The following is a 57,671-nucleotide window of genomic DNA, read 5'->3' as shown; positions in this document are numbered from 1 at the left end:
CGCGCGTCGGCGCATCGAGCTCCGGGGCCGACAGTTCCCGCGACCCGCCGAGACGCGCGTGGTGACCGTGGCGAACCAGAAGGGTGGCGTCGGCAAGACGACGACCACGGTGAACCTCGCCGCGGCACTCGCGCAGTCGGGGCTGAACGTCCTGGTGCTCGACAACGACCCGCAGGGGAACGCGTCGACGGCGCTGGGCATCGAGCACCGCGCGGGAACTCCCTCCATCTACGAGGTGCTGGTCGAGGGCGCCCCGATCGCCGAGGCGGTGCAGGAGAGCCCGGACGTGCCCCGCCTGTGGTGCCTGCCGGCGACCATCGACCTCTCGGGCGCCGAGATCGAGCTCGTCTCGATGGTGGCTCGGGAGACACGGCTGCGCAGCGCGCTCGATGCGTACCTGCAGTGGCGCATCGACAACGGCATGGAGCGCATCGACTACGTCTTCGTCGACTGCCCCCCGAGCCTCGGCCTGCTCACGGTCAACGCGTTCGTCGTCGCCCGCGAGGTGCTCATCCCGATCCAGTGCGAGTACTACGCGCTCGAGGGTCTGAGCCAGCTGCTCAAGACGATCCAGCTCATCCAGGCTCATCTGAACCCGGACCTGCACGTCTCCACGATCCTGCTCACCATGTACGACGCTCGCACGAACCTCGCACAGCAGGTGGCCGCCGAGGTCCGTGAGCACTTCCCGGAGCGCACGCTGCGGACCACCGTGCCGCGCTCGGTGCGGATCTCGGAGGCACCGAGCTACGGACAGACCGTCATGACGTACGACGCCGGCTCGTCCGGCGCGCTGGCGTACCTCGAAGCGGCGCGCGAGATCGCCGAGCGGGGCGCCGCGGCCGGCACAGACACCACACCGACCAGCGTGACCGCGACCAGCGGCACGGAGGAGGACCGATGAGCGAGAAGCGACGTGGACTGGGCCGCGGCCTGGGCGCGCTGATCCCCGCAGGGCTCGACGGACAGCGCCCCGCCCCCAAGGACCGTCCGGTCGACGTCTTCTTCCCGGACCTCGGGGACCAGCACGCCGAGTCCGGACCGATCGCGACGGCGACGGCCGTGGTCGACGAGGCGGTCGCCACGACGCCGACGAGCGATGCCTCGCCGACCGGTGCCGTCCCGGCGAGCGCCGTGACCGACGACGCGACGAGCGCCCCCGTGGATGTCGCGTCGGCCGCGTCGAACGGCACGGCCGCGTCGGACGCCGGCGTCGCGTCGGACGCCACCGCCGCAGCGGTGCCGGACGCGTACCCGGCCGTCGACGACAGGGACGGGCTCGTGCCGGTGCCGGGCGCGCGGTTCGCTGAGCTCCCGGTGGGCTCGATCCGGCCGAACCCGAAGCAGCCGCGCACGGTCTTCGAGGAAGAGGCGCTCGACGAGCTCGTCGGGTCGATCCGCGAGATCGGTGTGCTGCAGCCCGTCGTCGTGCGCCAGGTCGACGACGGCTACGAGCTCATCATGGGTGAGCGGCGCTGGCGGGCGACGCAGGCAGCGGGCCTGGAGACGATCCCGGCGATCATCCGTGAGACGGAGGACGGGGACCTGCTGCGCGATGCGCTGCTGGAGAACCTCCACCGCTCGCAGCTCAACCCGCTCGAGGAGGCGGCGGCATACCAGCAGCTGCTCGACGACTTCGGCTGCACCCACGAGCAGCTCGCGACGCGTATCCACCGCTCGCGGCCGCAGATCTCGAACACGTTGCGCCTGCTCAAGCTGCCGCCGCTCGTCCAGCGCCGCGTCGCGGCGGGCGTGCTCTCCGCGGGGCACGCGCGGGCGCTCCTCGGGCTCGCGGACGGCGCCGCGATCGAGCGGCTGGCGCAGCGGATCGTCGCCGAGGGCCTCTCGGTCCGTGCCGTGGAGGAGATCGTCGCGCTCGGTGGCGACGACGCGGCGCCGGGGCAGCGTCGTGCGGCGCCGCGGGCGGGTCAGCGGAACGAGGCGCTCGACGAGCTGGCGACCCGGCTCTCGGACCGGCTCGACACGCGGGTCAAGGTGCAGCTCGGCAAGTCGCGCGGGCGCCTCACGGTCGAGTTCGCGTCGGTCCAGGACCTGAACCGGATCCTCTCGACGCTCGCCCCCGACGACCCGGGCCTCCTGAAGGGCTGAGGGTCGGCGCGGGCCGGGCGCGCCGAGCGGGTCAGAGCGCCCCGACGCCCGCCAGGCCGGTCGGCTCGGCGGCGAGGGACGCCTCCACGAGCGCGCGGTACAAGGCCCCAAGGTTGTGCCCGGCGGCCTCTGCTGCCTGCGGCAACAGCGACGTCTCCGTCATCCCCGGGGTCACGTTGACCTCGAGGAAGTGCACGACACCGTCCTCGTCGATGATGAGGTCCGCCCGGGAGAGCCGGGCGAGGCCGAGCGCGCGGTGAGCGGTGATGGCGACGTCCTCGACGGCGGCGCGCGTCTCGGGCGCGAGCCGCGCGGGCGCGAAGTACTCGACGCGACCGGGGTTGTAGCGCGCGTCGTAGTCGTAGGGCCCGTCGGTGACGATCTCGATCGGGGGGAGTGCCACGGGACCGTCGCCGAGGTCGACCACGGAGACTGCGACCTCGACGCCGTCGACCGCTCGCTCGATGAGGGCGGTGCCGCCGTAGGCGAAGCACTCGACCATCGCGCGGGGCAGCTCGTCGGCGGACCGCACGACGCTCACCCCGAGGGCGGACCCGCCGCGCGACGGCTTCACGACGACGGGCAGCCCGAGCCGGCCGACGATCGCGTCGAGCACCCGCCCCGCCCCGAGCTCGCGGAACAGGGACTGCGGGAGGGTCACGAACTCGGGCGTGACGATGCCGGCGCGGGACACGACGGTCTTGGCGATGGGCTTGCTCCACGCGACGCGGCTCGCGCGGGGTCCGGTGCCGAGCAGGCGCAGGCCGAGCAGCTGGACGACGTCGCGCACGGAGCCGTCCTCGCCGCTCGCGCCGTGCAGCAGGGGCCAGACGAGGTCGGGCGCGAGCTCGGTGAGCGCGGGCACGAGGTCCGCGTCGACGTCGTGCAGGCTCACCTCGACGCCGGCCGACCGCAGCGCCTCGGCGACGCGCCGCCCGGAGCGGATCGACACGTCGCGCTCGTGCGAGAGACCCCCGGCGAGCAGTGCGACGCGGGGAGCGGCCGACGAGCCGGGGACGAGCGGCGTGAGCGCGGACGGGGCGGGGGCTGACGACGAGGTCACGGGTGCGTGCTCCGAGGACGAGGCGGTGGCAGGAGGCTGCGTCACAGGACGTCGGGTGCGGGCGCGACGACGTCGTCGGCGGGCTCGTCCGTGGTGCCGGTGCCGAACATCTCGACGAGCTCGCGCTCGGCGGAGACGACGGACGCGAGTCGGCGCACGCCCTCGCGGATCCGCTCGGGAGTGGGGTAGCAGAAGGACAACCGCATGTGGTCGCGGCCGGTGCCGTCGAAGTAGAACGCGGTGCCGGGCACGTAGGCGACTCGCGCGGTGACGGCGCGCGGGAGCATGTCCTTCGCGTCGAGGCCCTCGGGGAGCCGGACCCAGGTGTAGAAGCCGCCGTCGGGGACGGTCCAGGACGCCTCGGGCAGGTGCTCGGCGAGCGCGCCGACCATCGCGTCGCGTCGCTCGCGGTACAGCTCGCGGTAGCTCTTGACCTGGGACCGCCAGTCGCACGTGGACAGGTACGACGAGATCGCGATCTGCGACGCGTTGGAGGGGCACAAGATGGCGGACTCGGACGCGAGCACGAGCTTCTCGCGCACGGCGTGCGGCGCGACGGCCCAGCCGACCCGGTAGCCGGGGGCGAACGTCTTGGAGAACGAGCCGAGGTAGATGACGCCGTCCTCGTCGTACGAGCGCAGCGCGGGCCACGGGTCGCGGTCGAAGCCGAGCAGGCCGTACGGGTTGTCCTCGAGGACGAGGACGCCGTGCCGACGGGCGATCTCGACGATCTGCGGTCGCCGTTCGAGCGACACCGAGACCCCGGCGGGGTTGTGGAAGTTCGGCACGGTGTAGAGGAACTTGGTCTGCCGGCCCGCGGCGGCCAGCGAGGTCAGCGTCTCCTCGAGCGCGGCGGGGATGAGCCCGTGCTCGTCGATCGGCACGTGCACGACGTCGGCCTGGTAGGCGCGGAACACACCGAGCGCACCGACGTAGGAGGGGGCCTCGGCGACGACGACGTCGCCGGGGTTGATGAAGACGCGCGTGACCAGGTCGAGCGCCTGCTGCGACCCGGTGGTGACGACGACGTCGTCGGGGTGGGCGCTGATCCCCTCGAGCGCCATCACCTCGAGGATCTGCTCGCGCAGGGTCTCGTCGCCCTGACCGGAGCCGTACTGCAGGGCCTGCAGCCCGCGCTGCGCCACCACCTGTGCGGCGACCTGAGCGAGCGAGTCCAGCGGGAGGCCGTCGAGGAACGGCATGCCGCCGGCGAGCGAGACGACCTCGGGCCGGTTCGCCACGGCGAACAGTGCCCGGATCTCCGAGGCGCGCATGCCGTGCGTGCGGTCGGCGTACGCGTCGAGCCAGGGGTCGAGCCGCGTACCCGCGGCGGCGGACGTGGGGGTGCCCGACGTCTCCGGCCGGGGCGAGGGCTGCGAGGTCATCTTGGCAGTCTTGCACGCCGGGTCGGGTGCCCAGGACGGAAAAACGGCCCGCGTACGGACGGGTCGTGTGAAGGCCCCGGTGATGCCGGGCGGACCTCGCGGGTGGTCAGCCCGCGAGCAGCGCCTCGATCTCCTGGGCGTAGGCGGCCTTGGGGCGGGCGCCGATGACCTGCTTCACCAGCTCGCCGCCGGAGTAGATGTTGAGCGTCGGGATCGAGACGATGCCGTAGTCGCCGACGACGACCGGGTTCTCGTCGGAGTTCACCTTGACGATCTTGACGCGACCTTCGTACTGCGTCGCGAGCTCGGCGAGCACGGGCGCGACCATGCGGCACGGGCCGCACCAGGGCGCCCAGAAGTCGACGACGACCGGGATCTCGGACTCGAGCACCTCGGCGCGGAACGTCTCGTCGGTGACGTCGATCATCGGGCATCCTCCACCAGGACCGGCACCTCGGTGGGCACCATCGGGTCGACCGCGTCGCCGAGCGACGCGAGGAAGTGCTGCGCGTCGAGCGCGGCGGCACAGCCGGAGCCTGCGGCCGTGATCGCCTGACGGTACGTGTGGTCGACCACGTCGCCGCACGCGAAGACGCCCTCGAGGTTGGTCCGCGTGCTGCGGCCCTGGACCTCGATGTAGCCGTTCTCGTCGAGGTCCACCTGGCCGAGCAGCAGCTCGGTGCGCGGCACGTGCCCGATCGCGACGAAGACCGCGCCCGCGTCCTGCTCGCGCGTCTCGCCGGTGACGGTGTCGCGCAGCGTCACGCCGGACACCTTCTCCTCACCGTGGATCCCGACGATCTCGCTGTTCCACGCGAACTGGATCTTGGGGTCGGCCGCGGCGCGGTCGGCCATGATCTTCGAGGCGCGCAGCTGGTCGCGGCGGTGCACGAGCGTGACCGAGCGGCCGAACCGCGTGAGGAACGTCGCCTCCTCGACGGCGGAGTCACCGCCGCCGACCACCAGGATGTCCTGGTCCTTGAAGAAGAAGCCGTCGCACGTCGCGCACCACGAGACGCCGCGGCCCGACAGGCGCTTCTCGTCGTCCAGGCCGAGCTCGCGGTACGCGGAGCCGGTCGCCAGGATGACGGCCTTGGCGCGGTACGTCGTGCCGTCGGAGACCGTGACCTCCTTGACCGGACCGGTCAGGGACAGCGACGTCGCGTCGTCCCACAGCACCTCGGCGCCGAACCGCTCGGCCTGGCCCTGGAGGTTCTCCATGAGCTCGGGGCCCTGGATGCCCGCGGGGAAGCCGGGGAAGTTCTCGACCTCGGTGGTGTTCATGAGGGCGCCGCCCGCGGTGACGGAGCCGGCGACGACGAGCGGTGCGAGGCCGGCGCGTCCGGCGTAGATCGCGGCGGTGTAGCCGGCAGGGCCGGAGCCGACGATGACGAGCTCGCGGATGGGCTGGTCGGTCACAGGACGGTCCTCGGGGTCGCAGGGGTCGCCGGGTGTGGCGGGCTGTCGCAGTCAACCGATCGTAGGCCGGATCTGTTCCCCGCCACCGCCGCGCCTCTCGCTGTGGACGAGGTGGTGCGTCGAGGCGTCACCGCACCGCGTGCGGAACGTCAGCCGAGCGAGATCTCGTTGAGCTCGAGCCGGAACGACCCGTCCGCCGCGGCCGGCAGCTCGCTGATCCACAGCGTGACGACGTCGGTCTCCGTCGGCTTGTCGAGCTCCACGGTCACCTCCGGACCGAACGACCCGGAACCGAGCACCTCGCCGCCGCTCGGGTCGTCGGCCCCGCCGGTGGTGATCTGGAACTTCCCGCCCTCCGAGCCGGTCTTGAGCGTGACGGTCGAGACCAGCGCGGGCTCCTCGAGCTTCATCACGTACCCGACGCCGTCCTTGAAGCCGGAGAAGTTCGCCTGCTGGTACGTCATCGTGTACCAGTACGTGGACGTGTCGCCGTCGAACGCGCGGCCGACGGCCTCCTCGTGCTCGCCGTCGTCGTCCGACGGGTCGACGCTGCGCGCGGACGCGATCACGGGCTTCGCCCCGGAGGCGGGCGGCGTCGACTCCTCGCCCGTCGGCTCTCCCGTCGCCTCGCCGGTCGGCTCCTGCTCACCCGAGGTGGTCTGCTCGGACGCCGTGGCCTGGGGCCGCGGTTCGGGGGCACCCGTGTCGAGCGACGAGAACAGCGCCTTGAACGCGAGCACCACGCCGATGACCACACCGATGCCGACGACCGCGAGCACGAGCGCGGTCGGGTCGAACGCGCGTCGACGCGGCGGCTCGTCGCCCACCTCGCCCATCACGGACGAGAAGTCGTCGTCGCCCGACGACGGACCGGGCCACGGAGAGCCGCCACCCGGCGGCACGACGGGAGGCTGCGACCCACCGGAGCCGGCGCCCGCCGCGCCGGCAGCTCCGCCGCCGGACCCCGCCCCGGGACCCTGGTGGCCGCCCGGCGGAACCGACGGCGGAGGCGAGGCGGGACCTGACGGCGGCACGGACGCGCGGATCGAGCCGAGCGGGATCGTGGCGCCCGGGCCGGACACCTCCGTGACGGGTGCGCCCGGCCGCGTCGAGATGCGCGCGGGACCCGAGCCGACGGGCGGGGCGACCGCGGAGCCGCCGAACGCCGAGGTGCGCAGCGGCGCGGCGGGCGGGGGAGTGCCGGGCCGGTTCACGGCGGGGGACGAGTCGTCGCCGAACGCGTCCCGCACGGACTGCCGCTGCACGCGGATGGGCGCGGTGTCCTGCAGGTCGTCCTCGGGGGTGGCCTCCCGCATGCCGCGCGCCGCCGCGTCGTCGCCGGCTGCGGCAGCCCCGGCGGCCTCGGCGATGGCCGCAGCGCTGCCGAGCACCTGGGTCGGGTCGGTCGAGCCCACCGGTGTGCCGGTCGGCGGCGTGCTCGTCGTGTCGCGGTCGTCGGTCACAGCGGCTCCCTCGTGGGCGTGTCCGGGACCAGTCTCGACCGCCGTCCCGGCGGGCGCGACGGCTGGCGCACCGGCGCCTCGCACTGCGGGTGGCGCAGCGGACGCCGCGGCGGGCGGGACGGCTGGTGGCAGGGCGATGGTCGATGCCTCGGCGCCGCCCTGCACCGCACGGATCGCACCCCACGGCTCGAGCTCACGCACGAGGTCGCCGGGCGTGTGGGGCCCGTCGTCGTGCGGCCCGAGCGTGACGGCGCACAGCGTGTCCAGGTCGTTGGTGACGGAGGCGACGAGCTCGACCGGCGGCACGGGCACGCCGGCGTTCCCGGGCGCGGAGGCCACGCCGGGTGCGATCGCGTCGCTCGACGTCGCCGGCCAGCGGCCGGTGAGCGCGGTGTAGAGGAGCCGGACGAGGTCGACGGCGTCCCGCCGGCTCGTCGTGCGGGCGTCGCCGTCCGCGACGCCGAGGACGGCCGCGTCGATGCCGAGGCCGGTGATCATGACCCGCCCGGGGCCGACGAGGTGCAGGCAGCGCGGGCGCAGCGCGAGGTGGTGCAGCCCGCGCCGGCGGGCGACCTCGAGCGCGGCGGCGGCCTCGCCGACGACCGCGCGGGCCTGCTCGGGCGTGAGGGGGGCGCGCGCGACGAGCTCGGCGAGCGTCGGGCCGGCGACGTCCTCGGTGACGACGTAGCCGAGCCGGTCGTGCGTGCCGACGTCGAGGACGCGGGTGAGCCGCGGGTCGGAGACGAGCGCGGCGCGTCGCGCGCCGTCGAGCGCGGCGGAGACCGCTCCGGAGGAGAGCACGACGGCCCGCACGGGCCGGTCGAGGATCTGGTCGGTGGCGTGCCAGACGGACACCCCGGGCACGTCGCAGGTGCCCTGCTCGCGCACCCGGTACCGCCCGGACAGCACGGTGCCGGGTCCGACCACCTCGCTCACGTGCACCTCCGTGCGCTGCGTCGTCGTCGCATCGACCCCTGGTCGGGGCCCTGCCAGCACTCTAGACGGGGCCCCCGGGGGTCCGCGGTCCACCTGGGGACGGACGCCCGTCGTCCCACGGCCCGGACTGCGGGTCGGAACCCGGCTCGGAGCCCGGGTCGGGGCCACGGTCGGGGCCGGGGAAGGACCCCGGGTCGCCCTGCTCGCCCAGCCAGTCGGACAGGGGCCGGCTCGGCCGGTACAGCGGGTGCCCGGGCGGGTAGTGCGGGCGCGACCGCGCGGTGCGCGGGGGACGTGGAGCGGGCGGCAGCTCGGGCACGAGCGGCGCCGCCCCGGGCGGGGCCTCGGCGACCATCGGCACGCCCCCGCCGCCGTCGGGCCACGCGGCCCACGGGGTGAGCGGGTAGTGCGGCTGGGAGGTCGCGCGGCGCGGGGTGCGCGCGGGGGCGCCGGCGTCGTCGGGCTCCGGCTCGGGGGCGGGCGGGGCGGCGGGGGTGAGGATCCGCAGCAGGGGGCGCAGCGGGCGCACGCCGGAGAGCCGCCCGACGACGGGCCGCAGCAGGTCGTCGAGCTCGCGGACGCGCAGGGCGCGCAGGACCTTGACGTAGACGAGGACCATGACGAGCCCGACGAGCAGGCACTTCACGGCCGCGGTGACGAAGCCCGCCGGGAGCAGCCAGGACAGCAGCAGCAGGAGGCCGAGGCCGACGACGGTCGCGGGGACCGCGGCGAGCACGGCCCGCAGGTGCAGGCGCAGCACGCGCCCGCCGTCGACGCCGTGCAGCCGTTGGTGCAGGTGCCGCAGCGCGACGACGGACCCGACGAGGTAGGACACGCTCATCGCGACACCCACGCCGACGACCCAGGTGGTCGCGGGCAGCACGACGCGTCCGACGAGCGCGCCGAGCACGACGACGATCGCCATGACGACCTGCACGGGCACCATCGACCGGGTGTCCTCGTACGCGTAGTACACGCGCTGGCACATGGACCACGCGCCGAACGCGGGCAGCCCGACGACCATCGCGACGACGACCTGGGCGACCGCGTCGGTGGCCTGGGCGGTCGCGGAGGGAAGGATCAGCTGCGTGACGGGGATCGCGAGCACCGCGAGGACGGCGGCGGCGAGCACGGTGAACACGCCGACGACGCGCATGCCGTAGGACAGCGTGGCGCGCACGGCGCGCGAGTCCCCGTCGTGCGCCTGCTCGGCGAGGCGCGTGAACAGCGCGGTCGCGAGCGACACGGTGACGAGCGAGTGCGGCAGCATGAAGATGAGGAAGGCCGCGTCGTACGCGGCGTTGGACGCGACGTCGGTGGCGCGGTCCGCGGCACCGGGCGCCTGCGAGACGACGCGCGAGACGACGACGTACGCGAGCTGCCCGACGGCGAGCCCGACGAGCGTCCACGTCGCGACCCGGCCGGCCTGGCCCAGCCCGGCGTCCCGCACGCCCCACCGGGGCCGGTAGCGCACGCCGGCGGCGCGCAGCGCGGGGAACAGCACGAGCGCCTGCGCCATGACGCCGAGGGTCGCGGCGCCGGCGAGCACGACGACCTGCGAGGTGCCCCACGCCTGCGCGGTGCCGTACCCGGACTCGGGCACCGCGCCGAACGCGACGATGAACACGAGGAACCCGACGATCGACACGACGTTGTTGACGACGGGCGCCCACATGTACGGCCCGAACGAGGACCGTGCGTTGAGCACCTGCCCGAGCAGCGCGTACACGCCGTAGAAGAAGACCTGCGGCACGCACCAGTACGCGAACGTGACGGCCAGGTCCATCTGTGCCGGGCTGGCCGCGTCCGCGTAGAGCCGCACGAGCAGCGGGGCGGCGAGCGTGAGCACGGCGGTGAGGCCGGCGAGGACGACGAACCCGAAGGTCAGCAGCTTGTCGACGTAGACCTGACCCGCGCCGCTCTTGTAGGCGCGCACCACCTGCGGCACGAGGACCGCGTTGAGGACGCCGCCGACGAGCAGCATGTACATGACGTTGGGGAGCTTGTTGGCGACGGCGAAGGCGTCCGCGGCCTGGCCGGTCGCGCCGATCGCGGCGAACAGCACCATCGACCGCAGGAGCCCGAGCAGGCGGGAGACGGCGGTGCCGGACGCCATGAGCGCCGCGCCGCGGCGCATGCGCCCGTCATCGGCCGGTGCGTCGCTCACCGTGCGGCACCCTCGTCGGACGCCTCGCCCGCGCGCGCGTCGTCGTCGGCCCCGGCAGGCGCGTCGTCGGGGCCGGTGCCCTCGGCGAGGCTCTCGTCGTCGGCGGGGGTGCCGCCCAGGACGGGCAGCGTCACGGGACCGGTCGACTCCGAGACGGTGCGCGCCCCGCGGCGGGCGCTCTGCCCGCGCCGGACCGTGCGCGCGATGCCGAGCGCGAGCCCGAGCGCCAGCAGGATGCCGACGACGACCGTGCCGACGCTCTCGATCGTGGGCGAGACGCGCGCGGAGAACGCGATGGGCTCGGCGACGTCCTGCCCGGCGGGGCCGACCAGCTGCACCTCGACGAGCACGTCGCAGTTGGCGTGCGCCTCCAGCGGCACCGTGACCGACGTGTCGCCGGGCTCGAGGACGGGCGTGGCGAACCCGCCGACCGTGAGGCACGCCTTGCGGGGGTCGACGACGAGCCTGGCGCGCACGGGCACGGCGAGCTCGTTGCGCACCGTGAGGCGCAGGTCGCTCGTCGTCGCGATGACGTTGAGGTCGCTGGTCTCGACGATCGACAGCCCGGTGGTCCGGGCGAGCACCTGCTCGACGGTCTGCTCGACCAGCTCGGCGCGCTCGCGGGGTGCGGCCCGCCAGGCGACCGCGAGGGGGGCGAGCACCTGGTCGTCGATGCCGGCGAGGAACGCGTCGGGGTCGTCGAGCACCTCGCTGAACGAGCGCGCGGCCTCGCGCGCGTCGGCGAGGGCCGTCACGGCGGCGGGGTCGAGCTCGTCGCGGTCGGTGGTGCTGGCCGGGGCGCGGTCGGCGCGCGCGTCGCGCGGCTCCGCGAGCACCTCGGACAGGGTGGCGGTGCGGGTCCAGGGCGCGGCGCCGAGCGCGCTCGTCACGGCGCCCAGGACCGCGCTGTCGGGCGCGGTCAGGCGGTCGGTGGCGACGACGACGCCCGCGGGTGAGGGTTCCTCGTGCGAGACGACCGCGAGCTCGGCGAGCACGCGCTGCGCGATGCTCGCGGGCGTGCTCCCGGACGTGCTCCCGGACGTGCCGTCGCCCGTGGCGGTGCCGCCCACGACGAGCCGCGAGAGCACCGCGTCCGGCACGACGGTCGTCACGGGCCCGACGCCCGCCTCGAACGTCCGCACGGAGTCGGAGGCGTCGTCGGACGACACCCCGGACGCGGCGGACGAGCGGTCGGGCGCGACCTCGGACGACGAGCCGGACGCGCCCGCGGTCGGGGCCGGCGGCGCCAGGATCGCCGCGGCGCCCGCGCCGGAGACCGCGGCCAGCGTCACGTCGTCGGGCGTGCCCGCGTCCGCCGCCCACAGCAGCAGGTGCTCGCTGCTCTCGAGCTCGGCCTGCGTGCGGTCCGCGGCGACCTGCAGCAACGCGCCCTGGCCCGCGTGCTGCACCGCGGCGACGTCCGGGTCCGCCCAGGGCAGGCCGTAGGAGTCGTGGCTCGCGATCGCGGCGCGCAGGCGCTGCGCGAACCGCTGCGAGGACGCGCTGCCGGACTCCGCGAGCGGCAGGAGCGACGGGTCGACGACGACCGTGACGTCCTCGTCGACCGTCGCGGCCTCGAGCATCGCGCGCAGGCGTCCGCCCGGTGCGGTGAGCGCGTCGAGGTCGTCGTCGGCCGCGCGGGCCGCGGCTGCGGCGGCGGACGTCGGCTCGGCGGCGCCCTCGGTCGCGGTGGGCGCGTCGGAGGGGTCCTTGCCGGGCAGGTCGTCGGGCGCGGGCGCCGCGACGGGGGCGTTCGCGGGGCCGACGAACGGCAGGACGACCGACACGGGCACGCGCGGCGGCTGGTCGTCGGTCGGGTTCCACAGGATGTACGTCCGCTCGAGCCCCAGCCGCTCGCCGCGCGCGGCGACCTCGACGGCCATGCCGCGCGCACCCCACAGGCCGGGCAGGTTCGTCAGGTGGACCTGGTCCGCGGGCAGCGTCAGCGTCACGGTGCGCGCCGCGTCGGGCAGGAGCGGCTCGGTGAGGTCCACCGAGATCTCGGACTGCCCCGCGGGTTCGTCGAGCCCGCGGTCCGCCCACGCGGCGACCTCGTCGCGCGAGCCCATGCGGAACCGGTTGAGCCACAGCACGGCGCGGGCGTCCTCGACGGGGGCGCTCGTCGTGTTGGTGACCTCGACCGTCACCCGCAGGTCCTCACCGGGCTCGAGCACCTGCGGGGCGATCGAGACGATGCGCACGTCGACGACCGCCTCGTCGGCCGCGCGCGCGCTCGAGGTGCGCGCCACGGCGGGGGCGACGACGAGCGCGGCGGCGAGCGCCAGCACCGCGGCCAGGGCCGCGCGGACCCGGCCCGGCGACGGCGCCCGCGTGCGTGCCGGCCGGGGTTCGACGCCGGTCATGCCTCGCCGACGAGCACCACGAGCGCGGCCTCGGCGAGCCGGCGCTCGTTCGGGTACGCCAGCCGGTCCGGCAGCATCGAGACGGGCACCCACGCCGCGTCCTCGGCCTCGCCGTCCGGGTCCCCCTCGACGGTCAGCGTGCCGCCGACCGCGCCGAGCAGGAAGTGGTGCACCACCTTGTGGACGCGGCGGTCGTCGCCGGAGAACCAGTAGTCGATCACGCCGAGCCGGCGCAGCACCTGCCCACGGATGCCGGTCTCCTCGGCGATCTCGCGGACCGCGGCCTCCTCGGGCGTCTCCTCGCCCTCGAGGTGGCCCTTCGGCAGGCACCACTCGAGCCGTCCGCCGCGGTTGCGGCGGGCGATCACGGCCGCGTGGTAGACGCCGTCGCGCAGCTGCACGACGAGCCCGCCCGCCGACGTCTCGTCCACCACGGGCAGCGGTGCCGCGGCGGGGCCGGACGGCCGCGGGGGCGTGACGGGCCGCGGGGCGTGCAGCCGGTGCCCTCCGGGCGGCGCCGGGACGCCCCGCTGAGGGGACGGGTGCGCGGCGCCGGACATGCGTGCCACTGTAACGACTTGCTCCGGTCGGACCCGAACCCACCGGCGGGGTGGGCGCCCGCGCCACCTAGAATCGGGCGGGTGCCCGACGACACGCCCTCCCTCCTCGCGCTGCAGAAGCGCGCCCTCGGCGTGCTCGCCACGCTGCCGGCCGACGCCCTCGAGCTCGGCGAGCTGTTCCGGGACGCGGGTCACGAGCTCGCGCTCGTCGGGGGGCCCGTGCGGGACGCGTTCCTGGGGCGCGCGTCGTCGGACCTGGACTTCACGACGTCGGCGACGCCCGACGAGACGCAGGCGCTGCTCGCGCGCTGGGGTGACGCGCACTGGGACATCGGCCGGGAGTTCGGCACGATCGGCGCGCGGCGGTTCGGCAGGCGGCGCGGGGGTGAGGATGTCGTCGTCGAGGTCACCACCTACCGCACCGACGCGTACGACCCGACGTCGCGCAAGCCCGAGGTCGTGTTCGGCGACTCGCTCGAGGGCGACCTGTCGCGCCGCGACTTCACGGTCAACTCGATGGCCGTGCGGCTGCCCGAGCTGACGTTCGTCGACCCGTTCGGCGGGCTCGAGGACCTCGCGCGCCGCACGCTGCGCACACCGGTGGACCCGCGGCAGTCGTTCGACGACGACCCGCTGCGCATGATGCGCGCCGCACGGTTCGCCGCCCAGCTCGGCTTCACGGTCGACGACGCGGCGCTCGCGGCGGTCGTCGAGCAGGCCGAGCGCATCGCGATCGTCTCCGCCGAGCGTGTGCGTGACGAGCTGTCCAAGCTGCTGCTGTCCGCGCAGCCGCGCCTCGGCCTGCAGGTGCTCGTCGAGACGGGCCTGGCCGACCACGTGCTGCCCGAGCTGCCGGCGCTGCGCCTGGAGATCGACGAGCACCACCGCCACAAGGACGTGTACGAGCACTCGCTGACCGTGCTCGACAAGGCGATCGCGCTGGAGACCGGTCCCGACGGCGCCGTCCCCGGCCCGGACCTGGTGCTGCGGCTCGCCGCGCTGCTGCACGACATCGGCAAGCCCCGCACCCGCAAGTTCGAGCCGGGCGGCGGTGTCTCGTTCCACCACCACGAGATGGTCGGCGCCAAGCTCGTCGCGAAGCGGCTCAAGGCCCTGCGCTACGACAAGGCGACCGTGCAGGCCGTCGCGCGGCTCACCGAGCTGCACCTGCGGTTCCACGGGTACGGCGAGGGCGGGTGGACCGACTCCGCGGTGCGCCGCTACGTCACCGACGCCGGCCCGCTGCTCGAGCGGCTGCACCGGCTCACGCGGTCGGACTGCACCACGCGCAACGTCCGCAAGGCGCAGCGCCTGTCCGCCGCGTACGACGACCTCGAGGAGCGCATCGCCCGCCTGAAGGACCAGGAGGAGCTCGACTCCATCCGCCCCGACCTCGACGGCACGCAGATCATGGCGATCCTGGGCCTGAAGCCCGGGCGCGAGGTCGGCGAGGCGTACAAGTTCCTCCTCGCGCAGCGCATGGAGCACGGCCCGCTCGGCCCCGAGCGCGCCGAGTCCGAGCTGCGCGCCTGGTGGTCCGCCCGCTCCTAGGCGGGGCAGTCGAGGGTTCCGGTGATGCGGGCGCCCTCGCTGATCTTCTTCTGGATCCCGGACACGGGGATGCGCACCACGATGCCCTCCACGTCCTCGAGCCGGAGCCCGTCGCGGTCGCCGCGGCCGGCGGTCGTCGACTGGAACGTCAGCTCGTCGTCGATCCGCACCCGGACCTGCGCCTCGCCGAGCGGGTCGACGAGCGCGGCGACCGCGCCGTCGGCGGTGGCGAGGCGCCGACGGTCGGGGGTGATGTCGTCGGTGCACACGGTCGCGTCGGCCTGGATGCTGAGCTCCTGCTGCCGGCCGCTCTCGTCGGCGTAGGTGAGGGCGATGTCCGCGGAGCCGGGGGCGGCGGCGGTGCCGCAGCCGGCGGCCAGGAGCGTCGCGAGGACCGGGACGAGGGGGATGATCCGGTGTCTGCGGGGCACGGACCGCAACCGTAGCGATACCGGACGTCCGCGCGGGCGTCTGAAACGTTCTGACGTGCGACTACGCGGCAGGGACCGGTACGGGGACGGGGTGGCGGCGGGTCGCGAGGCCGTACCCGAGCGCGCCGACGAGGTAGCCGAGCGCCAGGACGACGAACAGCCCGGCGGACCATCCGGTGTCGGGCAGGGTCGCGGCGGCGAGCGCGGCGGCCCCGACGAAGGCCGCGTTGTAGAGCACGTCGTACAGCGCGAACGCCCGCCCGCGGTACGCGTCGCCGGTGTCGCGCTGGACGATGGTGTCGACGGCGATCTTGGTGCCCTGCGCGGCGAGGCCGAGCAGCGCTGCGGCGGCGAGCACGGGACCACGCGCGTAGGTGAACGCGAGCACCCCCTGGCTGACCGCCGCGAGCAGCAGGCAGCCGGTGATCCACACGTGCAGGCCGGTGCGCGGGGAGAGCGTGGGCGTCAGGACGATCGCGAGCGCGAACCCGAGGGCTGTCGCGCCGAGCACGGTCGCGAACGTGGCGAGCCCCTGCGCGGCGTCGGCCGGGTCGGCGAGCAGGTTGCGGGAGATGAGGATGCTCGCGATGAACACGACGCCGTACAGGAACCGGTGGTACGCCATGACACCGAGCGCCAGCCCGGGGGTGCGGCGCGCGACGAGGTAGCGGGCGCCCTCGACGAGACCGTGCAGCAGGACGAGCAGCGCGGCCGTCATCCGGGCGGCGTCGGACTCCTCGTCGGGACCGAGCCGGTCCCGCGCGAAGCCTGCGGCGACGACGGCGGCCGCACCCATGGTGAGCGAGGCGAGGACGAGCGCCGCGCCGTCTCGCGTCGAGCCCGCCGGGAGCACCCAGCCGAGCACGAGCCCGACGGCGCTGCCGATGCCGTTCGCGGCGGTGCCGAGCGTCGGCGTCACGGAGTTCGCGGTGAGCAGCAGCCGTCCCTCGACGACGTGCGGCAGCGACGCGGACAGCGCGGACAGCAGGAACCGGTTGACGGACAGCACGACGAGCGCGAGCACGTACACCGCGGGCCCGACGCCGGCGGTCACCATCACGGCCGCGGTCGCGAGCGTCAGCACGAGCCGCACCACGTTCCCGACGAGCAGCACCTGGCGGCGTGGCCACCGGTCGAGCAGCACGCCCGCCCACGGTCCGACGATCGTGAACGGCGCCAGCAGCACCGCGAACGCGGCCGCGACGCCCCCGGCGGTCGTCGCGTTCTCGGGGGAGAAGAAGAACAGCGTCGCGAGGCCCACCTGGAACATGCCGTCGGCGCACTGGCTGACGAGCCGCACCGACAGGAGCCTGCGGAACCCCCGCAGCGGCCACAGCGCCTTGAGGTCCGCGATCACCTGCACGCGCGTCATCCTCGCACCCGTGGGACCGCCGGTCGCGACGCCCGCGCGCTCGTCGTCGTGCCGCCGTGGGCCACGTCACGTGACCGGCCGACCCTCGACCCCAACCCGCACGGCGCACCCGGCGTTCTTCACACTGTCCGAGGGACGGACCAAGACGACCGGGGGGACCCATGATCCGTCGGTGGGAACCGATGCTCGACCAGCTGGTGCGGGAGCGATACCCGCGCCTGCTGTCGCGGGCGACGCTGCTGTGCGGCACACGCCACGACGCGGAGGACCTGGTGCAGGACGCGCTGGTCGCCACGTTCGGCGGCCGCGCGCGCTTCGAGTCGGTCGCGGAGGCCGAGCACTACGTCCGCCGGGCGATCGCGACCAAGTACGTCGACCGTGCACGGCGGCTCGGCCGGGAGCGTGACGTGCACCGTCGGCTCGCGGGGGAGCGCGCGACGGTCGTCGAGATCGACCTGCCGGGCCTGACGCGTGAGCTCGTCGACGCGCTGTCCGTGCTCGCCCCGCGGGTGCGGGCGTGCGTGGTGCTGCGCTACCTCGACGACATGACCATCCGCGAGACCGCGCAGTCCCTCGGCATCTCCGAAGGCGCCGTGAAGCGCTACACGTCCGACGGGGTCTCGCTGCTCAACGCGGCGCTCGGGACCACGTCCGCGGACGCCGAGTCGATCGTCGTCCAGCCGAACGCCCAGCCGAACGTCCAGCCGAAGGAGGCGCGCCGTGGTGCGTGACCTGAACGAGTTCCTGCAGGCCGTGGCGGACGCCGACGAGCGTGCGCTCGACGGTCTGACCGCCGACGGGCCGCTCGAGCGCGCCCGGCGCGGGGTCCGGCGCCGCCGCGCCGTGCGGCACACGCAGACCGCCGCGCTGTGCGTCGCCGCGGTCGCCGCGTTCGCGGGTGGTGCGCTGCTCGCGGGTGCGCACCGCGGCGCGCCGGTCGACCCGGCCACGCACGGCGTGACCCAGGGCCCGCTCGTCGAGACCCCCGGCATCCCGCCGTACCGCGAGCTCACCCCGGGCGTGCTGTCCGACGCCGACGAGGGCTGGGTGCTGAGCGTGCACCTCGCCGAGACGTCCGACCCCGAGGGCGTGCGCGACCCGGGCGGCGACGTGGTGCTCCTGACCTCGCCCGAGGGCGACTCCTACCGGGTCCCGGGTGTCCGGGCCGGGTCGCAGCTCGAGGTGCTGGACTGGGACGCCCCCGACGCGACCGCGGTGGTGCGGCAGGTCGTCGACGGGTCCGCGCAGCGTGCGCTGCTCGACCTCGCGGACGGCACGGTCACCGCCGACGCCCGGGGTCTGGCGCCGGACTCCGACTTCGTGAGCCGCGTCGCGGACGGCGAGCTCTGGTTCGACGGCGGCTTCGTCGTGCTCGAGGACGACGGCGGCAGCCGGGACGTGTACGACGCGCCGCGTGACAGCCTGCGGCTCGTCGACCCGACCGGTCACCGCATGATCGGCAGCCGCGACGACCTCATGTCCTCCGAGCGTCACTCGTACGACGTCGTGGACCTGGACACTGGCGACGTGGACGGCCCGTACCCGCTGGTCCACGGGGACGAGAACTGCGACGTCGCGGCGTGGCTCGACGCGTCGACGCTGCTGGCGCGCTGCGCCGAGGGCACCGCGTGGGACGCCGGGTTCGACGAGGTCGAGATCGACCTGTCCGGCGACGAGCCGCAGCGGACCGCGGCCGCCGCCGTCGGCCCCCGCGACCCGTACCTGAACTCGCCGCAGTGGCTGTCCGACGGCGTGCTCGTCGGCGACACGTTCCAGCCGGGCGACGTCGAGGCGTGCGGCAGCGCGGGGACGTACCTGCGCGAGCGGGACGGGTCCCTCACCCCGGTCGAGGAGACCCAGAGCGGGCTGTTCCTCGCGACGACGCCGCAGGTCGCGGGCGGGCTCGTGTACGTCAAGGGCGAGCAGGGCTGCAACGGCGAGCAGGCCCCCTCGACGCTGACCGTGCACGACCCGGCCACGGGCGACGCGCGGGCGCTGCTCGGTTTCCCGGTCGACAACCGCGGCGACCGCCCGGGCATGCTCAGCTGGATCGTCGCCCGCTGACCCACCCCCGCGTGCCGCCGACGGGTGGAGAAACGCTCATCACACGAGCGTTTCTCCACCCGTTGCGACGGCGGGTCGGGCTCAGGCCGTCAGCGGGCAGGTGGGGGAGCAGGGGTGGGGGTGGCCTCGCCAGGCTCGGGCGCGCAGCGCCGCGGCGAGCTGGGCGGCCGTGGCGCAGGGGGTCACGGCCACGTGGCGCCAGCGGTAGCGCAGCGTGGTGTCACCGCTGGTCAACAGGACGGCGTTGTCGCGCCACACGTCGTCGTCGGTCGCGCCGAACGGGTGCGCCAGGCTCCCGTCGAGCTCGGCCCGCACCCCGAGCCCGACGTACACGCGGTCCGCGCGGATCCACCGGCCGTCGACGCGTTCCCACCGCTGCGCCACGCCCCGCGGCAGCCCGTGCGCGCGCTCCACGTCCCGCGTGAACCGGTGCTCGAGCGGTGACTCGACCCCCGCGCGCACCTCGTCGAGCATCGCGAGCAGCAGCGCCCGTCCCGGCAGCCGTCCGCGCCGCCGCGCGTGCGACAGCAGCGCCTCGGGCCGCACGCCGCCGCGCACCGCGTCGCAGATCAGCCCGACGACCGCGTCCGTCACCTCCCGCCGCACGGCTGTCGTCCCGGCCCTCGGTGGGGTGGCCGCGTCGGCGAGCATGTCGAGGACGGCCTCGGCGGGCTCGACGGCGGGCAGGACACCTCCGGACCAGCGGGTGCGTCGCGTGCGGTGGACGACGAGCCCGCGCTGGGCGGTCACGGCGCGCGCGTGCGGCACGACGACGTGCACGACGGGACCCGGGTCGCGCACCACACCGTGGTGGTACGCGGCGGACCGGTGCGTCAGGGCGGCACCCGGCCCTGCGTACAGCAGCGCCGCGCGCGCCCGTTGCCGCCAGCTCGTCGGACCCGACTGCAGCACGACGACGCCGCGGAACGGTCGCTGCCAGTCCCCGGAGGCGACCCGCCGCCGCACGGTCGCGGACGCGTACCCCCAGCCGACGAGCTGTGCGGTGGTGACCACGGCGTCCTGCCGCACGACGGTGCGGCGCACCTCGGGCGCCATGCCCCGCACGGCAGGCAGCCCGGCGACCCGCCCCCCGCGCTCCACGCCCCGACCCTGCCCGACGACACCCCACGCGCGTCGGCCCCATCCACAGCCCCCCGGGGACGCCAACGGGTGGAGAAACGCTCACCTGGCGAGCGCTTCTCCACCCATTGAGGGCCCGGACGTCGTCGCGGCCTGGCACGGAGGACCGGAGGCAGACAGCGGGAGGGCCCCGACGCGGTGCGTCGGGGCCCTCCCGCAGGTCCGTCAGGCGGAGGTCAGGCGCAGGTCAGCGCTCGATCTCGCCGCGGATGAACGCCTCGAGCTGGGCACGGCCCTTGCCGTCCTCCATCTGCACCGGCGGCGACTTCATGAAGTACGTCGCGGCGGACAGGATGGGGCCGCCGATGCCGCGGTCCTTGGCGATCTTCGCCGCGCGCAGCGCGTCGATGATGATGCCGGCCGAGTTCGGGGAGTCCCACACCTCGAGCTTGTACTCGAGGTTCAGGGGCACCTCGCCGAACGCGCGGCCCTCGAGGCGGACGTACGCCCACTTGCGGTCGTCGAGCCACGCGACGTAGTCCGACGGGCCGATGTGGACGTTGCGGTCCTCCTTCTTGCCGGCCAGCGGGCCGTCCTCGAGGTTCGACGTCACGGCCTGCGTCTTGGAGATCTTCTTGGACTCCAGGCGCTCGCGCTCGAGCATGTTCTTGAAGTCCATGTTGCCGCCGACGTTCAGCTGGTACGTGCGGTCCAGGATGACGCCGCGGTCCTCGAACAGGCGGGCGAGCACGCGGTGCGTGATGGTCGCGCCGACCTGCGACTTGATGTCGTCGCCGACGATCGGGACACCGGCGGCCTCGAACTTCGCGGCCCACTCCGGGTCGGACGCGATGAACACGGGCAGCGCGTTGACGAACGCCACGTTCGCGTCGATGGCGCACTGCGCGTAGAACTTCGCGGCGGCCTCGGACCCGACGGGCAGGTAGCAGATCAGGACGTCGACCTTGTTGTCCTTGAGCGTCTGGACGATGTCGACCGGCTCGGCGTCCGACTCCTCGATGGTCTCGGAGTAGTACTTGCCGAGGCCGTCGAGCGTGTGGCCGCGCTGGACGGTCACGCCGAGCGGCGGGACGTCCGTGATCTTGATGGTGTTGTTCTCCGACGCGACGATCGCCTCGGACAGGTCGAAGCCGACCTTCTTCGCGTCGACGTCGAAGGCAGCGACGAACTCGATGTCCTTGACGTGGTAGTCGCCGAACTGCACGTGCATGAGCCCGGGGACCTTGCCGTCGGCCGGCGTGTCGGCGTAGTAGTGAACGCCCTGGACGAGCGACGCGGCGCAGTTGCCGACGCCGACGATGGCGACGCGGATGGAGGTCATCCTCGCTCCTTCTCGGTGGATCTGGCCGGAGCGGCGTGCTCGCCGTCGGCGGTGGACGTGGCGCCGGCGCGGTGACCGGTGCCGGCGGGACGCGCGCGGCGGACGCCACGCTCGTTGTCGATGAGCCCGTCGAGCCAACGGACCTCGCGCTCGGCCTGCTCCAGGCCGTGGCGCTGCAGCTCGAGCGTGTACTCGTCCATGCGCTCGCGGGTGCGGGCGACGGACTGGCGGATCGTCTCGAGGCGTTCGGTCAGGCGGGTGCGCCGACCTTCGAGGATCCGCAGCCGGGTCTCGGCGTCGGTCTGCGCGAAGAACGCGAACCGCACGTCGAAGTTCTCGTCCTCCCAGGCCGCGGGGCCGGACGTGGCGAGCACCGACTGCAGGTGCTCCTTGCCGTCCGCGGTGATCTGGTAGACGATCCGGGCGCGCTTGCTCCCGACCGCGTGCGGGTCCGCCGGGGACTCGGTCCCCACGATCCAGCCGCGTTCGGCGAGCGACTTCAGGCACGGGTACAGCGACCCGTACGACAACGCCCGGAACGAGCCGAGGACGAGGTTGAGCCGCTTGCGCAGCTCGTACCCGTGCATGGGCGACTCGTGCAGCAGCCCGAGGATCGCCGGCTCGAGCACGTCGGAACGACCGCGCACTCCTGGCACCTCCTCTAGGCTGGGGCTCCCGCTCACGGACGTCCGTCCGATGTATCCGGGGCGATCTACTGAAGCGATGTATCAACTCGATACATCGCGCAGACTATGCCGCGCCGCTCGTCGGACACAAGTCGCCCGCGCCCGGCGCCCCGCGTGACCCGCCCCACACCCCGGCCGCACCCCGGGCCCGCTGCCGCGCGGCCGGCGTGCCGATCCTGTGAAAGGTCCTGGGACGACTCCCGACGAGGCGTCCCACGCCAGGCCTTCTCGCGCATACTGGGCGGCGCGTCCGCTGCGCACCCCGTCGAGCCCCCCGGCCGACGCGCGTCGCCGCAGCGCACGCCCCTCGTCGTCGTCAGGAAGGCATCACGTTGGCCGGCTCCTCCCGCGCGTCCTCCCGGTCGCGCCGCAGCACGCCGCGTGGCTCCCGCGCCCGCTCGACCAGCGCCGGCTCCGCAGGCACCCGCAAGCGCAAGTTCTTCGACTACCCGCGCTCGGGGTACACCGGCCTGCACCGCTGGCTGCCGTCGTGGCGGTTCATGCTGGGCTCGTTCCTCAGCGGCGTGTTCCTGGTCGCCGGTGCCGTCGTCGCCGCCTACGCGACGATCGACGTGCCCAAGCCGGGCGAGGACGTGCAGGCGCAGACGACGACCGTGTACTACGCGGACGGGTCCACCGTCCTGGGCACGTTCGCCGTGCAGAAGCGCGAGATCGTCGAGCTCGACACGCTGCCGGAGTGGGTCGGCAACGCGGTGGTCGCCGCCGAGGACCGCACGTTCTACGACAACAAGGGCGTGTCGCTGACCGGTATGGCGCGCGCGTTCCTCAACAACGTGCGCGGGGGCGACAAGCAGGGTGGCTCGACGCTCACGCAGCAGTACGTCGAGCGGTACTACGTGGACAAGACGACGACGGACTACGTCGGCAAGTTCCGCGAGGTCCTCCTGGCCGTGAAGATCACCAACCAGGAGTCGAAGCCGGAGATCCTCGGCCGCTACCTCAACACCATCTACTTCGGCCGCGACTCGTACGGCATCCAGGCGGCGGCGCAGTCGTACTTCGGCGTCGACGCCAAGGACCTGACGATCTCGCAGGCCGCGATGCTCGCCGCGATCATCCCGTCGCCCAACAACTGGGACCCGGCGGTCCGTCCGCAGCAGGCGCAGGCGCGCTGGCAGATCGTCATCGACCGGATGCTCGAGGACGGCCACATCACCAAGAAGCAGCACGACGAGGCCGCGTTCCCCGAGACGGTCGAGTACGTGCGCTCGTCGAAGTACGAGGGCCCCGACGGTCACCTCCTGAAGATGGTCGAGGACGAGATGGCCGGCGAGGCCATCAACATCTCCAAGGAGAAGCTCGACCGCGGCGGGTACAAGGTCGTCACGACCATCCAGAAGCCCGTGCAGGACCAGCTCCTCACGTCGGTCGGTCGGCTCCTGAAGGGTGAGCTCACCGACGGTGAGACCCCGCCGTCGCCGAACCTGAAGATCGCCGCGTCGTCGGTCGACCCGGCCACGGGTGGCGTCGTCGCGCTGTACGGCGGTCCGGACTTCCTGACCGACCAGATCAACTGGGCGACGTACGGCGACGGCGTCCAGGCCGGCTCGACGTTCAAGCCGTTCACGCTCGTCGCGGCGCTGCAGAGCGGGATCTCGCTGGACAAGCGCTACTCCGGCCGCTCGCCGATGACGCTCGACGGCTGGGGCGACGGCGACAAGCAGGTCACGAACTTCGGCGGGACGTCCTACGGCACGATGGACCTCGTCGACGCGACCGCGGACTCCGTCAACACGGTGTACGCGCAGCTCAACCTCGAGGTCGGGGCCGACAAGACGGCCGCGGTGGCGAACGCGGCGGGCGTCACGACCCCCGTCCAGGACAACCCCGCGAACGTGCTGGGCTCCGCGACCGTGCACCCGCTCGACATGGCGAGCGCGTACGCCACGTTCGCGGCGCAGGGCGTGCACCACGACGCGCACGTCGTCGCGAAGGTCCTCAACGCCAACGGCTCGGTCAACTACGAGACCGACGGCAACCCCGAGCGCCGCTTCGAGCAGGACGTCATGGCGGACGCGACGTACGCCATGACGCAGGTCGTCGAGCGGGGCTCCGGCGAGCCGTACATCAAGCCGCTGGGCGTCCCGGTGGCCGGCAAGACGGGCACCTCGACCGGCAACATCTCGGCGTGGTTCGTGGGGTACACCCCGACGCTCGCGACGTCGGTCGCGCTCAGCCAGGTCGGTGACGACGGCAGGTCGTGGAACAGCATCACGCCGTTCGGGCCGAGCCCGTGGGGCGGCAAGCTCGTCGAGGTGACGGGTGCGTCGATCCCCGCGCACCTGTGGGCCGACTACATGGGCCCGGTGCTGCAGATGGAGCAGTTCGCGAAGGAGCGGGACTTCCCGCCGCGCGCGGACGTGGGCGACAAGCCCACGCAGCGTCCGACGACGACGCCCTCGCCCACGCCGTCGCCGACGACCGCGCCGACGACCGAGCCGACGCAGGACGCGACCGCGAAGGTGCCGTACCGACTGCAGGGCAAGACGCAGGGCGACGCGACGGCCGCGCTGCTCGCGGTGGGCCTGGAGCCGGTGATCGTGACCAAGCCGTCCGACGACGTCGCGGCGGGCCGGGTCATCTCGGTCGACCCGGCGGCGGGCACGCGGCTGCCGGTCGGGTCGCAGGTGACGCTCGTCGTCTCGTCTGGCCCGAAGCCCCAGCCGACGAAGAAGCCGGACCCGAAGCCGGACCCGACGCCGACGCAGACTCCTGCCCCGACGGAGGCACCGCCGGCGCAGGAGGAGGAGGGCGGGGGAGACGGTGGGGGTGCGTGACGCCTCGTCGTCCACAGCCCGACGATTTCGCCGCCGCGGAGCCGGGCCGGTAGGCTAGAACATTGCTGTGCCCGCTCACCCTTGCCGCCATCGGCGGGGACGCGGGACGGCGACCGGGTCCGACGAGGACCGGGCCGCCGCAGCGACGCACGAGAACCCTCCTGTCACGGAACGACCGTGACCGCTGAGACCAGAGGAGGTGGGTATGAGCCTGCGTCAGTACGAGATCATGATCATCCTCGACCCCGAGATCGAGGAGCGCACCGTCGCCCCGTCGCTCGACAAGTACCTGACGGTCGTCAAGACCGACGGCGGCTCGGTCGACAAGGTGGACGTCTGGGGTCGCCGCCGCCTGGCGTACGACATCAAGAAGAAGTCCGAGGGCATCTACGCGGTGGTCGACTTCACCGCGGAGCCGGCGACGGCCAAGGAGCTCGACCGTCAGCTCGGCCTCAACGAGGTCGTCCTGCGCACCAAGGTCCTCCGCCGCGAGGCGTGACCTGTGGGTGGGCGCGCCTAGCGTGCTCACCACCTCGAAGGACCTACGTCGAAGCAGTTCGGAATCGAGCGAGGAGCTGGCATGGCTGGTGAGACCGTCATCACGGTGATCGGGAACCTGACCGGGGACCCGGAGCTGCGCTTCACCCCGTCGGGTGCGGCCGTGGCCAACTTCACCGTCGCGTCGACGCCGCGCACGTTCGACCGTCAGAGCAACGAGTGGAAGGACGGCGAGACTCTGTTCCTGCGCTGCTCGATCTGGCGGGAGGCGGCGGAGTCGGTGGCGGAGTCGCTCACCAAGGGCACCCGCGTCATCGTGACCGGTCGCCTCGTCCAGCGCTCGTACGAGACACGTGAGGGCGAGAAGCGCACGGTCGTCGAGCTGCAGGTCGACGAGGTCGGCCCGTCGCTGCGCTACGCCACGGCCAAGGTCACCCGGACCCAGCGTTCGGGTGGCGGCGGCGGTGGCTTCGGCGGCGGTGGCGGCGGCGGCTACTCCGGTGGCGGCCAGTCGTCCGGCTCGGCCGGCGACGACCCGTGGGCCACGCCCGCGGGCGGCGGCTACTCGGACGAGCCCCCGTTCTGACCGGCCCCGCGGTCCCGCGCGTCTGACGCACGGTCCCGCACGAGGTCCCTCGAACCCCCAGACACCACATCCCCGGGCATGGCAACGCCCGGGGCTCCAGAGACAGGAGCACCGCGATGGCCAAGGCCGTTGTTCGTAAGCCCAAGAAGAAGCAGAACCCGCTCAAGGCAGCCAAGATCGAGGTTGTCGACTACAAGGACACCGCGCTGCTGCGCAAGTTCATCTCCGACCGCGGCAAGATCCGCGCGCGTCGGGTGACCGGTGTGTCCGTGCAGGAGCAGCGCGCGATCGCTCGCGCCGTCAAGAACGCCCGCGAGATGGCTCTCCTGCCGTACTCGTCGTCGGCGCGCTGAGAAGGAGGCCTGACGATGGCGAAGATCATCCTCACGCACGAGGTCACCGGCCTCGGCGCCCCCGGCGACGTGGTCGAGGTCAAGGACGGGTACGCCCGTAACTACCTGATCCCGCGCAACCTCGCCGCCCCCTGGACCAAGGGTGCGGAGAAGGACATCACGGCGATCCGCAAGGCTCGCAAGGCGCGCGAGATCGCCTCGCTCGACGACGCGAAGGCCATCCGCGACTCGCTGCAGTCGAAGCCGGTCGTCGTGTCGGCGAAGGCCGGCGACGCCGGTCGTCTGTTCGGTGCCGTGACGACCGCCGAGATCGCGGACGCGGTCAAGGCGTCGGGCGCCCCGGCGATCGACAAGCGCAAGGTCGAGATCGCGCAGCCGATCAAGGCCCTGGGCGAGTACACCGTCTCGGTCCGCCTCCACCCGGAGGTCGCCGCCACGGTGACCGTCAAGGTCGTGGCTGCCTGAGCTGACGCTCACCGGAAGGCCCTCGTCCTCACCGGGACGGGGGCCTTCCGCATGCCCACGCACCCACCTGCCCACCGCGCCACCCTCAGCCGCCGAGTGCGGACCGGACGGTCAGGTGCCGGTGACCATCCAGGCGGTGCCGCGCGCGCGGTAGCCGGTGGTCACGGCGCGGGCGAGCATGAAGACGCCGCTGAACGCCGCGGTCAGCCAGAGCAGACCCTGCGCACCGGGTGGGGCGTAGGCGCGGACCGCGAGGGCGAACGGCACGTAGACGACGAGCGTCGCGAGGCCGGCCCACGCGAGGAACCGCCCGTCGCCCGCGCCGATCAGCACGCCGTCGAGCACGAACACCCAGCCGGCGATCGGCATGCAGGCACCCGCGACGAGCATGCCGACGACGATCGCGTGGCGCACCTCGTCGTCCGTGGTGAACAGCGGCGCGTACAGCGCGGCCGCGCCGCCCAGCACGATCCCGAGCACGACGCCCGCGCCGGTGCCCCACTGGAGGGTGCGGCGCAGGATCCCGCGCGTGCGCGGCACGTCCCCCGCACCGAGGGCATGCCCGACGAGCGCCTGCGCGGCGATCGCGAGGGCGTCGAGCGCGAACGCCGCCAGACCCCAGACGGAGCTGACGACCTGGTGTCCCGCGAGGGTCACCGCGCCCAGCCCGGCCGCGACCCACGTGGTGAGCAGGATCGCGCCGCGCAGCGTCGCGGTCCGCGCGAGCAGCGGCAGGCCGTGACGCGCGGACGCGCCGATGCCCCCGGCCGCGGGGCGGAGCGACGATCCGGCCGCCCGCGCGCCGCGCACCACGACGACGACGAGCACGGCGGCCATGCCGAGCTGGGTGAGCGCCGTGCCGCCGCCCGATCCCGCGATGCCGAACCCCAGGACCCACACGAATGTCACGTTGAGCACGGTGTTCACGACCGCGCCGGCCACGGCGACCCCGAGCGGGGTGCGCGTGTCCTGCAACCCGCGCAGCGCGCCCGTCGCGGCGAGCACCAGCAGCATGCCCACCAGGCCGGGCGCCGACCAGCGCAGGTAGGTCACGGCCTGCCGCGCGATCTCGTCGTCGGCGCCCATCACCGTCACCACCCACGGGGCGGCCGCCCACAACGCGACCGCGAGCACGGTGCCGAGCCCCGCGGCGAGCCACAGCCCGTCGACGCCGACCTGCAGCGCACCCACCCGGTCACCCGCCCCGAGCCGCCGCGCGACGCTCGCCGTGGTCGCGTACGCGAGGAACACGCACAGCCCGACGACGGTCAGCAGGACGCTCGAGGCGAGGGCGAGTCCGGCCAGCGCGCCGGTGCCCAGGTGCCCGACGACGGCCGAGTCGACGAGGATGAACAGCGGCTCGGCGACGAGCGCCCCGAGGGCGGGGACGGCGAGCGCGAGGATCTGGCGGTCGATGCTGGATGGTTGCTGTCCGTTGGCTGAGATGGCGGTCGCTCCCTGCGGTGTCCACACCGGTTGAACTTCGTCTGCGCTCGTCACAGCGGCGTTTCGTCGGGTCGTCCCACGTTATCCACAGGACTGTCCACGGCCTGTGCACATCGTCACGCACAGCCTTCCCCAGTGCCGTCCACAGGATCGTGGGCGCGTTTCCACAGGCGTCAGGCCGGATTCGCGCGACCCCGCGCGCCGCACCTAGTCTCGCGCGAGAACTCCTCCCCGTCGCCGGCGCTCGGCCGTGTGTGGGCGGGTCGATGTAGAACGAATGTTCGACGGGTTCGCGAATCAGAGAACAGGGTGCGCACGGTGACGATCGAAGAGCTCGAGTACGGCATGCCGCCGGAGCCGGACTCCGGAAGGCGCGAGTTCGACCGCACCCCGCCGCAGGACCTCGAGGCCGAGCGGTCCGTGCTCGGCGGCATGATGATCTCGAAGGACGCGATCGCCGACGTCATCGAGCAGATCCGCGGCACGGACTTCTACCGCCCCGCGCACGAGACCGTGTACGACGCGATCATCGACCTGTACGGCCGCGGTGAGCCCGCGGACGCCATCACGGTCGCCGACGAGCTCACCAAGCGCGGCGAGCTCTCCCGCATCGGCGGCGCCCCGTACCTGCACACCCTGATCGCGTCGGTACCGACCGCGGCCAACGCCGGCTACTACGCGCGGATCGTGCGCGAGCGCGCGATCCTGCGCAAGCTCGTCGAGGCCGGGACGCGCATCGTCCAGCTCGGGTACGGCACCGACGGCGGTGACGTCGACGAGCTCGTCAACAACGCGCAGGCCGAGGTCTACGCCGTCACCGAGCGGCGCTCGTCGGAGGACTACCTGCCGCTGTCGGAGATCATCGGCGGGACCGTCGACGAGATCGAGGCCGCCGGTCACCGCGGGGAGGGGATGATCGGCGTCCCCACGGGCTTCTCCGACCTCGACCGCCTGACCAACGGCCTGCACCCGGGCCAGATGATCGTCGTCGCCGCCCGTCCGGCGATCGGCAAGGCCCTGGCGCTCGACACCCCGCTGCCCACCCCCACGGGCTGGACGACGATGGGGGAGGTCCGGGTCGGCGACCAGCTCCTTGCCGCTGACGGCACCCCGACGACCGTCGTCGCAGCTACGGACGTCATGGTCGACCGCCCCTGCTACCGGGTCTCCTTCGACGACGGGACGACGATCGTCGCGGACGCCCAGCACCAGTGGGCGACCCGCACGCGGGCCGATCGACGCCAGCGGGACGGCGGGATGCCGAGCATCTGGACCACCGAGGAGATCCACGGCACGGTGCGGTGCGCGACGGCCGACCGGCGCGCGAACCACTCGGTCGAGACCGCGCGCCCGCTGCGCCTCCCGGACGCCGACCTCCTCGTCGACCCCTACCTGCTGGGCGTCTGGCTCGGCGACGGCCACTCCGCGTCCGCGCGCTTCACCAGCGCCGACCCCGAGATCGCCATGCACATCGAGGGCCGCGGCTACGAGCTGCGCTCGGCGCCGACGAGCGGCCCCGCCCGCCTCTACACCGTGTCCTTGCCCAAGGACGACGTCGAGCCCCGCGCCTGCGAGGTCTGCGGCACGACATACGTGAACCCGCGTCGCCAGGTCCGGACGTGTGGCAAGTCGTGCGGGGGGAAGGTCAAGGTGTTGCGCGTCGGGGCGCCCGCCCCGACGTGCCCGGACTGCGGACGCGAGACGTCCGGCCTGCGGCGCTGCCAGGAGTGCCACTCCGCCCACGGCACGGTCCAGGCTCGGCTCCGGACGCTCGGCGTGCTCGGCAACAAGCACATCCCGGCTGCCTACCTGAGGGCGAGCGAGCGGCAGCGGCGGGACCTGCTCGCCGGGCTGCTCGACACCGACGGGACCGTGAACCCCACGGGCAGCCCGCAGATCACGCTGACCGACGAGCGCCTCGCGTGCGACGTCCGCGAGCTCGTGCACTCGCTCGGCTACCGCACGGGGTGGTCGACGCGCACCGTGGCCGGACGCTCCGCAGCGACGTCGACCGCCTTCACCATCACGTTCACGACCGACGACGAGGTCTTCGGCCTCGAACGCAAGAAGCTCGTGCACAAGGAACGCCGTCGTCGCTCGACACCCCGCCTGTGGCAGCGGTTCATCGTGTCGGTCGAGCCGGTCGAGTCCGTGCCGGTCCGGTGCGTCGAGATCGCCCACCCCTCGCACTTGTACCTCGCGAGCGAGGCGATGGTTCCGACGCACAACTCGACGCTCGGCATCGACGTCGTCCGGTCGGCTGCGATCAAGCACAACCAGGCCGCGGTGGTGTTCTCGCTCGAGATGAGTCGCAACGAGATCGTCATGCGACTGCTCTCCGCCGAGGCGCGCGTGCACCTGCAGAAGCTGCGCACCGGTCAGATGGGCGAGGACGACTGGGCGAAGATCGCGCAGACCATGGGGAAGATCTCCGGCGCGCCGCTGTTCATCGACGACTCGCCGAACATGTCGCTCATGGAGATCCGCGCCAAGTGTCGGCGCCTCAAGCAGCGTCACGACCTCAAGCTCGTCGTGATCGACTACCTGCAGCTCATGACGTCCGGGAAGCGCGTCGAGTCGCGTCAGCAGGAGGTCTCCGAGTTCTCGCGTGCGCTCAAGCTGCTCGCCAAGGAGCTCGAGGTCCCGGTCATCGCGATCTCGCAGCTGAACCGAGGCCCGGAGCAGCGCACGGACAAGAAGCCGCAGATGAGCGACCTGCGCGAGTCCGGCTGCCTCACCGAGGACACGCGCGTCCTGCGCGCGGACACCGGCGCGGAGACGACGCTCGGCGAGCTCTACGCGTTGCGCGCGACGGACGTTCCGGTCTGGGCGCTCGACGAGCGACTGCAGTACGTCCGCCGCCACCTCACCCATGTGTTCCCGACGGGCGTGAAGCCGACCTACCGGCTGCGCCTCGCCTCGGGTAAGGAGGTCACGGCGACCGCCAACCACCCCTTCCTGACCTACGAGGGCTGGACCCCGCTCGGTGAGCTCGAGCCGGGCACTCGCATCGGCGTCCCGCGGCACGTCCCGGGTCCGGAGCTCACTGCAGCCTGGGACGACCGCGACGTCGTCATGCTCGCGCGCATGATCGCCGGGCGGACTGCCCCGCACGCGGCGGCCTGGGCCGACGAGGTGTGGGCACAGCTCGGTGAGTCGATGCCGGCGTCGCTGTTCCACCTGCCCAAGCAGCAGATCGCGCTCTTCCTGCGGACGCTCCTCACGGAGAACGGCCGGGTCGAGCTGGAACGGTCGAGCGGCCGCGTGTCGCTGCGCGCGAGCGGGCGCTCCGTCCTCGACGGCGTCAGCCGTCTGCTGCTGCGGTTCGGCATCTCGACCCGGGTCCGCCGGTCCGCGGACGGTGTTGTGCTGGAGGTCGTCGAGAAGGACGACCTCCGGCGCCTCCTGCAGGAGATCGGTATCGAGGGCCGCCACGCAGGCGCGGCTCGAAGCCTGCTCATGCGTGTCCGGGAGCGAGACATCGACACGGCCACCGAGCCGGTCCGGCTCTGGGACGAGGTCCGCACCGTCCTGACCGCAGCGGCCGTGCGATCACAGGGGGAGGGCCGTGCGCCGCTCGCCCAGGTCGTCGACGTTCTCGACCGCGTCGAGATGCAGGTCGACGCCGTCAACGACCTTCTGTGGGAGGAGGTCGCCGCGGTCGAGCCGATGGGGGAGAAGCAGGTGTTCGACGCCACCGTCGTCGGGACCCACAACTTCATCGCCAACGGCATCGCCGTCCACAACAGCATCGAGCAGGACGCGGACATGGTGATCCTGCTGCACCGTGAGGACGCCTACGAGAAGGAGTCTCCGCGTGCGGGCGAGGCTGACCTGATCGTCGCGAAGCACCGAAACGGCCCGACCGACACGATCACCGTCGCGTTCCAGGGTCACTTCAGCCGCTTCGTCGACATGCAGGCCTGACAACATCGTCGACGTGCAGCCTATTGTCGAGATGCAACTTAGTTTGAGAATCGCGCTTCGATACTTTAAGTACGCCGTCGTATGTGTCCGCAGTGACCCCTACAACAGCGTCACCAGCCGCTCACCTCAGGGCGACCCCCCGCCGCCTGCGTCGTCTACGACTGTCGAGATGCAAGATAGTTTGACTAAACGGCGCCGATAGTCTGACTACCCGATTTGTCCGTTTTCAGCCCGCTGCGGACGGTCTTGGGTTCGTAGTCCCAGCCGACAGGGCGCAATGACCAGGGCGCTCAGGCAGGCATCGCGGCGGAGACCTGGGCAGGGCCTGCCGCCGTCTTTCGCAGGGTCGCCACCGCGCAGCCCGCTCGAGTTAGGACGGCGCCGCCGGGCTCTTCGGCGGACGGGTGCTCTATGGCTGGCTGTTGTGAGATGGCTGGCTGTTGTCGAGATGCCGATAGATTGTCCGGCTTTGAACCTCCTCCTCTGGCCGGGTGATCGCCCCGAGAGGTGCGAAGTCAAGGTGCGTGGGGGGGACGTCACGCTCTCGGCCGATGCCCCGGTGCGCTTCCGATCCACGGCTCGCGAGCAAGATGACTTCTGTCGGCGTCAGTGCAGTCGGGGTGTGACCGCGCCCCCCGCCTCGGGACGGGGGGCGCGGTCGTTCACGCGGGGTCAGGCCGGGTTGCGGACCACCCGGGTGACGATCGGCGACGTTCTGGTGTGGCCGGCGTTGTCGGTCACCACGGCGGCGAACTGTAGACGTGTGCCGAGCGGGTGCGCGGTGACGTCGTAGTAGACCGAGTAGTTCGGGTTGTCGTCGGAGCCGATGAGGGTCCAGTCCCGGGTTCCGGCGACCCGGACGGCGAACGACACCGTCGCGTACCCGTTGCCCGTCACGGTCGCCTCGATCTGCTGGCGACCGCTGACGCCCGGCCCGACGGGCAGGTTGATGATCCGCGCGGTGGGTGCCGCCTTGCTGGCAGCGACCGGCACAGCAGCCCGGAACACCTGCGCCGACAGGCGAGGACCAGTGACGGTCAGGGTCGAGTCGGCTGCGGTCTGCAGCGTCGTGTTCCCTGCCGGGTAGACCCGGGTGAACGGCATCCCGGCCGAGTAGGTCGGGATCGCCACCGTCTTGTCCTCGGTGCTGTTGTTCAGCGCGACGACGTACTCGATCTGCTCGGTCGCGCCGATGCGGCTGAACGCGTACACGCCTGCCTCGTCCGAGGCGTACCGCTCCACCTGGGTGCCGTTGCGCAGCGCAGGATGGGCCTCGGTGACGTTGCTGAGCCGCTGGATGTACCGGAACATCGGGTGCCGGGTGTCCCAGTTGTCCTGCGCCATCGTCGAGATCGTCCCGATGAGGTCGTCATCGAGGTACTGCGGCACCTGCGAGGCGAACATGCTCTGCCGCGCGAACTGGTCCGTCCCGTCCGCGTCACCCTCGGAGGCGAAGCCCTGCTCGTCGCCGTAGTAGACAACCGGGTTGCCGCGGGCCAGGAACAGCAGCTCGTGCGCCAGCTCCATGCGACGCAGCTGCTCCCAGTCCGAGCTGCCAGGGTTGTCCGCCCGGATCATCCAGCCAATCCGGCCGCGGTCGTGGTTGTCCACGAACGTGGTCAGCTGGTAGGCGTTCGAGTCGTGGTCAGTGAACCAGTCGTCGTTCGCGAACAGCTCGCGAAGAGACGACGCCGGTGCAGTCGACTGCGACGCGAACTTGCGAGCTTGGCCCTGGAACGAGAAGTCCAGCACCGACTGGTACTTGTCCCTCGTCGTGTACATGGACAGCTCGACCTCGTCCTCGACGGCAGCCTCGCCGAACATGAAGAACTCCGGCTTCCCGTTGGCGCGGGCATAGTCGAGGATCCCGTCGTTGAACGCCTGCCAGAACTCCCCGTTCACGTGCCGCGTGGTGTCGATCCGGTACCCGTCGATGCCGTAGTCGTCGATCCACTTGCGGTAGATCTGCACGAACCCCTCGGACACCTCGGGACGCTCTGTGAACAGGTCGTCCAGGCCGAAGAAGTCGCCGTACAGCGAGTTCTCCCCCTCGAACGTCGTCTCCCCGCGGTTGTGGTACATCGTCACGTCGTTGAGCCAGGCAGGTGACTTGGCCACCTCGTCTCCCGGCTGCCGGAACGTCGGGGTGTACGGGAAGCTGACCTGCGGGTCGAGAGCGGGGAAGTCCGGCTGCTGTGCAAAGTCCCGGTCGTCGAACGGCTCCCCCTCGGCGTCCTTGTAGGGCACCTCGGACTTCGGGATGTATGGCTGGGACTCGCCCTCCTCGTACGTGATCACGTCGCCGGTGTGGTTGGCGACGATGTCGAAGAACACCTTCATGCCCTTGGCGTGGGCAGCATCCACGAGGTCGCGCAGATCCTGCTCGGTGCCCACGTGCGGGTCGACCTGGTCGAACTTGGTGATCCAGTACCCGTGATACGACGCGGTCTGGTTCGGCGCTTCACCGAAGATCCAGTCGTTGTACATCGGCGGCGTAATCCAGATGGACGTCATGCCGAGGTCCTGGATGTAGTCGAGCTTGGAGGTGACCCCCTTCAGGTCTCCGCCGTTGTAGTAGGCGCGGCTGGTCGGGTCGTACCCGTTGTCGAGCGGACCGCCCGGAACCCCGCCGGTGTCGTTGGACGGGTCGCCGTTGGCGAACCGGTCCGTCATGAGCGAGTAGATCCGCTCGTCGGTGAGCGCGGAGCGCAGGCTCGGGCCCGCCACAGCGGCAGGACTCGGCCCGACCGGTGGCGGCGGGACGGCGAGCGCCGGCGCGGGGGACGCGACGACTGCCGCGCCGACTGCCAGCACCAGGGCCGCACGCTGCGGCCGGGTGGTTCGGTGTCGAACGTTCATGGTCTGGCTCCTGCTCAGCGAAGGGCCCCGGAGCGTCCGCTGAACTGCAGCGTGACGGGCTCCGTGGTCGTGGCCGGGATCGTGACGGTGGCGACGCGCTTGTCGGCGTCGTAGGTGACGGGCAGCGTCTTGGCGGTGATGCCACCGTCGGGTCGCATGACGCCGGGACGGGGCTGGGTGACCTTGCCGACGACAGCGGCCGGCAGCGGGCGCGGCACGTCGTGGACCTTCAACGTGACCGTGGTGATCGCCGAGTCGTACCCGTCGTGCACCACCTCCTGCTGCAGGCGCACGGAGCCACCTGCAGACCGGGTCGCGGTGAAGCGCGTCTCGTCGTACTCGCCCTGGTTCTTGTCGTGCGTCCAGCCGTCGTCCTCGTAGAAGAGCGTGCTGGCCGAGCCGTCGACCCAGGCGTGCAGCTCGAGATCGGTCAGCGGCTTCTCGCCCGTGTGCTGCTGCACCTCACGCATCGGCACGATGGAGTCGGACCGCACGTACAGCGGCATGGTCCCCAGGGGTGCCTGGCGGGTGATGGTCTGGCCACCGGCGAACGTCGACCCGCTCCACCAGTCTGTCCACCTGCTGCCGGCCGGCAGGTACACCGACCGGGAGCGCTGCCCCTCGGTGACCACCGGGGCGACCATGAGGTTCTCGCCGAACATGTACTGGTCGTCGATGTCCCGCACGTTCGCGTCGTCCTGGAACTGGTAGATCAGCGGCTGCTGCACGGGCTCGCCGCTCAGCTCGGCGTCACGGTAGGCGTTGTAGAGGTACGGCAGGAGGCGGTAGCGAAGCTCGATGTACCGCTTGCCGATCGCTTCCACCTGCGGGCCGAACGCCCAGGGCTCCTGGCCTGGCTGGTCCTCCTGGAAGGTGTTGTCGTAGTGCACGCGGGAGAACGGGATGAAGGCTCCGACCTGCATCCACCGGGCCATCAGCTCGGGGGTGGTGGTCCCGGCGAACCCGCCGATGTCGTTGCCGACCTGCGCGATACCCGAGATCCCGATGTTGGAGTTCTGCGGGATGGTCAGCGCGAGGTGCTCCCAGCTCGACACGTTGTCCCCGGTCCACAGCGCCGCGTAGCGCTGACCACCGGCGTAGGTGTCGCGCGTGAGGATGAACGGCCGCACCCCAGGCTTGAACTGGTTGTAGCCCTGCACGGTCGACTGCGTCTCGAGGAACCCGTAGATGTTGTGCACCTCGGTGTGCTGCTGGGTGCCGTGGTTGAACTCCACGTCGATCGGGGCCGTGTGGTACGGCTCGCTGAAGACCGCCGGCTCGTTCATGTCGAGCCACAGTCCTTCGACGCCACGGTCGAGCAGACGTCCGTGCAAGCCTCCCCACCAGTCACGCACATCCTGGCGCGTGAAGTCGGGGAACTTCGACGACCCGGCCCAGACGTCGCCGATGTAGTCGGTGAAGTTCGGACCGGTCACCCAGGCGTCCAGGTCGTTTCCTTGCAGGTAAACGTCGTAGTTGTCGTCGACCTTCACGCCGGGGTCGTTGATGGTCACGGACTTGACCCCGAGAGCCTCGAGCTGGGCGTCCAGCTCTTCTGGAGGGAAGTCCTCCTCGTTCCAGGTGAAGACGCGCCACTCGTCCATGTAGTCGATGTCGAAGTTCACCGCGTCGAGCGGGATCTTGCGGTCCCGGTAGCCCTGCGCGATCTCAACCAGCCGCTGGCCCGGCTTGTACCCCCACTTGCTCTGCTGCCAGCCCAACGTCCACTCCGCAGGCAGCGGCTGGCGGCCGGTGAGCTCGGTGTAGCGCGTGAGGATGTCGGCGATCGACGGACCGTTGAAGAAGTAGTACGTCAGGTCCCCACCGTCGGCGTAGAAGTAGTAGTAGTCGTCCGCCTCGCTGGCCATCTCGTAGTACGAGCGGTGCGTGTTGTCGAAGAAGATCCCGTAGGCGTGGCCGTCACCCTTGAGGCCGTAGAAGAACGGGATCGTGGCGTACACGTACGGCGCGGTGACAGGGAACGAGTAGTTGTCGGTGTTCCACATGCGCATGCTCTCGCCGCGCTTGTTCAGCCCGCGCGTCTGCTCGCCGAAACCGTAGAAGTCCTCGTCCGGGTCGGTCTTCTTCACCACGTACGGCTTGCCGTTCTCGTACCCGGAGCCGTACCGCATGTCGTCCTCGTTGATGACGTTCCCGGCGGCGTCGAGCATGCGCACGCCGAACCGCTCCTTGAGCACCTCGACCGTCAGGTCCGACGTGATGATCCGGTAGGTCGTGGCCGAGTCCTCCACGGTGAACTCCACCGGCTCCCAGTCACGCTTGACGATGCCCGGAGAGAAGAACTCGTCCTTGCCCTTGGCCCGGACGGAGACCTTCGCCAGGTCGTCCGTGAACAACCTGACCTGGCCGACGAACCCGCCGAGGTCGAACAGCGCACCATCGGCCGTCGCGGTCACACCGCTGACCGCTAATGTGGGCAAGGCCTCCTTGTCGAGCGGGTTCTCCGGGTGTGGCAGCGCACCGGTCGGGTCCGGCCACTCCTTCGCCTCGGCGGCGAGCGGCTGATCCTGGGTGCCCTGCTGATCGCCCCCGCTCTTCGCCCGCTCCTGACGCTCCCGCTGGAGCTGCTCGATCTCCGCGCCGCGCTGAGCATCGGGATCGTCGGGCGCGGCGAGCGCGGGACCTGCCTGAGCCAACATCAGGACAGCGCCGGTGCCCAACGCCACCAGCACGGTGGACCGCCGACGAGTGGGTGGAGCGCCAGGACGCGTGAATGACGTGCCGCGGGCATGACGAAGAACAGGCATGGGAGCCACCAAGGATTGCGGTGCCGTCGTGTACCGACGCGCGGATGACGAGGCCACGCGTGAGAGGTGGAGCGCCCCGCTCAGCTCTGAACGTTCGACGCTTCGCGACCTGACGCGCACCCCCAGGTCCCCCGCCGGCTGGAGGACGCCCCTGCGCGTCGGAACATCCGGCAGTCGCGAATCTATGCAGCCGCTGTGAACGGTGTCAACCGCTCCCGCGACCGTGTGAACATCTGATGTGACTTGCCCGAGGAACTTGACTGCACCGGGCAGCGCACGCCCGCTCGGTCTCGGCGACTGATTCACGGCCTGCGCAAAGCGCAAGAAGACTGACGCCGATAACGATTTACATGCGACCGCCTCGACCTCGGTGTGCTAGAAACTTCTCATCGCTGCGCCAGGGGGCTGTGGTGGCGCGCCACGATGAGGTGGTGTGCGGAAAGGCACGCCGTGAAGGTCGCATCTCGACGCCCGAGCCTGTCCGGGCTCGCACGTCGCAAGATTGTCCGCAGGCCGATGGCTTCGGCGCTCGCCGCGCTCGTGGCGCTGGCCGCCATGGGGCTGTCGGGCGCGGCGTCGGCAGTGTCCGCGCCCCCTGGTGCTCAGGCCGAGTGCGATCGGGCTCTCACCAAGGGGACCTACGAGGACGCGACGGGCACCGCGGTCGTGCGTGTGACGCATGTCAGTGACGACTGTCGGCGCAGCTACCGGCTCGACACCTCCCGGGCGGCCACGCGCTGGTTCACCGAGGTGGCCGGCAAACCGACCTTGCGCTCGGGTTCGGTGCTCCTCGACGGGCTGTTCGCCCTGGCGGTCGACGAGGCCCGGGCCAACGAGGTCGACGTGGTCTCCGACCCGGCGTACGACGGTGGCGCGCCCATCGTCTGCGGGAGTGGCTGCTATCAGACCGGCAAGGACTGGAGCTACGTCTGGACCCGCGACGTCTCGTACTCCTCTGACCTCGGTCTCGCCGCGCTCGACCCTGAGCGCATGCGCGACACCCTGCTGTTCAAGCTGAGCGACCGGCGCGACGGTTCGGGTGGCACCCAGATCGTCCAGGACACCGGGACCGGAGGGAGCTACCCGAACTCCACCGACCGTGTCGCCTGGGTCATGGGCGCGCTCGAGGTACTCGACTGGCTGCCCGACCACGAGCGTCGGGCGTTCGCCGCCCAGGCGTACGAGGCCATCGTGAACACCGTCGAGCACGACCGCCGAGTGATCCACGACGCGAAGACGGGCCTCTACCGCGGGGAGCAGTCGTTCCTCGACTGGCGTGAGCAGAGCTACGCGGCGTGGACGGCAGACGACGTCGTCAACATCGCGATGTCGGAGTCCCTGTCCACGAACGTCGTGCACTGGATCGCACTCGACGCGGCCGCGCTGCTCGCTCGGGACGCCGGGCATGCTCAGGCCTCGGCGCGCTACCGCGGATGGGCGGACGAGCTGCTGACGGCGGTGCGCGAGCAACTGTGGCTGCCGGACCGTGGGCAGTTCTCTCAGATGCTGACCACCACGCTGGACCAAGCGCCGGTCGACCGCTTCGACGCCCTCGGCACCTCATTGGCGGTCGTGACGGGTATCGCCACACCCGACCAGGCGCGCCAGGCCGTGCAGGGATACCCGCTCACGCCGTACGGTCCGCCGGTCCTGTGGCCGCAGCAGAAAGACGTCGGCGCTTATCACAACCTCGGCATCTGGCCATTCGTCAGCGCCTACCTGGCGCGGGCGGCAGCGCAGACTCACAACGACGCCGTCGCGGCCGCCTCAGCCGAGTCGATGATCCGCAGCGCGGCCCTGTTCGGTTCGAACCTCGAGAACATGAACGTCGTGACCGGTGGGAAGGAGACGCCCATCAACTCCGAACGTCAGCTCTGGAGCGTCGCGGGGATGCTCTCCCTCGTGCAGCACACGACGTTCGGGATCGACGCGCGCCCCGACGGGCTGCACGTCTCGCCGTTCCTACCCGCCCAGCTGCGCCAGCGCTACCTGCAAGGGTCCAGCCACCTGACGCTCGCGGGAGTTCAGTACCAGGGCCACGAGCTCGACGTCACCCTGCAGCTGCCCACCACCGAGGTCGGGACCGGCGCGTACGCCGTCACCGGGATGGACCTGGACGGCCGGGAGCTCGACCCGGAGACCGCGATCACCGCCGGGATGCTGGGCGAAGGCACCTCGACTCTGGAGATTCGCCTCGGTTCCCCGACGACGCACGCCGACGCTCCCCTCGTGGTCGATGGGTCCGACCCTGAAGCGCTCTACGGCCCACGGACTCCGACCGTGTCGTCGGTCGCGCGGTCGGCAACCGGTGACCGCCTCGACGTCGGCATCGACCTGGCTGGTGAGGACCCGGCGCGCGTCCAGCTGGACGTGCTTCGCGACGGCGAGGTCGTGGCCACGAACCTGAAACCCTCCGCAGGGACCCTCGTCTGGCGCGACCCTTCGTCCAGCGGGCTGACCCACGAGTCGTACTGCTACAGCGTCCGGCTCCGGTACCGCTCCAGCGGGACGACGTCGCAGCATGCACAGCCGCAGTGCTACTGGGGTCCGGACTACTCCCGGGTCGAGAAGCGCACCGGCAAGGACTTCGAGGCGACCGGAGGCATCCGGACCGAGAACGCGAACGGCGTGTACTACCGCGACTGGGGCACCCGGGCCGGTGACACGCTCACCGCTCACTTCAGCCCGCAGGTCACGGGCAACTACTTGTTCCAGGTGCAGGCCGCCGTCGGGGGCCCGCTGACCTCGGGCGTCAGCAGCGGCGTCACCATGGCACGAATCCGTGACGAGTCGACTGGCGAGCTCATGGCAGAGGGTGTCCTCGTCATGTCGCACACCGGGAGCTGGTCAGTCATCAACGGATCGAGCTTCCTTCCCGTCCGCCTGCGCGGCGGATCGGCCTACAGCGTGACGCTCTCGGGTGACCGGCTCGCGGTGAACATGAGCCACTTCCGGTCCAACGCGCTCTACGAGTCGACCCGTCGCGGGCCGGCGAACTACGCCGACGTCTACGCCATGCAGCTGCTGCTGACCTCGGCAGACCTCAGCTAGGTACTCCGCGCGGCACCGGGCGACCGCCGGGCTCTGCGTACATCGACGACACCACGACACCACGACCCACCTGCGGTACGCGAACGCGCGCGGCAGCGACGGTCAGCACGGAGGGCGAACGCTCGCGACGACGGTCGACGGCGCGCCCGGCCCCGTGCTCGAGCTGCCTGCCACCGAGTCATGGGACGCCTGGTCCGTCGCGTCGGTCGAGGTCACCCTTCCGGCGGGGGCGCCGGTGAGCGGCATCGGGGCGGACACGTTCTCCGTGCGCTGGAGCGGGTCGGTCGTGCCGCGGTACTCGCAGACGTACACGTTCGCGACGACGTCCGACGACGGCGTGCGGCTGTGGGTCGACGGTCGGCTCGTGATCGACGCGTGGACGAGGCACGCCCGCCGGGTCGACACCGGGACGGTCGCGCTCACCGCGGGGCAGGCGGTGCCGATCGTCGTGGAGTACTTCGACGGCACGCGGCACGCGGTCGCGGAGCTCCGCTGGTCGAGCACGTCGCAGGCGGCGGAGATCGTCCCGACGACCCGCCTGCGCCCGTAGCGAGGTGTACTCCGCAGCACTGCACGAGAGTCGTCGTCGCAGCCGCGTGCTGAGCAGCCGAAATACCTGGTCAGCCCAGGTGGCGGGTCGGCAGACTCGGCACGTGACGAACCGGAGCTGGCGCGTCCTGCGCGCCCCCGAACCACCCACCGACCTCGACCACCCCGACGCGTGGGCGCTGCACGCGTTCAGCGACGTCGAGCGCGAGCGCGAGGCCGCCGTGTGGGGCTGGACCGACCAGTGGGCGCCGCCCTCGGTCATGCACGGCGTGGTCCGGCACCAGGAGTACGACCGCAAGCAGATGCTCCTGGTGGTGCGCGCCACGCACCCGGAGGGCGTCGCGCCGGAGCCGGCTGACGTCGTCGGGGTCGCGCTCGTCGTCGTCGGGCGCGAGGCCAACACGCACCTGCTCTGGGCCGGGCCGCTGGCCGTGCGTCCGGCGTACGTTCACGACGGCGTCCACGACGTGCTGCTCGCCGCGGTCGAGGACGAGGCCGCAGCGCTCGGCTGCACGACGGTCGTCTTCACGGCACCGCACGCCCCGGAGCCGCCCGCGGGGCCGGGTGCGCTCGAGCCCCGCACGGGCGCGGGTCGCGTGCCGGCCGACGCGACCGAGGCGGTCGTCGCGCGCGAGCGCGGCTACGTGCTCGAGCAGGTCGGCCGCCACTCCACGCTGTACCTGCCGGTCCCGGCGCCGGTGCTCGACCGGCTCGGCGGCGACGCCACCGCCGCGGCGGGCGACGCCTACCGGGTCCTCACGTGGCGCGACGAGGTCCCCGAGGACCGTCTCGACGACCTCGCGCGGTTGTGGACCCGCATGAGCACGGACGTGCCGCTCGGCGAGGTCGCCTACGACGAGGAGACGTGGGACGCCGAGCGCGTGCGCAGCCACTTGGTGGACCTCGCAGGCCGGCAGCAGCACGTGCTGCTCACGGTGGCGGAGCACGTCGCGTCGGGCGAGCTCGTCGCGTTCACGGTGCTCCAGATCCCCGTCCCCGAGGTCCCATTCGGTTTCCAGGAGGACACGCTCGTGCTGAGCGAGCACCGCGGGCACCGCCTCGGGACGCTCGTCAAGGTCACGAACGTGCGTGCGCTCGCGGCGTGGCGGCCGGGCGTGGAGCGGATCCACACGTGGAACGCGCAGGAGAACGCCCACATGCTCGCGATCAACGTGGCGCTCGGCTTCGTGGCGGACGGTGTCGCGGCGGTCTGGCAGAAGCACCTGGTGTGATCGCATGACGACGCTGCCCGGAGGGCTCGAGCTCCGCACCGCCCGACCGTCGGACCTGGAACAGATCGGTGCGTTGCTCGTCGCGCGCGGTGAGGAGCCGGACGCGCTGGACCACCGGCTCGTCGTGGAGGGCGAGCTCGGGTGGGACTCGTGCGCGGTCGTCGTGGACGGTGATCGCGTGGTCTCGACGGCGACGCTGCTCGACGAGACGGTGCGGGTCGGTGACGTCGTGCTGCCGGCGGGTCAGGTCGAGCTCGTGGCGACCGAGACCGACTACGAGGGGCGGGGTCTGGTCCGCGCGCTGATGGGCTGGGCGCACGAGCGTTCGCGCGAGCGCGGGCACCTGCTCCAGGTGATGATCGGGATCCCGTACTTCTACCGGCTGTTCGGCTACGAGTACGCCGTCGACATCCCCCGCGCGCGAGCGCTCCGGGGGTCGCTGCCGGCGCAGGACGCGCCGGCCGCGTCGGTGCTCCGCGAGGCGACGAGGGCCGACCTCCCGGCGCTCGTCGCGCTGCAGGACGCGGCTCAGGCGCCGTACGACGTGGCGATGCCGCACCCGGCGGACCGTTGGCGGTGCCTGCTCGCCCACGAGGCCAGCACGACGCGCGTCCTGGAGCGTGACGGCGTCGTCGTCGCGTCTGCGCGGACGGGCGTTCCCGACGAGGGGCTGCTGGTCGCGGAGGCCGCCGCGGCGGACACGGCGGCGGCGGGCGACCTCCTGGCCGCGCTGCGCGGGCTCGGCGAACCGCTGACGATCGTGCACCGGCCGCTCACGGTGCCGGGGCGCGCCTGGGCGGATCTCCTCGAGCCCGCGGGGACGGATGCGACGCAGTACTACGTGCGTCTGGAGCGCCCGGAGCTGGTGCTGGACGCGCTGCGGCCGGTGCTCACGGCGCGGCTGCGCGCCGCGGGGCTCGGCCGGGACGTCGTGATCTCGACGTTCGGGCGGCACTACCGGCTGCCGTGGTCCGACGACGCGGGGCTGGGCCCCGTCGAGGTCGGCGGCCCGATGCAGGCGCCCGGTGTCGCGCGGGGCGCCGGCGTGGCTCCGGACCGGCTGCCCGCTCTGCTCCTCGGACAGCTCGGCATCGAGGGGCTGGGACGGCTCCACCCCGACGTGTACGCGCCGGACGCCGAGCTCTTCGGTGCCCTGTTCCCGCCGCTCACCGCCGACCTGCTGACCTACTACCTCCCCTGGTGACCCGTCGCCGCGGGCTGTGCCTCGTGGCCGGGCAGCCCGGGGGTCTGTTCCCGCTCCTTGAGCTGGGCCTCGAAGACGTGCCGGCGCCCGCCCATCGTCGCGTCGCGGACGGCCCGCTCGGCGTCGGCGAACGCCTGGTAGTACCCGGAGTCGAACTCCTCGACGAGCTGGAACGTCCAGCGTCCGTCGATGACGTTGCGCCCGACGACGTCGGTCCGCAGCGCCTCGGCGAGGTCGGGGCGGCCCGCGGCCTCGAGCTGGTCGAGGGCCTCGGCGAGCTCCTTGTCCGCGCGGCCGACGAGCCGGTGGAACGCGTAGAGCATCCCGCGCGCGTGCTCGATGACCTCGAAGGCCGCGGTGACGCCTCCGACCGCCTCGACCAGCTCGTCGGAGACACCCGCGGGGACGGTGTGGGCTTCGTCGGGCCCGTTCTGCGGTGACGTCATCGCGCCATCGTCACCCGGACCGGGCGTCACCGCGCGGGATGCGCGCGCTCACCTGAGGATGGCGGGATGACCAGCGTCTCGGTGGTGATCCCGGTGCGCGACGACGCCGAGGCGCTCGACGTGTGCCTCCGCCACCTCGCCCGGCAGACCGTGCGTCCGCTGGAGGTCGTCGTCGTGGACAACGGGTCGACGGACGGGTCGGCCCGGGTCGCCGCCCGGCACGGGGCGCGCGTGGTCGTCGAGCCGCGGCCCGGGATCCCGGCCGCGGCCGCCGCGGGGTACGACGCCGCGCTCGGGGACGTCATCGCCCGCCTCGACGCCGACTCGCTGCCCGGTCCGCGGTGGGTCGAGCGGATCACGGCACGGATGGCCGGCGATCCGGGGCTCGACGCCCTGAGCGGCACGGGCCGGTTCACCGACCTGCACCCCGTCCCGGGCGTCGTCGCGACCGCGCTCTACCTGGGCGCGTACTACGCGCTCGGGCACCTGGCGTTGGGGCACCCGCCGCTGTGGGGTTCGTCGATGGCCGTGCGCCGCAGCGCGTGGCAGGAGGTCCGGCGCGCGGTGGCCAGGGAGGACTCGGAGATCCACGACGACCTCGACCTGGCGTTCGCGCTCGGACCGCTGCGGCGGATCGTGTTCGACCGGCACCTGCGGGTGGGTGTCTCCGCGCGCTCGCTGCGCGGGGCGGCGCAACTGCGACGACGGTTCGGCCGCGCGCTCCGCACGCTCCGGCGCAACTGGCTCCGGCTCCCGCCGTGGCGGCGCTGGCGGCTGCGCCTGGCACGCTGACCTCCACCGGACCGCGCACCGGCCGTGCGCCGGGCCGCGCACCAGGCCGCGCACCACAGTGGGTCGGATGGCCCTTGCCGCCGCCCCGCCGGGACGGGACGATCACGTCCGACGAGCGCGTCGGCGCGCCCGGGGGGCGCGGGGCCCGAGCCCCGCCAGGCAGGGGGAGCTGCGGTGGGCACGAGGCCGAGCGGCACGGCGCGGGTCACGGGTCCCGTGCGCGAGCGCGCCCGGGAGTCGCTCGGTCCGGCCGTCCGGCGGCTGCGCCGGGAGTGGCAGTGGCGGCAGGCGGGCGTCGAGGCGAGGCTGGACCGCGTCGCCCCGGACGGCTTCGCGCACGAGGTGGCGGCGCACCGCACCCCGATCTTCCGCGAGCTGGCCGGGGTGGACCGTCGGCTGCAGGAGGGCAAGGCGGTCAACCTCATGATCGCTGCCGGGCGGCTGGACGGCAGCGTGCTGCGGCCCGGTCAGCGGATGTCGTTCTGGCGGCTCGTCGGCAGGCCGAGCCACCGGCGGGGGTTCCGGGACGGCATGGTCCTGCGGCAGGGCCTGGTCGAGGAGGGGGTCGGCGGCGGCATGTGCCAGATGACCAACCTCCTGTACTGGATGACGGTGCACACACCGCTGACCGTGGTCGAGCGCTGGCGGCACACGTACGACGTCTTCCCGGACAACGGGCGCACGCAGCCGTTCGGCAGCGGCGCCACGTGCTCGTGGCCGGTGCTGGACCTGCAGATCGAGAACCGCACGGACGCGACGTTCCGGCTCTCGCTGACGGTCGAGCGGACGCACCTGGTCGGGGCGTGGACCAGCGACCGGGCGCCGCTGCACACCTACGAGGTGTACGAGGCCGCGCACGAGATGCGCAACGACCTGCCGGGCGTCTTCACGCGGCACAACGTGCTGCGGCGGCGCGTGCTCGACGCGGAGGGGGCCGAGGTGGACGACGAGCTCCTCGCGGTCAACCAGGGCCGGCTCATGTACCAGCCGTTCCTGGAGGCCGGCGGCGCCGGTTAGGCGTCTCGTCGGCGCGCGGGGGACGCTCACGCCGGCCCCGACGAGCAGGAGGGGTGGGCTCGATCGCGTCGAGCCCACCCCTCGTCGTCGTCACCGACGGAGCGTGAGCAGCCCCGGGCGGTAAGGCAGGTTGTTGTAGTCGCCGTTCACGTTCGGGTCACGGCCCTGGTAGAGCAGCTGCAGGTTGCAGGGGTCGATCGTCTTGGTCTGGTCGGGGTTGGAGCGGACCAGGTCACCGTGGCTGATGTCGTTGGTCCACGTCGCGCCGCTGTTGGCCCTGCCCGCGAACGGGTTGCTCTCCGACGCGGCCTGCGGCGTCCACGACCCCGACAGGCTCGAGGACGTGAACGAGCGGAAGTAGCGCCCGCGCGAGCCCATCGCCTCGACGATCATCAGGTACTGGTTCTGACCCGCGACCTTGTAGACCTCCACGCCCTCGAACAGGTTCGCCGTGGTGTCGCTCATGACCGTCGTGTAGCCCGAGCCGAAGTTCCCCGGGAAGTTCCCGATCGGCATGCTCGCGCGGTAGATCTTGCCGTTGTCGCCGGCGAAGAACAGGTACATGTTCTGCCCGTCACCGATGAGCGTCTGGTCGATCGGACCGGTCCCGGAGTTGGCGATGCTGCCCGTGAACAGCGGCTGCGGCGACGACCAGGAGTTGACGTTCGTCGGGTCCGTCGAGGTCCGGTAGATGAACGGCCACTGACCCCACTGGTAGGCCAGGACCCAGATGTTCTTCGGTGCGAAGTAGAACAGCGTCGGGGCGACCGTGCCCGAGGGCAGGGCGTTCTGGCTCGCGGTGGCCATGTCCGACCAGTTGGTGAACGGGCTGAAGGCCATCGAGCCGTAGCTCCCGTTCTGCACCTTCGACGCGTAGACGATGTGCTTGCCGTTGTGGACGACGTTGGTGAAGTCCTTGAGCGACGTCCAGCCCGACCGCGGCTGGGCGAGGGGTCCGGTGGAGTCCCACCGGTAGGTCGACGGCAGCGAGCAGCCGCCCGGCGACGTCGGCGTCGGCGTCGGCGTGCTGGTGCCGCCGCCGACCCGGACCATCTGCCACTGCTGGTTGCTGCCGTTCCAGTCGGCGTACTGGACGACGTTGCCGCCCTCGGCGGTGGACGCGTCCTGCACCTCGACGGCCTTGCCGCTGTGCCGGGCGATCAGCTGGATGTAGCCGTCGACGTCCTGGATGCTGAACTGCTGGTTGGACGAGTTGTTGTCGGTCCACTGGATGATCGCGGCGCCGTCGGCGGTGGAGCGGCCGGTCACGTCGAGGACCTTGCCGGACAGGCGGGACTTGAGCCGGTAGTAGCCGCCGCCGGAGTCGACGAACTGCCACTGCTGGTTGGTGCCGTCGTTGCGGGACCACTGCGTGATGCGGGCACCGTCGGTGGTGGCGCGGGCGTACACGTCGAGGGCCTTGCCGCTGTTGCGGTTGACCAGCACGTACGACGCCGAGGTGTCGATGCTCGCCGCCGTCGCGGTGGGCGCGACCGCGACCGCGCCGGCCGCCGCGACGCCCAGTGCGAGGAGCATCGCGGACCACCGTCGCCGCAGGCTTCCTGCGTTTCTTCTCACCTGTTCATCTCCCTTGTCCGACCGGGAGCGAGCGCGCCGGGTCGACGAACCCGCTCCCCGCAGAGCCGTCAGTCTTCGCGTGCGGACGTGCTCCCACCGCCGGTGGGTGCCGTCCGCGTGGGAGGCGTGGCTGCACGACCGGGTCGGGGGTGGGACCGCGCGCGGGGTGCCCGCTCGAGAGCCTCGTCGACGTCGATGTCGTCCATGATCGTCTCCACGTGTGCATGGCATCCGCCGTGTGATCGCTCACACGACCTCGGGGTCAATATGGCACAGGACGATGCGTCCCGATCCCGCCCGAATCGCTTCAACCCGACGACGGCGCCCCACGGCGTGCACGTCGTGCCGCGCGCCCCTCGTCGGCGGGGACCGTGGCGCCACCCGTGGTCACCCGGCGACCCGTGGTGTGATGAGCGCATGAGTGTGGCGAGTGCCGTCCCGGGCCGGCGCATGAGCCGCGTCGTCGTGACCAGTGGCAGCGGCAAGCTCGGCCGCGCGGTCGTCGAGCACCTCGCGACGCACGGGTACGACGTCGTCAACGTGGACACCGCGCCACCGCCGCCCGGTCAGCCGGCGCTCTTCACCCGGGTCGACCTCACCGACCTGGGCCAGGTCACCGAGGCGTTCACGGGGATCGACGACCGGTACGACGGCGTCGACGCCGTGGTGCACCTCGCGGCCGTCCCCGCGCCGGGGCTGCGCCCGAGCGGTGCGACGTTCGCGAACAACGTCGTCGCCACCCACCACGTGTTCAGCGCCGCGCGCCGCGCCGGCATCACGAACGTCGTCTGGGCGTCCAGCGAGACCGTCCTCGGGCTGCCGTTCGAGACGCCGCCGCCGTACGTCCCGGTCGACGAGAAGTACGCCGTCCGCCCCGAGAGCACGTACTCCCTCGGCAAGGCGGTGGAGGAGGAGATGGCCCGGCACTTCACGCGCTGGGACCCCGAGCTCAAGCTGATCGGGCTGCGCTTCTCCAACGTCATGGACGTCGCGGACTACGCCGCGTTCCCGGGCTTCGCCGACGACCCGCGCAGCCGGATGTGGAACCTGTGGGGGTACATCGACGCACGCGACGGGGCGCTCGCGGTCCGGTTCGCGCTCGAGAGCGACCTGCGCGGGTTCGAGGCGTTCATCATCGCCTCGCCCGACACGGTGCTGGAGCGCCCGTCGGCGGAGCTCGTCGCCGAGTACTTCCCGGACGTCCCGGTGAAGCGCCCGATCGAGGGTCGCGAGACGCTCCTGTCCATCGACAAGGCACGCCGCCTGCTGGGCTACGACCCGCAGCACACCTGGCGCGACGAGGTCTGAGGCTCGCCGCACGCCCTCACCGAGCCGGGACGCCGTCGCCGGGCTGGAAGTCGACGATCAGCAGGTACGTGGTCATGGCGGTGATCCTTCCGGTCGGTGCCCACAAGGGCACGCTCACCCGGGGGACGGAGCCGACCTGCCGGTCTCGACGTCAGCGGACAGCCGGGTGGCCAGCCAGCCCAGCGCCGCCTCGCGGTACCACGCCTGGTGCACGCGCAGCCACGGCGAGGTCTCGACGGGCGGCCGTCCGGCGGCGTCGACGAAGTACCCGGCGAGCGCGACGAGGAAGGCGTCGACCGACGCGCGCGGGACGTCCCGGCTCAGCGGGTGCGTCGCCAGGACCTGCTCCGCGTCCAGCCCGTCGCCGTGCACACTGACGAGCAGGCCGACGAGGTCCACCCAGGGCGCGGCGAGCTGGAGCCAGTTCCAGTCGCACACCAGCACCCGCCCGTCCGCGGCGAGCAGCACGTTGTCGTCGCGCAGGTCGAAGTGCACGGCGGTGTCGCCGGCGGCAGCCTGCGCCCACCCGCTCTCGATCGCGGCGAGCTCCTCGACCCGGTGCCGCCAGGGTGCTGGCACCAGGGCGCGGTCGGCCTCGCCCGCGGCGCAGCGCCGCCAGAAGCTGAGTTCGGGGTCGAGGTCGGCAGTGGTGTCCAAGGGGAGCAGCGCCTCGGGCGCGGGGGTCAGCGCCTGCGCGGTGCGCGTGAGAGCCGCGAGCACCGCGGCGAGCTCGTCGGCCACCCACGGCCGTTGCGGCGTGACGCTCTCCACGTCCTCGAACGCGAGGACGACCCAGTCGTCGACGTCGCACGTCCACAGGAACCGGGGCGCCGGCACGGTGGGCGGCAGCAGGCGCGCGACGTGCGCCTCGTGCCGGTAGGCCGCGTGCGCGTGCTCCCCGCGGGACGCCGACGCCGCCTTGACGAACACCCGCGTCCCGTCCGCCAGCTCGAGCCGGCTCGCGAAGCCCTCGGTGAACCCCCCGTCCTGCGTGTGCGCGCGCAGCACACGCGTCCCGGCCCGGGACTCGACGGCCGCGCGCACGCCGTCGGGCAGGTCCTGCCACGTCGGGCGCCGCGCGGTCGCGCGGTGGGGGAGGGAGGAGTGGTCGCGCATCCCGGGACGGTAGCGGGCGGGAGGCCGGCGGGTCGCCCGATTACCGCACGGGCCCGGTGCGGTCGTCGGCTCGCGTCAGGCCGGGCGGGAGCGGTCCAGGCGCACGGGCTCCGGCACGAACCCGGCCGACCGGTAGGCGGCGACGGCCGGTTCGTTGGCGGCGGGGGTGCAGACGAGGGCCGACGACGAGCCCGCCTCGCGCAGCGCCGCCGCCGCGGCCAGGCAGATGGCCCGGCCGTGGCCCCGACCGCGGTGCTCGGGGTGCACGCCCATCGGCTCGATCAGTCCCGGCCGCCCGCGCCCGGCCGACCACACGGTCACCCCCGCCACCGCGACCCCCGACGAGTCCCGGCCGAGCAGGCACCGTGCGCGGGCGAACGCCGGCCCGTCCGCCATGGCGCGCCACCGCTCGTCGGTGAACCGGTCGTTCCCCCACACGGCACGGTGGACCGCCGTGAACTGCGCGCTGCGGCCAGCCTCGACCACCTCGACGCGCAGCCCGGCCGCGTCCACCGGCTCGGCCAGGTCCCGCCGCAGCGGCGTCCACGGCTCGCCCACGCGCCAGCCGGCCTCGCCCAGGACCTCGAACACGCGCGTGGCGTTCGGCGCCTCGACCGCCACCGCACCCTCCGGCAGCACGCCCCGCCCGGGGTCGGACACGTCCTCGACGACGTGCCGCGCGACGTCGTCGTCCCGCCACAGCCCCGGCGCCACGGTCATCCGCAACGCGTCGGGCCCGTCGAGGAACCCGACGGCGACGAGCATCCCGTCCCGGGTCCACGTCCGCACCGCTGCGGCGACCGCGCTGGTCCCGTCCCGCCAGGACCACCCGAGGTCGCCGGGGTGGAGCTGCAGCGGTGCGCTCTCGTCCTGCCAGGTCCGGAGCGTCTCGACGACGAACGGGAGCTCATCCGGCGTGGGCGTGGACACGACGACGTGCATGGCCCGATCCCACACCGCACCCGCCCGGAGCGCATCGCATTTCTCCGACGCGAGCCCGGCGGGGTGGCGGGCCAGCAACGAGTCAGACGCGTGGGATGTGCCGCGGGAAGACGCTGGCGAAGGTCTCGGCCGTGTCGACGAGCCATCGTGCGAGCTCCGGGGCCTGTGCGGGGTCCCTCCAGTCGCCCGCTCGTCGCAGGTCGATACGGCGGGCCTTGTACTCGGGGTTCTCGCGCCACTCGAGGTGCGCGCCCACGGCCTGCTCGATCTGCTCCTGCTGTGCGTGCAGCCGGGCGAAGAGCGACTTGTCGTCCCGGATGTAGAAGGAGCAGCCGACGGAGGGATCGCGACTCGACAAGGACAGCACGACGATGCAGCCGGGCACGCCGATGCTCAGGTCGAGGGCGTCCTGGGTGGTGGCGCCCGGCCACGAGGGGATGACGGTGGCGGTCGACTCGCCGAGGTCCTGATCGTTGCCGTCTGGTGCGGCGAATGACACGCTCCTTCGCCGCACCAGAAGCGATTTGGCGCTACACCCAGCTACCTAGGCGACGGCCGAGTACAGCTAGCGCTTGAACGGCGGCCCGCTCAGCGACGCGACGAAGATGCAGCTTTCGAACCACGTCTCTCGCATCTCGCGCATGTCTGTGATCGTCGACTCGACCAGCCGAACGCGAGGTTCATCACCGAGCTTCGCGTGGCATGTCTCGCACGCCGAGCAGTGCGACAGGATCGCCCCGTCGCCCCTGTCCACCCACCGGGGACGCGCGGTCGCGGGGTACACCCAGGGCGCGTGCTCTTCACCGCACCACCAGCACGGCGTGTCCGGGACGGCGGTGGGCTCCGCCTCGGGTTGAGGCTCCCCGAGGGGCGCAGAGGCGAACCATGCGTGGGTGATCGACTCGGACACGCTCGCATGTTAGGGGTCACTCACCGCCGGCAGCCATGCACGCCTCGAACCGGTGGGCTCAGACCGAGCCGGTGCGCGGCCAGCCGCCGCGGAACTGCAGCGGAGAACGAGAGCGGTGGCGGTACGCGCCAGCGCGCTGCGTCGCGTCGTTGCGGGTCGTGGACCGCCTGCTTCCGAGTGATCCGATCAGATGGAGCGCCGTTCGGTGACTCCTGACGACGTGAACATCACGCGTGCACGCCTGCTGCGCCACGCGCCGTCGTCTCCGTGGCCTTGACCATGCCCGCTCCTCGTCTACTCATGTGCGACGACGTCCGCGGTCACGCCAGCCGGTGGCGACGGCGCGCGTCCGGGGGTCTGTCGGCGCGCGCGGCTAGGGTCCGGGGCATGAACCGTGAGACCCAGAGGGCGGAGCTGCACAAGACCATCTGGAGGATCGCGAACGACCTGCGCGGCAGCGTCGACGGCTGGGACTTCAAGCAGTACGTCCTGGGCTTCCTGTTCTACCGGTACATCTCGGAGAACCTCACCGCGTTCTTCAACGACCACGAGCACGAAGTGGGCGACGCGGACTTCGACTACGCGAAGCTCTCGAACGGTGACGTCGAGGACCCCGACTTCGTGCGGAACACCGTCATGGAGAAGGGCTTCTTCATCCGGCCGTCCGAGCTGTTCGTCAACGTGCGGTCCCGCGCGCACCGGGACGCGAACCTCAACGAGACGCTCGAGCGGGTGTTTCGCAACATCGAGCAGTCCGCGGTCGGAACCGAGGCGGAGAACGACATCAAGGGCCTGTTCGACGACCTCGACGTCAACTCGAACAAGCTCGGGCCGACGGTCGCCAAGCGCAACGAGCGGCTCGTGAAGCTGCTCGACGCGATCGGCGACCTGAACCTGGGCAACGGGGCGTTCAGCGAGAACAAGATCGACGCGTTCGGCGACGCCTACGAGTACCTCATGCAGATGTATGCCTCGTCGGCCGGCAAGTCCGGTGGCGAGTACTACACGCCGCAGGAGGTCTCCGAGCTGCTCGCGCACATCACCGTGGTGGGCAAGACGAGCGTCAACAAGGTGTACGACCCGGCGTGCGGGTCCGGGTCGCTGCTGCTGAAGTTCCGCAAGGTGCTCGGCAAGGACGGCGTCCGCCAGGGGTACTACGGCCAGGAGATCAACCTGACGACGTACAACCTGTGCCGCATCAACATGTTCCTGCACGACGTGAGTTACGAGCAGTTCGACATCGCCCACGGCGACACCCTGATCGACCCGGAGCACTGGGACGACGAGCCGTTCGAGGCGATCGTGTCCAACCCGCCGTACTCGATCAAGTGGGAGGGCGACGCCAACCCGCTCCTCATCAACGATCCGCGCTACGCCCCGGCTGGTGTGCTCGCACCGAAGTCCAAGGCAGACCTCGCGTTCACCATGCACATGCTCTCGTGGCTGGCCGTCAACGGCACCGCGGCGATCGTCGAGTTCCCCGGCGTGCTGTACCGCGGGGGCGCGGAGCAGAAGATCCGCAAGTACCTCATCGACAACAACTACGTCGACGCGGTCATCCAGCTCCCGCCCGACCTGTTCTTCGGCACCACGATCGCGACCTGCATCATCGTGCTGAAGAAGTCGAAGACCGACAACGCGGTGCTGTTCGTCGACGCGAGCGCCGAGTTCGCGCGCAGCGGCAACAAGAACAAGCTCTCCGAGGCGAACCAGGCGAAGATCCTGGAGGCGTTCACCGCGCGTGAGGACGTGGCGCACGTCGCGCGGCTCGTCGAGAACGAGGCCATCGGTGAGAACGGCTACAACATCTCCGTGTCATCCTGGGTCGAAGCCGAGGACACTCGCGAGACGGTCGACATCACCGAGCTCAACGGCCGCATCGCCGGGATCGTCGAGCGCCAGGCGGAGTTGCGCGAGCAGATCGACGCGATCGTGGCAGACCTCGAAGGTGCAGGCGCATGAGCCGGATCGATGACCTGATCAGGCAGTACGCGCCCGATGGTGTCGAGTACATCGAAATCGCTGAGCTATTCTCGACGCGAAATGGCTACACGCCGTCGAAGAGCGATTCGACGGCGTGGGTCGAGGGCACAGTGCCCTGGTTCCGGATGGAGGATATCCGTGACAACGGCCGAGTGCTCGACAACTCGATCCAGCATATAGCCGAGACGGCGGTGAAGGGTGGTCGGCTTTTCCCGGCGAATTCGATTCTCGTCGCGACGTCGGCCACGATCGGCGAGCACGCGCTGATCACAGTTCCCCATCTCTCGAACCAGAGATTCACGTCGCTCGCGCTCAAGCCGAAGTACCAAGATCGGTTCGAAACAAAGTTCATCTTCTACTACTGCTTCGTGCTCGACGAGTGGTGCAAGAACAATACGACGGTGTCCAGCTTTGCTTCGGTTGACATGGCGGGATTCAAGAGGTTTCGATTCCCGGTGCCTCCGCTCGAGGTGCAGCGGGAGATCGTGAGGGTCTTGGATGCCTTCGCGGAGCTGGAGGCGGAGCTGGAGGCGGAGCTGGAGGCCCGCAGACAGCAGTACGCCCACTACCGCGAGTCACTTCTCGTCGGTGAGCCCGCAGCGGAATGGGCAACTCTCGGGCGGATCGCTTCCTTCAAGTACGGCTACACCGACAAGGCCAGAGATGCGGGCGACTACCGCTTTATTCGCATCACAGATATTGGCCCGAATGGCAAATTGTCGCCATCTGGTCACAAGTTCGTATCCGCGTCGGCCGATGCCCGGCCATACCTCGTGCATCCCGGTGACCTGCTAGTGGCGCGCACGGGCGCGACGTACGGAAAAACGGCCCTGATCGGGGAGACCGAATCCGCTGTCTATGCCTCGTTTCTGATTCGAATTCGGTTTGAAGAAGGAACATTGTTGCCTGCCTACTACTGGCACTTTGCGCAGAGCAGTCTGTACTGGGACCAGGCGGACGCACTTGTAAGCGGAGGCGCGCAGCCGCAGTTCAACGCAAATGTCCTCAAGACGATTCGAGTGCCGGTGCCCCCGATCCAGGACCAGCAACGCATCGTCGGCGTACTCGACAAGTTCGACGCACTCGTGAACGACCTGTCGTCCGGGCTCCCGGCGGAGATCGAGGCGCGTCGGCAGCAGTACGCGTACTACCGTGATCGGCTGCTGGCGTTCGAGGAGAAGGTGGCGTGAGCGAGGGGTCGGGGAGCCGGTTCGAGCCGATCGCGCTGTCGTCGGAGTCGACGGTGGTCGCGGAGTTCGAAGCCGACCCGGCCGAGGCGACGCGGTACCAGTCGGAGTCGGCACTCGAGGCGGAGCTGATCCGGCTACTGAGTGAGCAGGCGTACGACTACCTGCCGATCACCTCCGAGGCGGACCTCGTCGCGAACCTGCGCACCCAGCTCGAGGCGCTGAACCGCATGACGTTCACGGACGCCGAGTGGCAGCGGTTCTTTACCGAGAAGATCGCCGGGGAGCGGGACGGCATCGTCGAGAAGACGATCCGCATCCAGGAGGACCACGTCCAGCTGCTCAAGCGGGACGACGGCACGGCGAAGAACATCACGCTGCTGGACAAGACTCACGTCCACAACAACCGTCTGCAGGTCATCAACCAGTACGAGGTCCCCGGAGCGGCGGCTGGCCCGGACGGCCCCGCGCAGCGGGCCAACCGGTACGACGTGACGATCCTCGTCAACGGGCTGCCCCTTGTGCACGTCGAGCTCAAGCGGCGCGGGGTCGACATCCGCGAGGCGTTCAACCAGATCAGCCGCTACCAGCGGGACTCGTTCTGGTCCGGCTCCGGCCTGTTCGAGTACGTGCAGCTGTTCGTCATCAGCAACGGCACGCTCACCAAGTACTACTCCAACACCACCCGCGCGCTGCACCTCGACGAGCAGGGCAAGGCCAAGCGCGGCCGCCGCACGTCGAGCTCGTTCGAGTTCACGTCCTGGTGGGCCGACGCTGCCAACCGGCCCATCACCGACCTCGTCGGGTTCACGAGGACCTTCTTCGCCAAGCACTCCCTGCTCAACGTGCTCACCAAGTACTGCGTGCTCACGGCGGACCGGATGCTCCTCGTGATGCGGCCGTACCAGATCGCGGCGACCGAGCGGATCCTCAACCGCATCGAGACGTCCACCCACCTCAAGCAGCTTGGCACCACCGCCGCGGGCGGGTACATCTGGCACACGACCGGCTCGGGCAAGACGCTGACGTCCTTCAAGACGGCCCAGCTCGCCTCACGCCTCGGCGACGTCGAGAAGGTGCTGTTCGTCGTCGACCGCAAGGACCTCGACTACCAGACCATGCGCGAGTACGACCGGTTCGAGAAGGGCGCGGCCAACTCCAACACGTCCACCGCCGTGCTCAAGCGGCAGCTCGAGGACCCGTCCGCACGCATCATCGTCACCACCATCCAGAAGCTGTCCACGTTCGTCGCGAAGAACAAGGGCCACGCGGTCTACAGCGGGCACGTCGTCGTCATCTTCGACGAGTGCCACCGCTCCCAGTTCGGTGACATGCACACCGCGATCACCAAGGCGTTCAAGCGGTACCACCTGTTCGGGTTCACCGGCACACCGATCTTCGCGGACAACGCCGGCACCGGCGGCAACCCGACCCTGCGCACCACGGCGCAGGCGTTCGGCGACAAGCTGCACACCTACACGATCGTCGATGCGATCAACGACAAGAACGTCCTGCCGTTCCGCATCGACTACGTCAACACGGTCAAGGTCGGCGCGGTGGTCGACAAGCAGGTCTCCGCGATCGACACCGAGAAGGCGCTGCTCGACCCGGACCGGGTCCGCAAGGTCGCGCAGTACGTGCTGGACCACTTCGACCAGAAGACCAAGCGCAACCAGACCTACGCGCTGCAGGACCGACGCGTCGCCGGCTTCAACGCCCTGTTCGCCACGGCCTCCATCACGGCGGCAAAGGTGTACTACAACATGTTCGGGCGCCTCCAGGCTGACCTCCCCGAGGCCAAGCGGCTGAAGATCGCGCTCATCTACTCCTACGCTGCCAACGAGTCCGAAGACGAGGCGGCCGCCGGGCTGCTCGGCGAGGAGCAGTTCGAGACGCACGACCTCGACCCGAGCTCGCGCGACTTCCTCGAAGACGCGATCCAGGACTACAACGACATGTTCGGCACCTCGTACGACACGAGCGCCGATCAGTTCCAGAACTACTACAAGGACCTGTCGCTGCGGATGAAGAACCGCGAGGTCGACCTGGTCATCGTCGTCAACATGTTCCTCACCGGGTTCGACGCGACAACCCTCAACACCCTGTGGGTGGACAAGAACCTGCGCGCGCACGGCCTGATCCAGGCGTACTCGCGTACCAACCGGATCCTCAACTCCGTCAAGACGTACGGCAACATCGTCTCCTTCCGCGACCTGGAGACGCAGACCAACGACGCGATCGCGCTGTTCGGCAACAAGGACGCCGCCGGCATCGTGCTGCTCAAGCCGTACGCGGAGTACTTCGGCGAGTACGCCGACAAGGTGACCGAGCTGCGCGAGCGGTTCCCGCTCAGCGTGCCGATCGTCGGGGAACGGGCGCAGAAGGAGTTCATCGCGCTGTTCGGCGCGCTGCTGCGGCTGCGCAACATCCTGGTGTCGTTCGACGACTTCGCCGGCAACCAGATCCTCTCGGACCGGGACCTGCAGGACTACCAGTCCGTCTACCTGGACCTCTACCAGTCGTTCCGCCGCACCGACACGGCCGACCGCGAGTCGATCAACGACGACGTCGTCTTCGAGATCGAGCTGATCAAGCAGGTCGAGATCAACGTCGACTACATCCTCATGCTCGTCGAGCAGTACCGGGCCGCCAAGGGCGACGGCGC

At 71.6% G+C, this 57,671-nt stretch carries 43 protein-coding genes (1 of these 43 running past the window's edge); 21 read left to right on the top strand and 22 right to left on the bottom strand.

Annotated features, from left to right (window positions below; translation table 11 throughout):
• A protein-coding gene (locus tag CUD01_RS17295) for an AAA family ATPase (protein ID WP_307722672.1) crosses the window boundary here: on the top strand, positions 1 to 904 show its 3' portion. The gene continues 608 nt to the left of window position 1, outside the view; 904 of the gene's 1,512 nt are visible here — the last part of the coding sequence; its start codon lies off the left edge, out of view; its stop codon occupies positions 902 to 904.
• Positions 901 to 2,109 (top strand): ParB/RepB/Spo0J family partition protein, encoded by a 1,209-nt coding sequence (locus tag CUD01_RS08075; protein ID WP_141320128.1) that lies wholly within the window; start codon positions 901 to 903, stop codon positions 2,107 to 2,109. Before CUD01_RS17295 ends, CUD01_RS08075 begins: the two co-directional genes overlap by 4 nt.
• 31 nt (positions 2,110 to 2,140) lie before the next feature.
• Here CUD01_RS08075 and CUD01_RS08070 read toward each other — a convergent pair whose 3' ends face one another.
• From CUD01_RS08070 to CUD01_RS08035, 8 genes are all read right to left on the bottom strand, one after another.
• Complete coding sequence (locus CUD01_RS08070; RefSeq protein WP_141320126.1) at positions 2,141 to 3,172, bottom strand: D-alanine--D-alanine ligase family protein; 1,032 nt, start codon at positions 3,170 to 3,172, stop codon at positions 2,141 to 2,143.
• A gap of 41 nt (positions 3,173 to 3,213) precedes the next feature.
• Positions 3,214 to 4,557: an aminotransferase-like domain-containing protein gene (locus tag CUD01_RS08065; RefSeq protein WP_094181444.1), complete on the bottom strand. Its 1,344-nt coding sequence runs from the start codon at positions 4,555 to 4,557 to the stop codon at positions 3,214 to 3,216.
• Positions 4,558 to 4,663: 106 nt separating this feature from the next.
• Positions 4,664 to 4,984, bottom strand: coding sequence for a thioredoxin (trxA, locus tag CUD01_RS08060; protein WP_094181445.1), 321 nt, complete (start codon positions 4,982 to 4,984; stop codon positions 4,664 to 4,666).
• The gene (gene trxB / locus CUD01_RS08055; RefSeq protein ID WP_094181446.1) at positions 4,981 to 5,976 is read right to left on the bottom strand and encodes a thioredoxin-disulfide reductase; all 996 of its coding nucleotides are present in this window, start codon (positions 5,974 to 5,976) and stop codon (positions 4,981 to 4,983) included. Before trxB ends, trxA begins: the two co-directional genes overlap by 4 nt.
• 149 nt (positions 5,977 to 6,125) lie before the next feature.
• Entirely contained in the window at positions 6,126 to 8,375 is a 2,250-nt protein-coding gene (locus tag CUD01_RS16510; protein ID WP_166772057.1) for a protein kinase family protein, read from the bottom strand.
• Between the two features lie 61 nt (positions 8,376 to 8,436).
• Entirely contained in the window at positions 8,437 to 10,542 is a 2,106-nt protein-coding gene (gene murJ, locus CUD01_RS08045; protein ID WP_244937711.1) for a murein biosynthesis integral membrane protein MurJ, read from the bottom strand.
• Positions 10,539 to 12,905 (bottom strand): DUF6049 family protein, encoded by a 2,367-nt coding sequence (locus tag CUD01_RS08040; RefSeq protein ID WP_141320124.1) that lies wholly within the window; start codon positions 12,903 to 12,905, stop codon positions 10,539 to 10,541. The genes murJ and CUD01_RS08040 overlap by 4 nt, the downstream gene beginning before the upstream one ends.
• Positions 12,902 to 13,465 carry an NUDIX hydrolase gene (locus CUD01_RS08035; protein ID WP_174773851.1) on the bottom strand — a complete coding sequence of 188 codons (564 nt, stop codon included), beginning with the start codon at positions 13,463 to 13,465 and terminating at the stop codon, positions 12,902 to 12,904. The genes CUD01_RS08040 and CUD01_RS08035 overlap by 4 nt, the downstream gene beginning before the upstream one ends.
• A gap of 81 nt (positions 13,466 to 13,546) precedes the next feature.
• Between CUD01_RS08035 and CUD01_RS08030 the strand changes: the two genes are divergently transcribed.
• Positions 13,547 to 15,016: a CCA tRNA nucleotidyltransferase gene (locus CUD01_RS08030; protein WP_198303463.1), complete on the top strand. Its 1,470-nt coding sequence runs from the start codon at positions 13,547 to 13,549 to the stop codon at positions 15,014 to 15,016.
• On the opposite strand, the gene CUD01_RS08025 is transcribed toward CUD01_RS08030, so the two are convergent.
• Both CUD01_RS08025 and CUD01_RS08020 read right to left on the bottom strand, forming a co-directional pair.
• A complete protein-coding gene (locus CUD01_RS08025) occupies positions 15,013 to 15,447 on the bottom strand; it encodes an LPS-assembly lipoprotein LptE (RefSeq protein WP_141320122.1) in 435 nt (144 codons plus the stop codon). The genes CUD01_RS08030 and CUD01_RS08025 overlap by 4 nt on opposite strands.
• 61 nt (positions 15,448 to 15,508) lie before the next feature.
• Positions 15,509 to 16,819, bottom strand: a complete 1,311-nt coding sequence (locus CUD01_RS08020; protein WP_166772056.1) for an MFS transporter — start codon at positions 16,817 to 16,819, stop codon at positions 15,509 to 15,511.
• A gap of 182 nt (positions 16,820 to 17,001) precedes the next feature.
• Between CUD01_RS08020 and CUD01_RS08015 the strand changes: the two genes are divergently transcribed.
• Together CUD01_RS08015 and CUD01_RS08010 are read left to right on the top strand one after the other, a co-directional pair.
• A complete protein-coding gene (locus CUD01_RS08015; RefSeq protein ID WP_243861005.1) occupies positions 17,002 to 17,550 on the top strand; it encodes a sigma-70 family RNA polymerase sigma factor in 549 nt (182 codons plus the stop codon).
• Positions 17,540 to 18,883, top strand: coding sequence for a hypothetical protein (locus CUD01_RS08010; RefSeq protein WP_141320118.1), 1,344 nt, complete (start codon positions 17,540 to 17,542; stop codon positions 18,881 to 18,883). Before CUD01_RS08015 ends, CUD01_RS08010 begins: the two co-directional genes overlap by 11 nt.
• 81 nt (positions 18,884 to 18,964) lie before the next feature.
• Here the strand turns inward: CUD01_RS08010 and CUD01_RS08005 are convergent, their stop codons facing one another.
• From CUD01_RS08005 to CUD01_RS07995, 3 genes are all read right to left on the bottom strand, one after another.
• The gene (locus CUD01_RS08005; protein ID WP_244937710.1) at positions 18,965 to 19,984 is read right to left on the bottom strand and encodes a hypothetical protein; all 1,020 of its coding nucleotides are present in this window, start codon (positions 19,982 to 19,984) and stop codon (positions 18,965 to 18,967) included.
• A 226-nt stretch (positions 19,985 to 20,210) separates the two neighbouring features.
• Positions 20,211 to 21,305 (bottom strand): inositol-3-phosphate synthase, encoded by a 1,095-nt coding sequence (locus CUD01_RS08000; RefSeq protein ID WP_094181451.1) that lies wholly within the window; start codon positions 21,303 to 21,305, stop codon positions 20,211 to 20,213.
• Entirely contained in the window at positions 21,302 to 21,952 is a 651-nt protein-coding gene (locus CUD01_RS07995) for a PadR family transcriptional regulator (protein WP_094181452.1), read from the bottom strand. Before CUD01_RS07995 ends, CUD01_RS08000 begins: the two co-directional genes overlap by 4 nt.
• A 371-nt stretch (positions 21,953 to 22,323) precedes the next feature.
• Here CUD01_RS07995 and CUD01_RS07990 point away from each other — a divergent pair, with 371 nt between their 5' ends.
• The 5 genes from CUD01_RS07990 to rplI all read left to right on the top strand — a co-directional run bounded on the left by CUD01_RS07990 (position 22,324) and on the right by rplI (position 26,691).
• Entirely contained in the window at positions 22,324 to 24,789 is a 2,466-nt protein-coding gene (locus CUD01_RS07990) for a penicillin-binding protein (RefSeq protein ID WP_141320116.1), read from the top strand.
• Between the two features lie 205 nt (positions 24,790 to 24,994).
• A complete protein-coding gene (gene rpsF, locus CUD01_RS07985) occupies positions 24,995 to 25,288 on the top strand; it encodes a 30S ribosomal protein S6 (protein WP_094181454.1) in 294 nt (97 codons plus the stop codon).
• 81 nt (positions 25,289 to 25,369) lie between these two features.
• Entirely contained in the window at positions 25,370 to 25,873 is a 504-nt protein-coding gene (locus tag CUD01_RS07980) for a single-stranded DNA-binding protein (protein WP_141320114.1), read from the top strand.
• A 116-nt stretch (positions 25,874 to 25,989) separates the two neighbouring features.
• Positions 25,990 to 26,226 (top strand): 30S ribosomal protein S18, encoded by a 237-nt coding sequence (gene rpsR, locus CUD01_RS07975; protein WP_013885186.1) that lies wholly within the window; start codon positions 25,990 to 25,992, stop codon positions 26,224 to 26,226.
• A 15-nt stretch (positions 26,227 to 26,241) separates the two neighbouring features.
• The gene (rplI, locus tag CUD01_RS07970; RefSeq protein ID WP_094181456.1) at positions 26,242 to 26,691 is read left to right on the top strand and encodes a 50S ribosomal protein L9; all 450 of its coding nucleotides are present in this window, start codon (positions 26,242 to 26,244) and stop codon (positions 26,689 to 26,691) included.
• A gap of 111 nt (positions 26,692 to 26,802) precedes the next feature.
• Here the strand turns inward: rplI and CUD01_RS07965 are convergent, their stop codons facing one another.
• A complete protein-coding gene (locus CUD01_RS07965; protein WP_141320112.1) occupies positions 26,803 to 28,164 on the bottom strand; it encodes an MATE family efflux transporter in 1,362 nt (453 codons plus the stop codon).
• 318 nt (positions 28,165 to 28,482) lie between these two features.
• On the opposite strand from CUD01_RS07965, the gene dnaB reads away from it, so the two are divergent.
• A complete protein-coding gene (dnaB, locus tag CUD01_RS07960; protein ID WP_166772077.1) occupies positions 28,483 to 32,064 on the top strand; it encodes a replicative DNA helicase in 3,582 nt (1,193 codons plus the stop codon).
• Positions 32,065 to 32,736: 672 nt separating this feature from the next.
• Here dnaB and CUD01_RS07955 read toward each other — a convergent pair.
• Both CUD01_RS07955 and CUD01_RS07950 read right to left on the bottom strand, forming a co-directional pair.
• A complete protein-coding gene (locus CUD01_RS07955) occupies positions 32,737 to 34,923 on the bottom strand; it encodes an alpha-amylase family glycosyl hydrolase (RefSeq protein WP_141320108.1) in 2,187 nt (728 codons plus the stop codon).
• A gap of 14 nt (positions 34,924 to 34,937) precedes the next feature.
• Positions 34,938 to 37,610, bottom strand: coding sequence for a glycoside hydrolase family 31 protein (locus CUD01_RS07950; RefSeq protein ID WP_218023847.1), 2,673 nt, complete (start codon positions 37,608 to 37,610; stop codon positions 34,938 to 34,940).
• A gap of 597 nt (positions 37,611 to 38,207) precedes the next feature.
• On the opposite strand from CUD01_RS07950, the gene CUD01_RS07945 reads away from it, so the two are divergent.
• The 4 genes from CUD01_RS07945 (at position 38,208) to CUD01_RS07930 (ending at position 43,727) form a co-directional block, all read left to right on the top strand.
• Entirely contained in the window at positions 38,208 to 40,742 is a 2,535-nt protein-coding gene (locus tag CUD01_RS07945) for an MGH1-like glycoside hydrolase domain-containing protein (protein WP_141320104.1), read from the top strand.
• Positions 40,743 to 40,977: 235 nt separating this feature from the next.
• Entirely contained in the window at positions 40,978 to 41,292 is a 315-nt protein-coding gene (locus CUD01_RS07940; RefSeq protein ID WP_244937709.1) for a PA14 domain-containing protein, read from the top strand.
• A gap of 103 nt (positions 41,293 to 41,395) precedes the next feature.
• Positions 41,396 to 42,523, top strand: a complete 1,128-nt coding sequence (locus CUD01_RS07935; protein ID WP_141320102.1) for a GNAT family N-acetyltransferase — start codon at positions 41,396 to 41,398, stop codon at positions 42,521 to 42,523.
• 4 nt (positions 42,524 to 42,527) lie between these two features.
• Complete coding sequence (locus CUD01_RS07930; RefSeq protein WP_141320100.1) at positions 42,528 to 43,727, top strand: GNAT family N-acetyltransferase; 1,200 nt, start codon at positions 42,528 to 42,530, stop codon at positions 43,725 to 43,727.
• Here the strand turns inward: CUD01_RS07930 and CUD01_RS07925 are convergent.
• The gene (locus CUD01_RS07925; protein WP_141320098.1) at positions 43,712 to 44,173 is read right to left on the bottom strand and encodes a hypothetical protein; all 462 of its coding nucleotides are present in this window, start codon (positions 44,171 to 44,173) and stop codon (positions 43,712 to 43,714) included. The genes CUD01_RS07930 and CUD01_RS07925 overlap by 16 nt on opposite strands.
• A 66-nt stretch (positions 44,174 to 44,239) precedes the next feature.
• On the opposite strand from CUD01_RS07925, the gene CUD01_RS07920 reads away from it, so the two are divergent.
• Both CUD01_RS07920 and CUD01_RS07915 read left to right on the top strand, forming a co-directional pair.
• Entirely contained in the window at positions 44,240 to 44,965 is a 726-nt protein-coding gene (locus tag CUD01_RS07920; RefSeq protein ID WP_094181472.1) for a glycosyltransferase family 2 protein, read from the top strand.
• A gap of 174 nt (positions 44,966 to 45,139) precedes the next feature.
• Positions 45,140 to 45,982 carry a VanW family protein gene (locus CUD01_RS07915; RefSeq protein WP_244937708.1) on the top strand — a complete coding sequence of 281 codons (843 nt, stop codon included), beginning with the start codon at positions 45,140 to 45,142 and terminating at the stop codon, positions 45,980 to 45,982.
• 90 nt (positions 45,983 to 46,072) lie between these two features.
• On the opposite strand, the gene CUD01_RS07910 is transcribed toward CUD01_RS07915, so the two are convergent.
• Complete coding sequence (locus CUD01_RS07910) at positions 46,073 to 47,518, bottom strand: non-reducing end alpha-L-arabinofuranosidase family hydrolase (protein ID WP_141320096.1); 1,446 nt, start codon at positions 47,516 to 47,518, stop codon at positions 46,073 to 46,075.
• 492 nt (positions 47,519 to 48,010) lie between these two features.
• On the opposite strand from CUD01_RS07910, the gene CUD01_RS07905 reads away from it, so the two are divergent.
• On the top strand, positions 48,011 to 48,868 hold the full coding sequence (locus CUD01_RS07905) for an NAD-dependent epimerase/dehydratase family protein (protein WP_141320130.1): 858 nt from the start codon (positions 48,011 to 48,013) through the stop codon (positions 48,866 to 48,868).
• Positions 48,869 to 48,982: 114 nt separating this feature from the next.
• On the opposite strand, the gene CUD01_RS07900 is transcribed toward CUD01_RS07905, so the two are convergent.
• The 4 genes from CUD01_RS07900 to CUD01_RS07885 all read right to left on the bottom strand — a co-directional run bounded on the left by CUD01_RS07900 (position 48,983) and on the right by CUD01_RS07885 (position 51,836).
• On the bottom strand, positions 48,983 to 49,984 hold the full coding sequence (locus tag CUD01_RS07900; protein ID WP_141320094.1) for a phosphotransferase family protein: 1,002 nt from the start codon (positions 49,982 to 49,984) through the stop codon (positions 48,983 to 48,985).
• A 75-nt stretch (positions 49,985 to 50,059) separates the two neighbouring features.
• A complete protein-coding gene (locus CUD01_RS07895) occupies positions 50,060 to 50,926 on the bottom strand; it encodes a GNAT family N-acetyltransferase (protein WP_141320092.1) in 867 nt (288 codons plus the stop codon).
• 82 nt (positions 50,927 to 51,008) lie between these two features.
• The gene (locus CUD01_RS07890) at positions 51,009 to 51,425 is read right to left on the bottom strand and encodes a DUF4268 domain-containing protein (protein WP_166772054.1); all 417 of its coding nucleotides are present in this window, start codon (positions 51,423 to 51,425) and stop codon (positions 51,009 to 51,011) included.
• Positions 51,426 to 51,491: 66 nt separating this feature from the next.
• On the bottom strand, positions 51,492 to 51,836 hold the full coding sequence (locus CUD01_RS07885; protein WP_141320087.1) for a hypothetical protein: 345 nt from the start codon (positions 51,834 to 51,836) through the stop codon (positions 51,492 to 51,494).
• Between the two features lie 387 nt (positions 51,837 to 52,223).
• Between CUD01_RS07885 and CUD01_RS07880 the strand changes: the two genes are divergently transcribed.
• The 3 genes from CUD01_RS07880 to CUD01_RS07870 all read left to right on the top strand — a co-directional run.
• Positions 52,224 to 53,798: a type I restriction-modification system subunit M gene (locus tag CUD01_RS07880; RefSeq protein WP_141320085.1), complete on the top strand. Its 1,575-nt coding sequence runs from the start codon at positions 52,224 to 52,226 to the stop codon at positions 53,796 to 53,798.
• The gene (locus CUD01_RS07875) at positions 53,795 to 55,009 is read left to right on the top strand and encodes a restriction endonuclease subunit S (protein WP_141320083.1); all 1,215 of its coding nucleotides are present in this window, start codon (positions 53,795 to 53,797) and stop codon (positions 55,007 to 55,009) included. Before CUD01_RS07880 ends, CUD01_RS07875 begins: the two co-directional genes overlap by 4 nt.
• On the top strand, positions 55,006 to 57,671 hold a 2,666-nt coding region (locus CUD01_RS07870), incomplete at its 3' end, for a type I restriction endonuclease subunit R (RefSeq protein WP_141320081.1). The genes CUD01_RS07875 and CUD01_RS07870, both read left to right, overlap by 4 nt.

The sequence above is a fragment of the Cellulomonas uda genome, assembly GCF_006538705.1.
GTDB classification, from domain to species: Bacteria; Actinomycetota; Actinomycetes; order Actinomycetales; family Cellulomonadaceae; genus Cellulomonas; species Cellulomonas uda.
This window is presented reverse-complemented; position numbering and strand designations above follow the sequence as displayed.

Bases quoted from the DNA above. Each gene is read 5' to 3' on its own strand.
- CUD01_RS08075 (WP_141320128.1), top strand. From the start codon at position 901: ATGAGCGAGAAGCGACGTGGACTGGGCCGCGGCCTGGGCGCGCTGATC.
- CUD01_RS08065 (WP_094181444.1), bottom strand. From the start codon at position 4,557: ATGACCTCGCAGCCCTCGCCCCGGCCGGAGACGTCGGGCACCCCCACG.
- trxA (WP_094181445.1), bottom strand. From the start codon at position 4,984: ATGATCGACGTCACCGACGAGACGTTCCGCGCCGAGGTGCTCGAGTCC.
- CUD01_RS08040 (WP_141320124.1), bottom strand. From the start codon at position 12,905: ATGACCGGCGTCGAACCCCGGCCGGCACGCACGCGGGCGCCGTCGCCG.
- CUD01_RS08035 (WP_174773851.1), bottom strand. From the start codon at position 13,465: ATGTCCGGCGCCGCGCACCCGTCCCCTCAGCGGGGCGTCCCGGCGCCG.
- CUD01_RS08020 (WP_166772056.1), bottom strand. From the start codon at position 16,819: ATGACGCGCGTGCAGGTGATCGCGGACCTCAAGGCGCTGTGGCCGCTG.
- CUD01_RS08015 (WP_243861005.1), top strand. From the start codon at position 17,002: ATGCTCGACCAGCTGGTGCGGGAGCGATACCCGCGCCTGCTGTCGCGG.
- CUD01_RS08000 (WP_094181451.1), bottom strand. From the start codon at position 21,305: ATGACCTCCATCCGCGTCGCCATCGTCGGCGTCGGCAACTGCGCCGCG.
- rpsF (WP_094181454.1), top strand. From the start codon at position 24,995: ATGAGCCTGCGTCAGTACGAGATCATGATCATCCTCGACCCCGAGATC.
- CUD01_RS07980 (WP_141320114.1), top strand. From the start codon at position 25,370: ATGGCTGGTGAGACCGTCATCACGGTGATCGGGAACCTGACCGGGGAC.
- rpsR (WP_013885186.1), top strand. From the start codon at position 25,990: ATGGCCAAGGCCGTTGTTCGTAAGCCCAAGAAGAAGCAGAACCCGCTC.
- rplI (WP_094181456.1), top strand. From the start codon at position 26,242: ATGGCGAAGATCATCCTCACGCACGAGGTCACCGGCCTCGGCGCCCCC.
- dnaB (WP_166772077.1), top strand. From the start codon at position 28,483: ATGCCGCCGGAGCCGGACTCCGGAAGGCGCGAGTTCGACCGCACCCCG.
- CUD01_RS07955 (WP_141320108.1), bottom strand. From the start codon at position 34,923: ATGAACGTTCGACACCGAACCACCCGGCCGCAGCGTGCGGCCCTGGTG.
- CUD01_RS07945 (WP_141320104.1), top strand. From the start codon at position 38,208: ATGGCTTCGGCGCTCGCCGCGCTCGTGGCGCTGGCCGCCATGGGGCTG.
- CUD01_RS07930 (WP_141320100.1), top strand. From the start codon at position 42,528: ATGACGACGCTGCCCGGAGGGCTCGAGCTCCGCACCGCCCGACCGTCG.
- CUD01_RS07925 (WP_141320098.1), bottom strand. From the start codon at position 44,173: ATGACGTCACCGCAGAACGGGCCCGACGAAGCCCACACCGTCCCCGCG.
- CUD01_RS07920 (WP_094181472.1), top strand. From the start codon at position 44,240: ATGACCAGCGTCTCGGTGGTGATCCCGGTGCGCGACGACGCCGAGGCG.
- CUD01_RS07910 (WP_141320096.1), bottom strand. From the start codon at position 47,518: ATGCTCCTCGCACTGGGCGTCGCGGCGGCCGGCGCGGTCGCGGTCGCG.
- CUD01_RS07905 (WP_141320130.1), top strand. From the start codon at position 48,011: ATGAGCCGCGTCGTCGTGACCAGTGGCAGCGGCAAGCTCGGCCGCGCG.
- CUD01_RS07900 (WP_141320094.1), bottom strand. From the start codon at position 49,984: ATGCGCGACCACTCCTCCCTCCCCCACCGCGCGACCGCGCGGCGCCCG.
- CUD01_RS07895 (WP_141320092.1), bottom strand. From the start codon at position 50,926: ATGCACGTCGTCGTGTCCACGCCCACGCCGGATGAGCTCCCGTTCGTC.
- CUD01_RS07880 (WP_141320085.1), top strand. From the start codon at position 52,224: ATGAACCGTGAGACCCAGAGGGCGGAGCTGCACAAGACCATCTGGAGG.
- CUD01_RS07875 (WP_141320083.1), top strand. From the start codon at position 53,795: ATGAGCCGGATCGATGACCTGATCAGGCAGTACGCGCCCGATGGTGTC.